Origin of the sequence: Cellulosimicrobium sp. MI9406 (assembly GCF_040595865.1) — a bacterium.
Lineage (GTDB): Bacteria > Actinomycetota > Actinomycetes > Actinomycetales > Cellulomonadaceae > Cellulosimicrobium > Cellulosimicrobium funkei.
Map to the genome: position 1 here is coordinate 57,672 of NZ_JALIZI010000011.1, position 56,370 is coordinate 114,041.

At 74.1% G+C, this 56,370-nt stretch carries 51 protein-coding genes and 2 tRNA genes (2 of these 53 running past the window's edge); 29 read left to right on the top strand and 24 right to left on the bottom strand.

Features of this window, described 5'->3' with window-relative positions; translation table 11 throughout:
- The 3 genes in view from MT994_RS18390 to murQ are tightly spaced (each overlapping or abutting the next) and all read left to right on the top strand, a layout consistent with a single transcriptional unit that may run on beyond the window.
- On the top strand, positions 1–1,164 hold the 3' portion of the coding sequence (locus MT994_RS18390; RefSeq protein ID WP_354807430.1) for a glycoside hydrolase family 3 N-terminal domain-containing protein. The gene continues 549 nt to the left of window position 1, outside the view; only the last 1,164 of its 1,713 coding nucleotides appear in the window; the start codon falls outside the window, past its left edge; the stop codon is at positions 1,162–1,164.
- On the top strand, positions 1,161–2,459 hold the full coding sequence (locus MT994_RS18395; protein WP_354807432.1) for an anhydro-N-acetylmuramic acid kinase: 1,299 nt from the start codon (positions 1,161–1,163) through the stop codon (positions 2,457–2,459). Before MT994_RS18390 ends, MT994_RS18395 begins: the two co-directional genes overlap by 4 nt.
- Complete coding sequence (murQ, locus tag MT994_RS18400; protein ID WP_354807433.1) at positions 2,456–3,448, top strand: N-acetylmuramic acid 6-phosphate etherase; 993 nt, start codon at positions 2,456–2,458, stop codon at positions 3,446–3,448. Before MT994_RS18395 ends, murQ begins: the two co-directional genes overlap by 4 nt.
- A gap of 102 nt (positions 3,449–3,550) precedes the next feature.
- On the opposite strand, the gene MT994_RS18405 is transcribed toward murQ, so the two are convergent.
- Positions 3,551–4,300: a YggS family pyridoxal phosphate-dependent enzyme gene (locus MT994_RS18405; protein ID WP_354807435.1), complete on the bottom strand. Its 750-nt coding sequence runs from the start codon at positions 4,298–4,300 to the stop codon at positions 3,551–3,553.
- Between the two features lie 109 nt (positions 4,301–4,409).
- On the opposite strand from MT994_RS18405, the gene MT994_RS18410 reads away from it, so the two are divergent.
- Entirely contained in the window at positions 4,410–4,808 is a 399-nt protein-coding gene (locus MT994_RS18410; protein ID WP_021483390.1) for a YccF domain-containing protein, read from the top strand.
- Positions 4,809–5,009: 201 nt separating this feature from the next.
- On the opposite strand, the gene MT994_RS18415 is transcribed toward MT994_RS18410, so the two are convergent.
- The 4 genes from MT994_RS18415 to MT994_RS18430 all read right to left on the bottom strand — a co-directional run bounded on the left by MT994_RS18415 (position 5,010) and on the right by MT994_RS18430 (position 9,022).
- The gene (locus tag MT994_RS18415; RefSeq protein ID WP_354807436.1) at positions 5,010–6,215 is read right to left on the bottom strand and encodes a type II toxin-antitoxin system death-on-curing family toxin; all 1,206 of its coding nucleotides are present in this window, start codon (positions 6,213–6,215) and stop codon (positions 5,010–5,012) included.
- 87 nt (positions 6,216–6,302) lie between these two features.
- On the bottom strand, positions 6,303–6,806 hold the full coding sequence (ybaK, locus tag MT994_RS18420) for a Cys-tRNA(Pro) deacylase (RefSeq protein WP_354807437.1): 504 nt from the start codon (positions 6,804–6,806) through the stop codon (positions 6,303–6,305).
- A gap of 44 nt (positions 6,807–6,850) precedes the next feature.
- A complete protein-coding gene (locus MT994_RS18425; RefSeq protein WP_354807439.1) occupies positions 6,851–8,035 on the bottom strand; it encodes a Cmx/CmrA family chloramphenicol efflux MFS transporter in 1,185 nt (394 codons plus the stop codon).
- A 261-nt stretch (positions 8,036–8,296) separates the two neighbouring features.
- Entirely contained in the window at positions 8,297–9,022 is a 726-nt protein-coding gene (locus MT994_RS18430; protein WP_031316729.1) for a VIT family protein, read from the bottom strand.
- A gap of 89 nt (positions 9,023–9,111) precedes the next feature.
- Here MT994_RS18430 and MT994_RS18435 point away from each other — a divergent pair, with 89 nt between their 5' ends.
- Positions 9,112–9,537 carry a carboxymuconolactone decarboxylase family protein gene (locus MT994_RS18435; RefSeq protein WP_354807440.1) on the top strand — a complete coding sequence of 142 codons (426 nt, stop codon included), beginning with the start codon at positions 9,112–9,114 and terminating at the stop codon, positions 9,535–9,537.
- A gap of 40 nt (positions 9,538–9,577) precedes the next feature.
- Here the strand turns inward: MT994_RS18435 and MT994_RS18440 are convergent, their stop codons facing one another.
- Positions 9,578–12,313 carry a DUF3516 domain-containing protein gene (locus MT994_RS18440; RefSeq protein ID WP_340697978.1) on the bottom strand — a complete coding sequence of 912 codons (2,736 nt, stop codon included), beginning with the start codon at positions 12,311–12,313 and terminating at the stop codon, positions 9,578–9,580.
- Positions 12,314–12,651: 338 nt separating this feature from the next.
- Here MT994_RS18440 and MT994_RS18445 point away from each other — a divergent pair, with 338 nt between their 5' ends.
- Positions 12,652–17,769, top strand: a complete 5,118-nt coding sequence (locus tag MT994_RS18445) for a glycoside hydrolase domain-containing protein (RefSeq protein ID WP_354807442.1) — start codon at positions 12,652–12,654, stop codon at positions 17,767–17,769.
- Between the two features lie 118 nt (positions 17,770–17,887).
- Complete coding sequence (locus MT994_RS18450; protein ID WP_354807443.1) at positions 17,888–18,481, top strand: YdeI/OmpD-associated family protein; 594 nt, start codon at positions 17,888–17,890, stop codon at positions 18,479–18,481.
- Positions 18,482–18,511: 30 nt separating this feature from the next.
- On the opposite strand, the gene MT994_RS18455 is transcribed toward MT994_RS18450, so the two are convergent.
- Complete coding sequence (locus tag MT994_RS18455) at positions 18,512–19,339, bottom strand: aminoglycoside 3'-phosphotransferase (protein ID WP_354807444.1); 828 nt, start codon at positions 19,337–19,339, stop codon at positions 18,512–18,514.
- An 87-nt stretch (positions 19,340–19,426) separates the two neighbouring features.
- Positions 19,427–20,365 carry a 3-methyladenine DNA glycosylase gene (locus MT994_RS18460; protein WP_354807515.1) on the bottom strand — a complete coding sequence of 313 codons (939 nt, stop codon included), beginning with the start codon at positions 20,363–20,365 and terminating at the stop codon, positions 19,427–19,429.
- A 258-nt stretch (positions 20,366–20,623) separates the two neighbouring features.
- Here MT994_RS18460 and MT994_RS18465 point away from each other — a divergent pair, with 258 nt between their 5' ends.
- Both MT994_RS18465 and MT994_RS18470 read left to right on the top strand, forming a co-directional pair.
- On the top strand, positions 20,624–21,700 hold the full coding sequence (locus tag MT994_RS18465; RefSeq protein WP_354807445.1) for a DUF4190 domain-containing protein: 1,077 nt from the start codon (positions 20,624–20,626) through the stop codon (positions 21,698–21,700).
- Positions 21,701–21,728: 28 nt separating this feature from the next.
- Positions 21,729–22,673, top strand: coding sequence for a hypothetical protein (locus tag MT994_RS18470; RefSeq protein WP_354807446.1), 945 nt, complete (start codon positions 21,729–21,731; stop codon positions 22,671–22,673).
- 24 nt (positions 22,674–22,697) lie between these two features.
- Here the strand turns inward: MT994_RS18470 and MT994_RS18475 are convergent, their stop codons facing one another.
- From MT994_RS18475 to MT994_RS18485, 3 genes are all read right to left on the bottom strand, one after another.
- Positions 22,698–23,078 carry an MmcQ/YjbR family DNA-binding protein gene (locus tag MT994_RS18475; protein WP_354807447.1) on the bottom strand — a complete coding sequence of 127 codons (381 nt, stop codon included), beginning with the start codon at positions 23,076–23,078 and terminating at the stop codon, positions 22,698–22,700.
- A gap of 76 nt (positions 23,079–23,154) precedes the next feature.
- Positions 23,155–24,162, bottom strand: a complete 1,008-nt coding sequence (locus tag MT994_RS18480) for an aldo/keto reductase (RefSeq protein WP_354807449.1) — start codon at positions 24,160–24,162, stop codon at positions 23,155–23,157.
- Positions 24,163–24,172: 10 nt separating this feature from the next.
- Positions 24,173–25,393 (bottom strand): heparan-alpha-glucosaminide N-acetyltransferase domain-containing protein, encoded by a 1,221-nt coding sequence (locus tag MT994_RS18485; RefSeq protein WP_354807451.1) that lies wholly within the window; start codon positions 25,391–25,393, stop codon positions 24,173–24,175.
- A 129-nt stretch (positions 25,394–25,522) separates the two neighbouring features.
- Here MT994_RS18485 and MT994_RS18490 point away from each other — a divergent pair, with 129 nt between their 5' ends.
- The 5 genes from MT994_RS18490 to MT994_RS18510 all read left to right on the top strand — a co-directional run bounded on the left by MT994_RS18490 (position 25,523) and on the right by MT994_RS18510 (position 30,288).
- Complete coding sequence (locus tag MT994_RS18490; RefSeq protein ID WP_354807452.1) at positions 25,523–26,413, top strand: methyltransferase domain-containing protein; 891 nt, start codon at positions 25,523–25,525, stop codon at positions 26,411–26,413.
- Positions 26,414–26,444: 31 nt separating this feature from the next.
- Positions 26,445–27,227 carry a fumarylacetoacetate hydrolase family protein gene (locus tag MT994_RS18495; protein WP_354807454.1) on the top strand — a complete coding sequence of 261 codons (783 nt, stop codon included), beginning with the start codon at positions 26,445–26,447 and terminating at the stop codon, positions 27,225–27,227.
- Between the two features lie 3 nt (positions 27,228–27,230).
- Positions 27,231–27,512: a hypothetical protein gene (locus tag MT994_RS18500; RefSeq protein WP_354807455.1), complete on the top strand. Its 282-nt coding sequence runs from the start codon at positions 27,231–27,233 to the stop codon at positions 27,510–27,512.
- A gap of 488 nt (positions 27,513–28,000) precedes the next feature.
- Positions 28,001–29,503 carry a glutamate--tRNA ligase gene (gltX, locus tag MT994_RS18505; protein WP_354807456.1) on the top strand — a complete coding sequence of 501 codons (1,503 nt, stop codon included), beginning with the start codon at positions 28,001–28,003 and terminating at the stop codon, positions 29,501–29,503.
- Complete coding sequence (locus MT994_RS18510; protein WP_354807458.1) at positions 29,500–30,288, top strand: HAD family hydrolase; 789 nt, start codon at positions 29,500–29,502, stop codon at positions 30,286–30,288. Before gltX ends, MT994_RS18510 begins: the two co-directional genes overlap by 4 nt.
- Positions 30,289–30,472: 184 nt before the next feature.
- On the opposite strand, the gene MT994_RS18515 is transcribed toward MT994_RS18510, so the two are convergent.
- Entirely contained in the window at positions 30,473–31,729 is a 1,257-nt protein-coding gene (locus MT994_RS18515) for a putative sulfate exporter family transporter (protein ID WP_354807459.1), read from the bottom strand.
- A gap of 69 nt (positions 31,730–31,798) precedes the next feature.
- Here MT994_RS18515 and MT994_RS18520 point away from each other — a divergent pair, with 69 nt between their 5' ends.
- Positions 31,799–32,722 (top strand): LysR family transcriptional regulator, encoded by a 924-nt coding sequence (locus MT994_RS18520; protein WP_354807460.1) that lies wholly within the window; start codon positions 31,799–31,801, stop codon positions 32,720–32,722.
- A gap of 9 nt (positions 32,723–32,731) precedes the next feature.
- Here the strand turns inward: MT994_RS18520 and MT994_RS18525 are convergent, their stop codons facing one another.
- Positions 32,732–33,427 carry a hypothetical protein gene (locus MT994_RS18525; protein ID WP_354807461.1) on the bottom strand — a complete coding sequence of 232 codons (696 nt, stop codon included), beginning with the start codon at positions 33,425–33,427 and terminating at the stop codon, positions 32,732–32,734.
- A gap of 202 nt (positions 33,428–33,629) precedes the next feature.
- On the opposite strand from MT994_RS18525, the gene MT994_RS18530 reads away from it, so the two are divergent.
- Positions 33,630–33,701 (top strand) — tRNA-Gln (locus MT994_RS18530).
- Positions 33,702–33,801: 100 nt separating this feature from the next.
- A tRNA-Glu gene (locus MT994_RS18535) sits at positions 33,802–33,874 on the top strand.
- A gap of 198 nt (positions 33,875–34,072) precedes the next feature.
- Here MT994_RS18535 and MT994_RS18540 read toward each other — a convergent pair.
- The 3 genes from MT994_RS18540 to MT994_RS18550 all read right to left on the bottom strand — a co-directional run bounded on the left by MT994_RS18540 (position 34,073) and on the right by MT994_RS18550 (position 36,101).
- Positions 34,073–35,035, bottom strand: coding sequence for a PH domain-containing protein (locus tag MT994_RS18540; protein WP_354807462.1), 963 nt, complete (start codon positions 35,033–35,035; stop codon positions 34,073–34,075).
- A gap of 2 nt (positions 35,036–35,037) precedes the next feature.
- On the bottom strand, positions 35,038–35,205 hold the full coding sequence (locus MT994_RS18545) for a hypothetical protein (protein ID WP_163187158.1): 168 nt from the start codon (positions 35,203–35,205) through the stop codon (positions 35,038–35,040).
- Positions 35,206–35,381: 176 nt separating this feature from the next.
- Complete coding sequence (locus MT994_RS18550; RefSeq protein ID WP_034654517.1) at positions 35,382–36,101, bottom strand: IclR family transcriptional regulator; 720 nt, start codon at positions 36,099–36,101, stop codon at positions 35,382–35,384.
- Positions 36,102–36,262: 161 nt separating this feature from the next.
- Here MT994_RS18550 and leuC point away from each other — a divergent pair, with 161 nt between their 5' ends.
- Positions 36,263–37,744: a 3-isopropylmalate dehydratase large subunit gene (leuC, locus tag MT994_RS18555; RefSeq protein WP_061266852.1), complete on the top strand. Its 1,482-nt coding sequence runs from the start codon at positions 36,263–36,265 to the stop codon at positions 37,742–37,744.
- 57 nt (positions 37,745–37,801) lie between these two features.
- Positions 37,802–38,437 (top strand): 3-isopropylmalate dehydratase small subunit, encoded by a 636-nt coding sequence (gene leuD, locus MT994_RS18560; RefSeq protein ID WP_354807464.1) that lies wholly within the window; start codon positions 37,802–37,804, stop codon positions 38,435–38,437.
- A 188-nt stretch (positions 38,438–38,625) separates the two neighbouring features.
- Here the strand turns inward: leuD and MT994_RS18565 are convergent, their stop codons facing one another.
- From MT994_RS18565 to MT994_RS18575, 3 genes are all read right to left on the bottom strand, one after another.
- A complete protein-coding gene (locus MT994_RS18565) occupies positions 38,626–39,537 on the bottom strand; it encodes an LLM class flavin-dependent oxidoreductase (RefSeq protein ID WP_354807466.1) in 912 nt (303 codons plus the stop codon).
- 94 nt (positions 39,538–39,631) lie between these two features.
- On the bottom strand, positions 39,632–40,939 hold the full coding sequence (locus MT994_RS18570; RefSeq protein ID WP_354807467.1) for a hemolysin family protein: 1,308 nt from the start codon (positions 40,937–40,939) through the stop codon (positions 39,632–39,634).
- 36 nt (positions 40,940–40,975) lie between these two features.
- A complete protein-coding gene (locus MT994_RS18575; protein WP_354807469.1) occupies positions 40,976–41,962 on the bottom strand; it encodes a DUF808 domain-containing protein in 987 nt (328 codons plus the stop codon).
- A 261-nt stretch (positions 41,963–42,223) separates the two neighbouring features.
- On the opposite strand from MT994_RS18575, the gene lpdA reads away from it, so the two are divergent.
- On the top strand, positions 42,224–43,630 hold the full coding sequence (gene lpdA / locus MT994_RS18580; protein WP_021483176.1) for a dihydrolipoyl dehydrogenase: 1,407 nt from the start codon (positions 42,224–42,226) through the stop codon (positions 43,628–43,630).
- Positions 43,631–43,808: 178 nt separating this feature from the next.
- Here lpdA and MT994_RS18585 read toward each other — a convergent pair whose 3' ends face one another.
- Both MT994_RS18585 and MT994_RS18590 read right to left on the bottom strand, forming a co-directional pair.
- Positions 43,809–44,252: a MarR family winged helix-turn-helix transcriptional regulator gene (locus tag MT994_RS18585; RefSeq protein ID WP_354807470.1), complete on the bottom strand. Its 444-nt coding sequence runs from the start codon at positions 44,250–44,252 to the stop codon at positions 43,809–43,811.
- Positions 44,249–45,193: an alpha/beta fold hydrolase gene (locus tag MT994_RS18590; protein ID WP_354807472.1), complete on the bottom strand. Its 945-nt coding sequence runs from the start codon at positions 45,191–45,193 to the stop codon at positions 44,249–44,251. The genes MT994_RS18585 and MT994_RS18590 overlap by 4 nt, the downstream gene beginning before the upstream one ends.
- 235 nt (positions 45,194–45,428) lie before the next feature.
- Here MT994_RS18590 and MT994_RS18595 point away from each other — a divergent pair, with 235 nt between their 5' ends.
- The 7 genes from MT994_RS18595 to MT994_RS18625 all read left to right on the top strand — a co-directional run bounded on the left by MT994_RS18595 (position 45,429) and on the right by MT994_RS18625 (position 52,882).
- Positions 45,429–46,319: an SDR family oxidoreductase gene (locus MT994_RS18595; RefSeq protein WP_085387641.1), complete on the top strand. Its 891-nt coding sequence runs from the start codon at positions 45,429–45,431 to the stop codon at positions 46,317–46,319.
- A gap of 112 nt (positions 46,320–46,431) precedes the next feature.
- On the top strand, positions 46,432–47,472 hold the full coding sequence (locus MT994_RS18600) for an adenosine deaminase (RefSeq protein ID WP_021481137.1): 1,041 nt from the start codon (positions 46,432–46,434) through the stop codon (positions 47,470–47,472).
- 350 nt (positions 47,473–47,822) lie between these two features.
- Positions 47,823–49,139: a UDP-N-acetylglucosamine 1-carboxyvinyltransferase gene (murA, locus tag MT994_RS18605; protein ID WP_061266819.1), complete on the top strand. Its 1,317-nt coding sequence runs from the start codon at positions 47,823–47,825 to the stop codon at positions 49,137–49,139.
- A gap of 81 nt (positions 49,140–49,220) precedes the next feature.
- Positions 49,221–50,501: a sensor histidine kinase gene (locus tag MT994_RS18610; protein ID WP_354807474.1), complete on the top strand. Its 1,281-nt coding sequence runs from the start codon at positions 49,221–49,223 to the stop codon at positions 50,499–50,501.
- Entirely contained in the window at positions 50,498–51,103 is a 606-nt protein-coding gene (locus MT994_RS18615; RefSeq protein WP_043654878.1) for a response regulator transcription factor, read from the top strand. The genes MT994_RS18610 and MT994_RS18615 overlap by 4 nt, the downstream gene beginning before the upstream one ends.
- Before the next feature lie 31 nt (positions 51,104–51,134).
- Positions 51,135–51,860, top strand: coding sequence for a lysophospholipid acyltransferase family protein (locus tag MT994_RS18620; RefSeq protein ID WP_031316293.1), 726 nt, complete (start codon positions 51,135–51,137; stop codon positions 51,858–51,860).
- Positions 51,857–52,882 carry an NAD(P)H-dependent glycerol-3-phosphate dehydrogenase gene (locus MT994_RS18625; RefSeq protein WP_354807476.1) on the top strand — a complete coding sequence of 342 codons (1,026 nt, stop codon included), beginning with the start codon at positions 51,857–51,859 and terminating at the stop codon, positions 52,880–52,882. The genes MT994_RS18620 and MT994_RS18625 overlap by 4 nt, the downstream gene beginning before the upstream one ends.
- A 20-nt stretch (positions 52,883–52,902) precedes the next feature.
- Here MT994_RS18625 and MT994_RS18630 read toward each other — a convergent pair whose 3' ends face one another.
- Positions 52,903–53,625: a hypothetical protein gene (locus MT994_RS18630; protein ID WP_354807477.1), complete on the bottom strand. Its 723-nt coding sequence runs from the start codon at positions 53,623–53,625 to the stop codon at positions 52,903–52,905.
- Between the two features lie 133 nt (positions 53,626–53,758).
- Here MT994_RS18630 and MT994_RS18635 point away from each other — a divergent pair, with 133 nt between their 5' ends.
- Together MT994_RS18635 and MT994_RS18640 are read left to right on the top strand one after the other, a co-directional pair.
- Positions 53,759–54,094, top strand: coding sequence for a DUF6191 domain-containing protein (locus MT994_RS18635; protein WP_354807478.1), 336 nt, complete (start codon positions 53,759–53,761; stop codon positions 54,092–54,094).
- 64 nt (positions 54,095–54,158) lie between these two features.
- Positions 54,159–54,629 carry a hypothetical protein gene (locus tag MT994_RS18640; protein ID WP_354807480.1) on the top strand — a complete coding sequence of 157 codons (471 nt, stop codon included), beginning with the start codon at positions 54,159–54,161 and terminating at the stop codon, positions 54,627–54,629.
- Positions 54,630–54,709: 80 nt separating this feature from the next.
- Here the strand turns inward: MT994_RS18640 and MT994_RS18645 are convergent, their stop codons facing one another.
- Complete coding sequence (locus MT994_RS18645) at positions 54,710–55,861, bottom strand: aminotransferase class I/II-fold pyridoxal phosphate-dependent enzyme (protein ID WP_255179200.1); 1,152 nt, start codon at positions 55,859–55,861, stop codon at positions 54,710–54,712.
- A gap of 154 nt (positions 55,862–56,015) precedes the next feature.
- Positions 56,016–56,370, bottom strand: the end of a protein-coding gene (locus MT994_RS18650; RefSeq protein WP_354807482.1) for an acyl-CoA dehydrogenase family protein. 830 nt of this gene lie beyond the right edge of the window; the window shows 355 of its 1,185 coding nt (coding positions 831–1,185); the start codon falls outside the window, past its right edge; the stop codon is at positions 56,016–56,018.

Sequence of the window (56,370 nt, forward strand, 5' to 3'; positions counted from 1 at the left end):
GGCAAGCACTTCCCGGGGCACGGCGCGACGAACGTCGACTCGCACCTCGCCCTCCCGGTCGTGGACGCGAGCCTCGACGAGCTCCGAGCGCGCGACCTGCCGCCGTTCGTCGCGACCATCGCCCCGGACGACGGGTCCGACGACGCGCTGCTCGACGCCGTGATGACGGCGCACGTCGTCGTCCCCGCGCTCGGCGCGCTGCCCGCGACGCTCGAGCCCGCCGTCGGCGCGCTCGTGCGCGAGCTCGGGTTCGACGGCCCGATCGTCACCGACGCGCTCGACATGGGCGCGGTCGCGACCTTCGCGGCGGACGACGCGGGCTCCTCGTCCCGTGCCGACGACGCCGCGCCGCACGGCATCGGCGAGGTCGCGGTCCGCGCGGTCGAGGCGGGCGCCGACCTGCTGTGCCTGGGCACGACCGTCGGGCGCGACGACGAGGTCCTGTTCCGCCAGGCGCAGCGCGCGCTCGTGGACGCCGTGGCGTCCGGCCGGGTCACGGTCGAGCGCCTGCGCGCGTCCGCCGCGCGCACGGCGCGCACCCTCGCCGCGGTGCGCGCGCGCCAGGCCGCGAGCGGCGTCGTCCCCTCGCCGGAGTCCGCGCGCGCCGCGCTCGACGCCCTCGACCAGGTGGGCGCCCGCGTCGCGGCGCGCGCCGTCCGGTTCGCCGGGCCCGCGCCGCAAGATCCGCCCGCCCCCACGGCACCCGACGTCGTCGACCTGCGCCTGCGGTTCGACCACGCCGCGGGTCGCACCGCGCAGCACGTCCAGCGCGCGCTCGACGACGCGTTCGGCCCCGACGTGCGGCACCTGCGCCCGGCCGACGCCGAGGCGTGGGCGCGCACGCTCGACGCCGTGCGCGCGGGCGACCGCCCGCTCGTCGTCCTCACGCGCGAGCCGGTGCCCGGCTCGGGCGAGCACGCACGGCTCACGGAGCTGCTCGCCGCGCGGCCGGACGCCGCCGTCGTGCACACCGGGTTCCCCGGTGCCGTCGGGGCGTGGTTCGGCGCGGACCGCACGGTCGTGGTCGCGTGCGGGACGGGGCGCGCCAACGCGCGCGCCGCCGTCGCGCTCCTGCAGGGGGCCGCGGGCCCGCGCACGAGCCCGGACCCGGAGACGCGTGGCGCCGACCTGACCGTCGGCGCGGCGGGGGAGGGAGAGCGATGATCGTCCTCGGACTGTCCTCCGGCACGTCGGTCGACGCGATCGACGCGGCCGCGGCCGACCTCACGCTCGGCGACGACGGCGTGCTGCGCATGCGGCCCCTCGGCCACACGGAGTACGCGTGGCCGCGCGCCCTGCGCGAGCGCATCCTCAAGGCGTTGCCGCCCGCCGCCGTCGACGTGGCCGAGGTGGCCCAGCTCGACACCCTCATCGGGCAGGAGCTCGGCCGCGCCGGTCGGCGCGCGATCGACGACGTCGCCGGCGGTGACGTCGACCTCGTCGCGTCCCACGGCCAGACGATCTACCACTGGGTCGTCGGGGCGCGGGCCCGCGGCACGCTCCAGCTCGGCAACGCCGCGTGGGTCGCCGAGCACGTCAAGCGCCCGGTCATCAGCGACTTCCGCGTGGCCGACGTCGCGGCCGGCGGCCACGGCGCACCGCTCGTCAGCGTGCTCGACGCGCTCTGGCTCGGGCGTGAGGACACCGGCGCCGACGGCGCGGACACCGGGCTCACCGCGGCCCTCAACATCGGCGGGATCGCGAACGTGTCCCTCGTGGGGCGCGTCGACGACCCGGTCACCGGCTGGGACACGGGCCCGGGCAACTGCCTGCTCGACGTCGCGGTCGCGGCCCTCACCGACGGCCGCCTCGCGTACGACAAGGACGGCGAGCTCGCCGCGCAGGGCACGGTCGACCCGGTGGCGCTCGCGGCCCTGCTCGACGACCCGTACTTCGCCGCGCCCGCCCCGAAGTCGACGGGCCGCGAGCTCTTCGACACGACGTACACGGCCCGCCGGCTCGCGTCCGTGCGCCCGGGGCTCACGGGCCCCGACCTCGTCGCGACGCTCACCGAGCTCACCGCGGTCAGCGTCGCGGACGCGCTCGCGGGCCGCGACGTGCGCCGCGTCGTCGCGTCCGGCGGGGGAGCGCGCAACCCCGTGCTCCTCGACCGGCTGCGCGCGGCGCTCGCCGAGCGCGTGCCGCACGTGTGCGAGGTCGTGACGTCCGAGGCGCTCGGCCTGCCGGTCGACGCGAAGGAGGCGTACCTCTTCGCGCTCCTGGGTTTCCTGTCGGCCCACGGGCTGCCGGGCACCGCCGTCGGCGAGCACCGCCGTCGGGCGACGGGGGCCCGCCGCGCGGTCGTCCTCGGCTCGCTCACCCCGCCCACGCCGCTTCCGTGGCCCGCCGCGAGCGGCCCGGTGCGCCGTCTGGCGCTCGCCAACACCCCGCACGGCCTGCACCCGGGCCCGCGCACCCAGGGTCCGCTGCCGGACCCGACGAAGGGAACCTCCCGATGACCGACCCGACCGTCGCCACGAGCGGCACTCCGAGCGGGGCTGCGAGCACCACCTCGAGCCCCGACGAGTGGCAGGAGCTGGTGCGCCTCGCCTCGCCGACCGAGGAGCGCAACCCGCGCACGACCGACGTCGACCTGCTCCCGACAGCGGACGTCGTCCGGCTCATCACCGAGGAGGACGCCGTCGTCGCGGACGCGGTGCGGGCCCAGCGCGGTCGCATCGCGCAGGCCGTCGACCTCGCCGTGGAGGCGCTGCGCTCCGGCGGCCGCGTGCACTACGTGGGGTCGGGCACGTCGGGCCGCCTCGGCGTGCTCGACGCCGTCGAGCTCCTGCCGACGTACGGCGTGGGCGAGGAGTGGTTCGTCGCGCACCTCGCCGGCGGTGTGGGCGCGATGATGCTGGCCGTCGAGGGGGCGGAGGACGACGTGGCGCTCGGGCGCGCCGACGTCGACGCCGTCGGGCCGCGCGACGTCGTCGTCGGTCTCGCGGCGAGCGGCCGCACCCCGTACGTGCGCGGGGCGCTCGACGTCGCGCGCGAGCGGGGGGCGCGCACGGTGCTCGTCTCGGCCAACCCGGACGCGCCGCTCGCGGCCGGGGTGGACGTCGCGATCCTCGTCGACACGGGCCCCGAGGTCGTCACGGGCTCCACGCGCATGAAGGCGGCGACGGCCCAGAAGCTCGTGCTCAACACGTTCTCGACCGCGACGATGATCCGCCTCGGCAAGACGTACTCGAACCTCATGATCGACGTGCGCCCGACCAACCAGAAGCTGCGCGCGCGCATCGTCCGGATGCTCGTGCAGGCGACCGGCCTGGGCTCGGAGGAGTGCGAGGACGTGTTGCGCGCGGCCGACGGCGAGGTGCACGTCGCGCTCGTGATGCTCCTCGCGGGCGTCGAGGCCGACGCCGCACGCGAGGCGCTGGCCGGCGACGGCGTGGCTGGTGTCCGCGGCGCGCTCGCCCGGCTGGGCGCACTCCCCGCGCGATGACCACCCCGCCGAGGCAGAGGCCGGGTACCGCGAGGTAGAACCCTGGTCGCGACCAGGCCTCTACCTCGGTCTACCGGGCCCCTCCCTCGGCTGACCGGGGCTCTATCTCGGCGGGGTGGGGCGAGGGCCGAAGACGGCGGTGCCGACGCGGACGATCGTCGCGCCCTCGGCGACCGCGAGCTCCAGGTCGCCGCTCATGCCCATGGACAGCGCGCGGGCGTCCGCGGTCCCGGGCGCGCCCGACCCCACGACGGCGTCGCGCACCGCACGCAGGCGCGCGAAGCCTGCGCGCACCACGGCCTCGTCGGGCGAGTTCGCGCCGATCGTCATGAAGCCTGCGAGCCGCAGTCCGTCGAGCGCGGCGACCGCCGTCGCGAGGGCGGGCGCGTCGTCGGGCCGCACGCCCGACTTCGACTCCTCGCCCGAGACGTTGACCTGCACCAGGACGTCGAGCACGCGGCCGTCGCGCGCGCAGCGCGCCGCGAGCGCCTCGGCGAGCGCGAGCGAGTCCACGCTCTCGACCCCGGTCGCGGTGGCGAGGACCTGGTTGACCTTGTTGCGCTGGAGGTGGCCGATCATGTGGACCTCGACCCGCCCCGCCGCCACGAGGTCGGCGAGTTCAGGCGCCTTCGCGACGAGCTCCTGCACGCGGTTCTCGCCGATCAGGTCCGCACCGGCCTCGACGACCGCGCGCACGGCGTCGCCGGGCTGGGTCTTCGTCGCCACGAGCAGCCGCACGTCCGACGCCGCACGCCCGGCCGCGCGCGCGGCGTCGTCCACCCGGGCCCGCACCCGGTCGAGGTTCTGCGCGATCTGCGCGGGCAGCACGGACGACGGCTCGGGGAGGGGCATGCGGCCAGTCTAGGTCGGCCGCACGGTCCGGGATCCGGGTCGTCTCAGGGTGGTCCCCGATCCGCACCGACCGCTCGATCGGCGAGAATGGAAGGGAAAGGACGGTGCCGTGAAGACGCTGCTCAACATCATCTGGCTCGTGTTCGCCGGGCTGTGGCTCGCGCTGGGCTACGTCGTGGCGGGGATCATCTGCTGCATCCTGATCGTGACCATCCCGTTCGGGATCGCGTCGTTCCGCATCGCGGGCTACGCGCTGTGGCCGTTCGGCCGCACGGTGGTCGACAAGCCGACCGCGGGCGCCTGGTCGACGATCGGGAACGTCATCTGGGTGCTCGTCGCGGGGATCTGGCTGGCGATCGGGCACGTCGTCACCGCGATCCCGCTGTTCGTGTCGATCATCGGGATCCCGCTCGGGATCGCCAACCTCAAGATGATCCCCGTCTCGCTCCTGCCGCTCGGCAAGGACATCGTCCCGACCGACGCGCGGTACACCTTCTACCAGCGCTGAAGCCTGACCAGGTGAGATGGTCCGTAAACCACGTGCGGCTCTGGAACTGTCCGCTATAAGCCTGGGAGGATCGCGATCGCCGTCGCGCACGGAGGCGTGCTCACACCGCGGCTGGGGGCGTAATTCGCCGCGTGCCCTAGTTTGGCGCAGTGGCCGGCGGCCACCTCCACCACGGTTCGGCCTGAGATAGCAAATCGCGTTCTAGAGCCGAGCGAGGCGGCCCAAGATCCGACGGTACCGTAGTATAAAGTCGCCCGCTGTCGTCTCTTCGCCTTCGTAGAATACGGCAGAGTCAATGCCGTGCTCCTCGTCGAGAAGCAAGCTCTGTCGGATATGCTTAAGGGTATTTCTCTCTACCTCTCGTCCGTCGTCGCCGTACTGAACCTGGACGTGAAGCCTCTTCGTGGTCGCCACTCGTCCGAAACGCTTCTTCTCGGCGACATCTCGATATATGTTCATGCGGTTGCCGACGTTCTTCGCCTTTTCGCAAATGCAGTTGTGCTCCGCCAGTATCCGCCGAAGCCTGTGCCACTTAATTGGGCGCTCTCCGCGTTGCACCGAGCGTGTGTTCTCCCTTAACCAGGATGCCATCTCTAAGACTTCCCGATCGGGGCGGTCTGGCCACTCTCGCGGCACCAGGCGGTGCTGAGCCACTCGGAGAATAAAGCGGAAGAGGTCGTCGTCACTGCATGTGAGTGTAAGTCCGTACGCATCGAGCAGGACAAGCATGGAAACGAGCGCAGTACGCTTGTTTCCGTTGTGAAAGGGGTGATTGTTGACAATAGAATGCGCAAGGGCGGCAGTGGCCATTTCAGCCGTAGGATACTTGCGGTGCGCGCCGAGTGATGTCGCCGGGCGGGCGCAGGCGGATGAAAGGAGGTCGTGCGAGCGCACACCAGGGGTGTCGATTGGGTCCGCAGTGCCCTTGTAGTCCTTAAACAACTGTTCATGAATCGATTCAACATCGCCTTCGCTAAGCAAAAGCGGTTCGCGTTGCTTTCCAATCATTCGCCAGTTGAGGTCCGGAGGCTCTGCACGAGTCGGTGCAGTTTCGGTGTGGCGCAAGTGCGAGAATCCCTCGGAGGTGGCGATGCGCCGCATAAAACCCACGCCGCCTTTAGGGATTCGGCTTGCTGACTCGGATACCGTGAGCCCACTCTCTCGGAGCACTGACCTGATCTGCGATTCTGATCGATCGAGCCGGTTTGCCCAGTAGCGGATCGATGTGAGTTCGTCTTTCGAAGCAAGCCCCAGCGCAATCCTTGCTCGGTCTAGGTCTCGAACTGCGATCTGGTCGTCGGCGCGAATCGGGCTGTCGATTCCCTGGTCCCAGAGAGCAACGAGGGCTTCGTCGAAATCAAGATCTGCTTCTATCGCGAGCGCTGCAACGGTGCGGCTCCGAGCCATGAGAACCCCCTTGATAGCCCCTGGTCAGCGCTATCGTCGGTGGAGCTGCGCTACCTATGCAAGGGGCGGCCCGTATTTCACCCGCGCCTACCGGGCGATCGGAGCGGCCGTGCCCGCGGTGAGGCGCACCAGGTCCGCGGGCGACAGGCCGACGTCGAGCCCGCGCCGTCCGCCCGAGACGTAGACGGCGTCGAACGCGAGCGCGCTGTCGTCGAGGAACGTGCGATGGGGCTGCTTCTGGCCCAGCGGCGAGATCCCGCCGACGACGTAGCCCGTCGCGCGCTCGGCCGCGGCGGGCTCGGCCATGCTCGCCTTCTTGCCGCCTGCGGCCTTGGCGAGCGCCTTCAGGTCGAGCTGTCGGTCGACCGGCACGATCCCCACCACGAGCGGGCCGCCGTCGACCACGGCGAGCAGCGTCTTGAACACCTGCTCCGCGGGCACCCCGATGGCCGCGGCTGCCTCGAGCCCGAAGGACAGCTCGCTCGACGGGTCGTGCTCGTACGGGTGGAGCGTGTGGGCGACCCCCTCGCGCTCGAGGAGGGTGACCGCGGGCGTGCCGGCGTGCGCGGAGGACTTCGTCTTCTTGGCCACGGCCCGATTCTGCCGCAGCGGGCGCGGGGGAGCGCCCGCACGGGTCAGCGGGGGGCGCGGGCCGTCGCGGGGCCGGTCGCGCGACGCAGGACGGCTACCGGCACCAGGGCGAGCGCCGTCGCCGCCACGGCGACCCACACCGGCCCGCGGTCGCCGAGCCCGGTGGCGATGGTCGCTGCGGCGACGGCCGGCCCCACGGCCGCGCCGACGTTGAGCGCCGCCGTCGCGAAGGAGCCGCCCAGCGTCGGTGCGCCCGACGCCGCGCGGAGCACCTGCGCGATCAACGTGCTGCCGACCGCGAAGCCGAGGACGCCCTGCACGAGCACGAGGCAGAGCAGCACCACCGGAACGGCGGCGAAGGCGGCCAGGGCGACCCAGCCACCCAGCAGCAGGACGCCGCCTGCGCCGACCACGACCCCGGGGATGCGGTCGGACGTCCGGCCCGCGGCGGCGACGCCGAGGAAGGAGCCGACCCCGAAGAGCACGAGCGCGACGGGCACCCACCACCGGCTCAGCCCGGCGACGTCGGTCACCAGCGGAGCGAGGAACGTGAGCGTCGCGAAGGTGCCGGTGTTGACCAGCGCGGCAGACACCATCGTCAGGCCGAGCGGGGGCGAGACGAGCTGTGCCAGCTCCGTCCGCAGCGACGGTGCGTCGACGGACGGCAGGGTCGCGCGCTCGGGCCCGCGCGCGGGGAGGCCGCGGGCGATCCCGAGCGCGGCGGGCAGGCAGAGGACCGCGACAGCCCAGAAGGTCGACTCCCAGCCCCACGCGGCGCCGAGGAGAGCCCCGGCCGGGACGCCCGCGACCATCGCGGCGGTGGTGCCCGACAGGAGCACGGCGACGGCGCGCCCCGTGCGGTCCGCGGGCACCAGCGTCGCCGCCGTGCTGAGCGCGACGGCGAGGAACCCCGCGTTGGCGAAGGCCGCCACCACCCGGACCGCGACGAGCGCCGCGAAGCTCGGGGTGACCGCGCCGACGACGTGGGCGAGGGCGAACAGCGCGACGCAGCCGAGCAGCGTCGCCCGCACCGGCAGGCGGCGGGCCGAGGCCGCCATGACCGGCGCGCCGACGACCATGCCGACGGCGAAGGCCGACGTCAGCAGGCCCGCCGTCCCCACCGGGACGTCGAGACGGGCGGCGATGTCCGGCACCAGGCCGGCGAGCATGAACTCCGAGGTGCCCATGGCGAAGACCGCCAGGGCGAGCAGGTACAGGGCACGAGGCATCGAGGGCTCCGGGGTGCGAGAGGACGAGCAGGAGGTGTCTCGTCACACCACGGTCAGCGCCCGGAGGGCAGCGTCCGGCACGGCACCCGCACGCAGCGGGGGGCGAAGGCAGCGCTGAGAGGCTCAGCGGTCCTGGGGGCTGACGGTGTGACCGTGAGCCCCCGGAGTGGATGCCTCAGGGCTCGACATGGGCCACACCCTACCCAAGGCGCCGCGCGGGCGCCGGGATTCCCCCCGACCGTCCCGGCCCGGGCACTCCGGTCAGACGTTCACGTCGAGCAACGAGCCGATCGCGTACGTCACGCCCATCGCGACCGCGCCGCCGACGACGGTCCGGACCGTCGCGCGGCGCGTCGGCGCGTTGCCGAGGCGTGCCGACCCCCAGCCGGTGAGGACGAGCGCGAGCACGACGGCGACGAAGGTGAGCGGGATGCGGATGGTCGCCGGGGCGAGGAGGATCGCCGCGAGCGGCAGCAGCCCGCCGACGGTGAACGACACGATCGAGGCGACCGCGGCCTCCCACGGGCTCGTGAGCTCGTCGGGGTCGATGTGCAGCTCGGCGTCGGCGTGCGCGGCGAGCGGGTCGCGCTCGGTGAGCTGGACGGCGACCTGGCGTGCGAGGTCGGGCGTCAGGCCCTTCGCCTCGTAGATGCCGGCGAGTTCGTCGAGCTCCGCGTCCGGCATCTCCGCGAGCTCGCGGCGCTCGGTCGCGAGGAGCGCCTTCTCGGTGTCGCGCTGCGTGCTCACCGAGACGTACTCGCCCGCCGCCATGGACAGCGCGCCCGCGAGCAGCGCCGCGCCGCCCGCCGTCGCGATGACGGGGATCGACGTGCTCGTCGCCGCGACGCCCACGACGACGCCCGCCGTCGAGACGATGCCGTCGTTCGCGCCGAGCACCCCCGCCCGGAGCCGGTTGAGCCGCGAGCCCGTGCTCTCCGGGTGGTGGGGCTCGCCGGGGTGCCGACCGGTACGGGGCGTGTCGCTCATGGTCTCACCGTAGGGTGCCGCCGCCGGAGCGCGACCGGTGGAGCGAGACCGTCGACCGCGACCGCCGCGCGTCCTCTACCCTGCTCCGCGTGACGCAGGGGAACTCCACGGACGACCGGCCGACGACGCGCGCGGAGCGCTACGAGCACGGGCGGGCGGTGTTCGGCGCGGTCAACGAGGCGGCGCCCGCCGCCATCGCCGAGGCGCTCGCGGACGTCTCGCCCGAGCTCGAGCACCAGATCTCGGCGTGGGCGTACGGCGAGATGTACGCGCGCCCGCACCTGGAACCGCGGGACCGCCAGCTCGTCACGCTCGGGATGCTCGCCGCGCTCGGCGGGTGCGAGGCGCAGCTCGACATCCACGTGGGGACCGCGCTCGACGTCGGGCTGGCGCCCCGGGAGATCGTCGAGGCGCTCCTCCAGTCGGCGGTGTACTGCGGCTTCCCGCGCGCGCTCAACGCGACCGCGGTCGCGAAGGAGGTCTTCGCGCGGCGCGGGCTCCTGCCGGTCGAGTGAGGGCCGGGCCCGGACGCCCGGACGCCCGTGCGCACCCGGCCTACAGCGGCCCGACGGCGAGCACCGTCACCACGGGCTCGCCCGCCTCGTCGCTCGCCGCGAGGTCGACGCTCGCCGTGACGGCCCAGTCGTGGTCGCCCGCCGGGTCGTCGAGCACCTGCCGCACGAGCCACGTGCCCGCGGGCACCACGCCGCCGGGGGCGTGCTCCGCCGTCGGGCCCTCGTGGCCTGCGGGCAGCTCGGCGCCCGCCTCGACGACGCGGAACAGCGCCGCGGAGCGGGCCCCGGGCCCGATACCGATCGCGTCGTCCCCCTGGTCCTCGAAGAGCGGGTCGAGCGCGTCGCCCCACGCGTCCGCGTCCCAGCCCGCGCCGCCGTCGAGCGCGCCGAGCGCGCGGTAGTCCTCACGCGCGGCGAGCTCCACGCGCTTGAACAGCGCGTTGCGCACGAGGCGGCGGAACGCGCGCGGGTTGCCCGTGACGGGACGTGTCGGCGCCTCGGCCCCCGCCCCGGAGAGCGGGCCGTCGCCCACCTCGGTGTCCGCGTCGTCGTCGACCGGGTGCGCCAGGCGCTCCCACTCGTCGAGGAGCGACGAGTCGACGCCGCGCACCAGCTCGCCGAGCCACTCGACGATCTCCTGCACCTCCTCGGTGCGGTGCTCCTCGGGGACGACCTGGCGCAGCGCGCGGTAGGCGTCCGCGAGGTAGCGCAGCACCACGCCCTCCGTGCGCTCGAGCCCGTAGACGGACACGAACTCCGCGAACGTCATGGCGCGCTCGACCATGTCGCGGACCACGGACTTGGGGGAGAGCTCGGCGTCCGCGACCCACGGGTTGGACCGCTTGTACATCGCGAACGCGGGCGCGAGCAGCTCCTCGAGCGGCTTGGGCCACGTGATCTCCTCGAGCAGCGCCATGCGCTCCTCGTACTCGTACCCCTCGGCCTTCATCGCGGCGACGGCCTCGCCCTTGGCGGCGTTCTGCTGGGCGTAGAGGACCTGGCGCGGGTCGTCGAGCGTCGCCTCGATGACGGAGACGACGTCGAGCGCGTGGGTCGCGCCCTCGACGTCGAGCAGGTCCAGGGCCGCGAGCGCGAACGGCGACAGCGGCTGGTTGAGCGCGAACTCGCGCGGCAGGTCGCCGACCAGGCGCACGCTCGGGCGGTAGCCCGCGGGGCGCGACGGGTCGGGGACGCGCACGCGCTCGACGATGCCCGCCACGCGCAGCGAGCGGTAGATGCGGAACGTCTGGCGCACGTGCTCGCGGCGCTGCGACTCGGTGTCGTGGTTCGCGAGGAGCAGGTGGCGCATGGCCTCGACCGGGTCGCGGCGCGGGTCGCTCGCGTCGGCCTGGCCGCCGCGACCGTGCTGCGCGGTGCGCGCGAGGACGTTGAGCACCATGGCGTGCGTGACGGTGAAGTGGCTCGTCAGCGGCTCGGGCTCGGCGTCGCGCAGGCGCTCGAACGTCGCGTCGGTCCAGTTGACCGAGCCCTGCGGCGCCTTCTTGCGCACGATCTTCTTGAGCTTCTTCGGGTCGTCGCCCGCCTTGGCGAGCATCTTGCGGTTCTCGATGACGTGCTCGGGCGCCATGACGAGCACCTCGCCCACGGTGTCGTACCCGGCGCGGCCCGCGCGCCCCGCGATCTGGTGGAACTCGCGCGCCGTGAGGTGGCGCATGCGCTCGCCGTCGAACTTCACGAGGCTCGTGAGCAGCACGGTGCGGATCGGCACGTTGATGCCGACGCCGAGCGTGTCCGTGCCGCACACGACCTTGAGCAGGCCCGCCTGCGTGAGGCGCTCGACGACGCGCCGGTACTTGGGCAGCATGCCCGCGTGGTGCACGCCGACGCCGTGCCGCAGGAACTTGCTGAGCGTCTTGCCGAACCCGGTGCCGAAGCGGAAGTCGCCGAGCTCGGCGGCGATCGCCTCCTTCTCGGACTTCGTCGCGACGTTCATCGACAGCAGCGACTGCGCGCGCTCGACCGCGTCCTTCTGGGTGAAGTGCACGACGTACACGGGCGCGCGGCGCGTGCTGACGAGCTCCTCGATGACCTCGGTGAGCGGCTCGACGACGTAGCTGAAGTGCAGGGGGACCGGTCGCTGCGCGGTGGTCACCTCGGCGACGGGCCGGCCGGTGCGCTCCTCGAGCTCCTCGACGAACCGGGTCGTGTCGCCGAGCGTCGCGGACATGAGCAGGAACTGGGTGTTCGGCAGCTCGAGCAGCGGCACCTGCCACGCCCAGCCGCGCTGCGGGTCGGCGTAGAAGTGGAACTCGTCCATGACGACCTGGGAGATCGCGTCCTCGTCGTCCGCGCCGGCGTTCTCGCCGCCGCGGCGCAGCGCGATGTTCGCGAGGATCTCGGCCGTGCAGCAGATGATCGGCGCGTCGGGGTTCACGGCGGAGTCGCCCGTCGTCATGCCCACGTTCTTGGAGCCGAACGCCGCGACGAGCGCGAAGAACTTCTCGCTGACGAGCGCCTTGAGCGGCGCGGTGTAGTAGGTGCGGCCGCCGCGGCCCGAGCGGTGCGCGGCGAGCGCCGCGAACTGGGCGCCCATCGCGACGAGCGACTTCCCCGACCCGGTGGGCGTCGAGAGGATGACGTGCGAGCCGGTGACCAGCTCGATGAGCGCCTCGCTCTGGTGGGGGTAGAGCTCGAGACCCTGCTCCGTCGCCCACGTGGTGAACCCCTCGTAGAGCGCGTCCGGGTCGGGGGCCTTGCCCGTCGGGGCGGGCACGTGCGCGAGGAGAGCCGGGGTGCGGCCGGTCGTGGTGGTCACGGGACGAGTCTGTCAGGTGTCGCGGAGGCCGGTCGCCGGACCGGCGCTGCGGGGGGCCCGGGGGACCGAGAAGGGGGTTGATAGCGCTGTCAACGTGTGCGAGGGTAGGCCCGGACGTGCACTGGACGTGCGTCCAGCCTCCGCGTCACCGACGACCACCGAGCCCACGCCGCCGTGGGACGGAGGGAGCACCCCGTGCGGCCACCCGCAGATCACCTGCTCGTCACGTGCCCCTGACAGGGTGGCGCGGGGCCGCCCCCGCCCGCCCGCGCCACCTCACCCCCGACCGAACCCGGCCACCGCGGCGCCCCCGCCGCCGGCCCCTGCCCGAGGACACCATGGCCCCCAGCCTGCCGACCCCCCGAACCCTGCACCCGAGACCCCTGACCCCCGGCACCACGACCCCGGACCGCCCGCGCCGACCAGCCCCGCGGCTGGTCGCGGGTGCGCTCGCCGTGGCGCTCGCCGTCGTCGGCCTCGCGCCCGCGACCGCCGCGAGCGCCGCCCCCGAGCCGCCGTCGGCCGACTACGCGTCCCTGGTCGACGTCTTCGTCGGCACCGAGGGCGACTACGGCAACGACATGCCGGCCGCGCAGGCGCCGAACGGCCTCGCGAAGGTCAACCCGCGCACGACCCCGGGCCGGAACAACACCGGGTACGACTACGCGCAGTCGAAGATCTCGGGCTTCACGCACACCAACCTCGACGGGGTCGGGGGCTCCGGCGGCGGCGGCGACCTCCTCGTGGTCCCGACGTCCGGGTCGTACACGGCGCGCCCCGGCACGGGCACGTACGCGCACCCGTTCTCGCACGACGACGAGCAGGCGGGTCCCGGTTTCTACTCCGTCGGGCTCGGCAACGTCGCGGGCAAGGACGGCGCGATCACCGGCGCGCCGGGCACGATCGAGGCCGAGGTCGCGGCGACCACGCGCTCGGGCGTGCACCGCTACGCGTTCCCCGCGGGCTCGACGCCGAGCCTCGTCGTGGACCTCGAGACGAACAACACGAGCCGCCGGTCGTCCTCGGTGCAGGTCGAGACGCGCACGGACGGCACCGTGGAGCTGTCCGGACAGGTCACGGGCTACTTCTACAACGCGGCCTACACGCTGTACTACACCGCGCGCACGCTCCAGCCCGCGACGGTGCAGACCTGGGGCGACGACGACCGGCTCGTCGACGCGACGGCCCAGGACGGCGTCGACACCGGCGCGATCCTCACGTTCGACCCGGCCGACGCCGGGGAGATCGGGCTCCAGGTCACCCTGTCGCCGGTGAGCGTCGAGCAGGCGCGGATCGACCAGCAGGTCGAGCTCGGCGACCTGTCGTTCGACGCGATCCGTGACCGCACGCGCGCGGAGTGGAACGCGACGCTCGGGCGGGTCGCGATCGACGCCTCGACCGCGACGGATCCGACGGGAGAGCTCCAGCAGCTCTTCTACACGCACCTCTACCGCATGTTCGCCATGCCGATGAACGCGACGAGCACCTCGGGCACGTACCGCGGCGTCGACGGCGCGGTGCACGCCGCGCAGGGCTTCACGTACTACGACTCGTGGGCCACGTGGGACGACTTCCGCAAGTTCTCCGTCATCGCGTACATCGACCCGGCGCTGTACCGGGACATGGTGCAGTCGCTGATCTACCTGTTCGCGGACGCCGAGGCGACGGGGACCGGCGGCGGGCTCGGCGGGTTCGTGCACTCCGTCCCGACGGTGCGCTGGGAGCGGTCGTCGGTCGTGGTCGCGGACGCGATCGCCAAGGGCTTCGACGGGTTCGACCGCCTCGACGAGGCGTACCCGGCGCTGCAGCGGCTCGTCGGGCAGTACAGCGCGGACGAGCTCCGGCGCGGCTACGTGGCGGGCAACCCCGGCGCGTCGGTGCAACGGGGCTACGACCAGTACGGCCTCTCCGTGATCGCGGACGAGCTCGGGCTGACCGACGAGGCCGAGACGCTGCGCGAACAGGCGTCGTGGCCGATCGACAGGCTCACGAAGCCGGGCGCGTGGACCGCGGCCGACGGCACCCCGGTCGGCCTCCTCACCCCGCGTGCGGCCGACGGCTCGTGGCAGAGCGCCGACTACGCGAAGTTCGAGGCCGCGAGCCTCTACCAGGGCACGCTCTGGCAGTACCACTGGTACGACGCGTACGACATGGACGCGCTCGTCGAGGCGATGGGCGGCCCCGAGGCGGCGAGCCTCGCCATGCGACACATGTTCGGTGAGCACGCGCCGGACGACGGCACGGCCATGCTCCACTCGAACGCGAACGAGATCGACCTCCAGGCGCCGTACCTGTTCAACTACACGGGCGAGCCGAGCCTCACGCAGAAGTGGACGCGCGCGATCTACACGAAGGAGACCTGGAACCGGTACATCGCGACGGGCTCCTCGAGCGCCGTGCCGAGCGGAGGCGGCGAGTTCACGCCGCCCGTGAAGACGAAGGTCTACCGGCTCGACCCACGCGGGATGCTCCCCACGATGGACAACGACGCGGGCACGATGTCGACGATGTTCGTCGCCGCGGCCGTCGGCCTGTTCCCGGTGACCGCGGGCTCGTCCCAGTTCCAGGTCGGGTCGCCGTTCTTCGACGCGACGACCATCACGTACGACGACGGCAGCGCCTTCACGGTCACGGCCGACGGCGTCTCGGAGGACGCGTTCTACGTCCAGTCCGCGACGCTCGACGGCGCGACGTTCGGCAACACGTGGGTCGACTACGCGACCGTGGTCGGCGGAGCCGACCTCGCGTTCCGCATGGGCGAGCAGCCGAGCGACTGGGGCACGGACACCGCGCCCGCGTTCTCGATGAGCACCGCGACCGAAAAGCCGGCCGAGGGACCGCGCGTCAGCGCCGAACCGACCACCGTGCAGACCGGCGACGGCGGCGCGCTCGACGCGACCGTGACGCTCACGCTCGACGGCGCCCGCCTCGCCGCGCCCGCCGGTACGGACCTCGTCACGAGCGGGGCGGCGACCGTCGTCGGGCTGCCCGACGGCGTCACGGCGGCGGTGACGGTCGCGTCACCGACCGCGCTGACCGTCTCCCTGACGGGGACCGTGTCCGCGGACGCGCGCTTCTTCGTGCACCTGCGCGACGCCGCGCTCGCCGACGGCGTCGCCGCGGCGTCGCTCCAGGGACAGGGCGTCTCGGTGCGCTCGCCCCTGCGGCTGTCCGTGGCGTCCGCCGAGCGCGACGCGCTCGCCGCGCTCGTCGACGACGCCGTGCTCGTGCGGCACGGAAACTACTCCTCGGTGACGTTCGACCGGTTCTCCACCGCGCTGACGAAGGCGCAGGAGGCCCTCGGTGACGAGGCCGCGACGAGCATCGCGCTGCGGTTCGCGGCCGACCGGCTCGGTGCGGCGGCCGACGCGCTCGACCTCACGGGCGGCGGGTACCGCACGCTCGAGGGCGAGCAGTCCGAGGCGTGGTCGGGCGGGGAGCTGAAGAACGAGGCGAACAGCTCGTCCGGCAACCTCGGCGGCGTGCGCTCCGGGTCGTGGGTGCAGTACCGCGACATGACCTTCGAGACCGCCGCCGGGGACACCCCGCCGCGCTTCCTCACGGTCCGGTACGACACGAGCTTCGCCCCGACGGACACGCCGAGCACCGTGCGCGTGCACGCGGGCGACGTGAGCGGCCCTGTGGTCGCGACCGTCGACCTGAAGGGCACGAGCGGCTGGGGCAAGTACACCGAGGTCACGGCGGAGCTCGGCGACGTGCAGGCGCTCGTCGACGCGCAGGTCGTCACGTTCGAGCTGCTCGCGCCGTCCGGGCGGAGCTGGGTCGGCAACTTCGACTGGTTCCGGTTCAGCGCCGAGGACCCGGCTGCCCCAGGTCAGCCGGGCGAGTCCCCGACGGTGACGATCGAGGCCGAGGACTGGACCGCGAGCTCCGGTCGCGGGCTCAAGAAGGAGTCCTCGACGTGGACGAGCGGTCCGGTGACGAACGTCGGCGGCACCGCGGACGGCGACTGGATCGCCTACGGCGAGGTCGACCTCGGTGAGCTCCCGCTCGGCGAGCTGTCGGTCCACTACGTGCACAACGCGAACCGCTCCGGGAAGAACTCGGCCCTGTCGGTGTACCTCGACGCGTTCGACCCGGCGAACCCGGGGGAGCCGTTCGTCACCGTGCCGCTGCCGACGACCGGGTCGAGCTGGACCGCGGACGGGACCGCGACCGTCGTCCTGCCCGAGACGGTGCAGGGGACGCACGAGGTGTTCGTGCGCCTGTCGACCGAGCCGTACGCCGACCACCCGTACGTCGCGAACCTCGACAGCCTGACGTTCGCGCCGGGCGGCCCGACGTCGGTCGTCGTCGAGTCCGAGGCGTGGACGTCGAACTCCGGCCGCGGGCTGAAGAACGAGAGCTCGACGTGGACGAGCGGTCCGGTGACGAACGTCGGCGGCACCGCGGACGGCGACTGGCTCGCCTACGGCGAGATCGACCTCGGCTCCGCCGCGCTCGACCAGCTCTCGGTCCACTACGTGCACAACTCGAACCGGTCCGGGCGGAACTCCGCGCTGTCGGTGTACCTCGACGCGTTCGACCCGACGAACCCGGGCGAGCCGTTCGTCACCGTCCCGCTGGCGAACACGGGGTCGAGCTGGACGACGGACGGGACCGCCGTCGTCGACCTGCCGAGCACGGTGCGCGGCAAGCACCAGGTGTGGGTGCGCCTGTCCACCGAGGCGTACGCCGACCACCCGTACGTCGCGAACCTCGACAGCATGCGGTTCTTCACCGACGCGTACGACGTCGAGGCTCCCTCCACGGACACCGCGGCGCTCGCCGCGTCCGTCGAGGACGCCGAGGCGTTCGAGGCGGAGATCGAGCGGTACGGCCGGATCGACGCGGGCGTCTTCTCGCGCGAGCTCGCGGCCGCGCGGTCGCTCCTCGCCGACGCCGGCGCCACCCAGGCGCAGGCCGACGAGCGGGCCCGGCGCCTCGGCCTGGCGACCGACCAGCTCGTGCCCGCCGAGCGCCGTCGGCTCGAGAACCTCGTGGCGAGCGCCGAGGCCCTGACCGACGAGGGGTACAGCCCCGAGTCCTGGCAGGCCTTCCGCACGGCTCTCGCCGCGGCGACCGGGACGCTCGACGACGCCGCGGCGTCCGACGCGGCGCTGCGCGACGCGCGGCTCGCGCTCCAGGGCGCCGTCGACGCCCTGGAGGAACCGGCCGACGTCGTGCTCGTCGAGGTCGAGGTCAGCCCGCGCTGCCTCGCCGGCAAGCCCTACGTCGCGGTCCGCGCGGTGAACGTCTCCGACGCGGCCGTCGACGTCGAGCTCGCGTCGTCGCTCGGCACGAGGTCGTTCACCGGCGTCGCGCCGGGGGCGAGCGCGTACCAGTCGTTCGCCGCGCGGTCCGCGACGGGCGACCTGGACGTCACCGTCACGGCGACGGGGGCGGACGGGACGCAGACCGTCGAGCAGGTCGTCACCGTCCCGTCCTGCTCCTGACCGCAGGACGCACGACCGACCCGGGAGGCGCCGACGGGGCGCCTCCCGGGCCGGCACCCTGGCGCCTCCGCGGCGGACCGGGCACGCTGGTGCCCCGACCGACGACGGAGGCGCCACCGTGACCGAGGAGTACCAGGGCCGGCCCGCGTTCCACGCGCAGACCCCCGCCGAGTGGCGGGCGTGGCTCGCGGCGCACCACGACGACGCCGAGCCCGGGGTCTGGCTCGTCACGTGGCGCCGCGAGAGCGGCCGGCCGACGTTCGGGTATGAGCCGTGGATCGAGGAGGCGCTGTCCTACGGCTGGATCGACGGGCAGGCCGCGACCGTCGACCAGGACCGGCACGCGCTGTGGTTCACGCGCCGCCGTCCCGGTTCCCGGTGGACGCGCCTCAGCAAGGAGCGGGTCGCGCGCGTCGAGGCGGACGGACGCCTGACGGACGCGGGGCGCGCCGTCGTGGAGGCGGCCCGGGCGGACGGGTCCTGGACCCGGCACGACGACGCGGAGGCGCTCGTCGTCCCCGACGACCTCGCCACGGCGCTCGGCGAGCGGCCCGACGCGCGGGCCCGCTTCGACGCCTTCACGCCCGGCGTCCGGCGCTCGATCCTCGGCTGGATCGTCGAGGCGAAGCGGCCCGACACCCGGGCACGCCGGATCGCGGAGACCGCCGAGCTCGCCGAGCAGGGCGTCGCCGCCCACCAGCCGCGTCGCTGACGGCGCACGGCGGTGCGCCGCACCCCGCCGTCACGACAGGTCCCAGAGCAGCCGGTAGTACGCGATGCGCTCCGGGTCGGGCTCGACGCCGTAGCCCGCGTAGACGTGGCCGTCGTACCCGGGGCCGTAGTTCCACTCCGTGCTCCACGCCGCGACGGCGAGGTCAGCCCAGCGGTCCGCGACCCCGAGCGATCCGAGGTCGACGTGCGCGGCGAACGTGCCGTCGTCGTGCAGGAGCGTGTTCGGCACGCACGCGTCCCCGTGGCACACGACGAGGCGGTCGACCGGGGGAGCGTCGTCGAGCCGGGCGCGCGCCTCGGCGACGGCCAGACCACGGTGCTCGGGGAACCACTCGTCGGGCCCGTGCCCGCGCGCGAGGCGGTCGTCGGCCTGCGCCACGCGCTGCGCGACGGACCACGTGAAGGGGCACGACGCGACCGGGAGCGCCTCGTGCAGCGCGCGCAGCCCGCGGCCGATCGCGGTCGCCGCGACGGCCGGGTCGCCCGCCCAGCGCGCCTCGACCCCCGACCGCCCCGCGACGGCCCGCGTCACGAGCCACGAGCCGTCGTCGTCCGCGCCCTGGTCGAGCACGCGCGGCACCGGGGTCCGGTCGCCGACCCACGCGAGCCGCTCGGCCTCCGCGGCCAGGTCGATCTCCGGGACGCCCGCCGGGACCCACTTCGCGTACCGGACCGGTCGCCCGGCCTCGCCGCCGCGGGGGTCGAGGCGGAACGTCAGCCCGCCGACGGTGTTGCGCCAGACCGGGGTGACGACGTCGTCCCCCGCGAGCGCGCGGACGACGGCGGGGACGGCCACGGGTCCGGTCGGGATCTCGGCGATGGTCTCGGCGCGGCTCACGCGGGCGATCCTCGCACGCGGTCCGTCCGCCGGTCACGGGCATTCCTGGCGCGACATCGGCCACCCGGTGCACCGGTCGTCGGTGCGTCAGCGGGGAGGGCGGGCGGCCGCGTCGCCGTCCGGCGGGAGCAGCGCGTCGCACACGGCGACGAGCCGCTCGCGCAGCGCCGCCCCGCGGGCGGCGAAGGCGCGCTGGTGCCGCACGTACTCGGCCTTGCCCTCGGGCGTCTCGATCGCGACGGGCTCCAGCCCGTACGACGACACGTCGTAGGGCGACGCCTGCATGTCGACGACGCGGACGTCGCGCGCTAGCTCGAACGCGTCGAGGACGACGTCGCCGGGGACGGCCGGCGTGAGCTTGAGCGCCCACTTGTAGAGGTCCATCGTCGCGTGCAGGCACCCGGGCTGCTCCAGGGCGGGCTGCGTCTCGCGCGTGGGCCGCAGGCGGTTGAGCGGCCCGGCCTCGGGAGTGAAGAAGCGGAACGCGTCGAAGTGGGAGCACTGCACGGGGTGGTCCTCCACGACCCGGTCCGTCCCGTCGTGCCCGAGCCGCAGGGGGAGCGGGTGGCGGTGGTCGCGCCCGGCCGCCTTGTCGCGGTAGACCATGGCCCACTCGTGGAGCCCGAAGCAGCCGAACCGCCCCGGGCGAGACGCCGTCGCCGTGAGCAGACCGCGCAGGTACCGCACGGTGTCGCCACGGTCGGCGAGGAACGCGTCGGTGTCGAGCGTCAGGCCGTCGGTCGTGCGGCGGTACCAGCGCCAGCCGGCGCGGTCGGTGGACGGGCCGGGAGCGTCGTCGCCGCCCGGTGCCGCACCGCTCGCGGCCGTGGGCGGGGGAGCCAGCACGACGCCCGGTCCCGGGTGCCAGCGGCGGAGCTGGGCCGGGCGCGTGGGGTAGTAGGTGAAGAGGAAGTCCTCGATCGCGTGCGTCTGCCCGAGCGGCTTGCGGTGCCGCCACCCGGCCGTGAGCGCGTCCGCGCGCTCGGCGTGGGCGCGCTCGCGCTCCGCCCACTCCGCGGCAGGCAGCACGACGGGCCCGACGAGGGGCGTCGTCCGGGGGGTCGCGGGGGCGGTCACAGGCACGTATCCAGGGTACGAGAGCCCGCGGGCGTGCCGTCGCGGCGGACTTTCACCCGCCGTGCGGTTTTCCCGATGTGGGCACGACCGGGAAGAATGGTGGTGAACGTGCTGTGAAGACCCGGCGCGTCAGGCCGGCCGGCCGCGCGTCGGCCGTCCACCCCGATCCGAACGACCGATCTCGCGGCGAGGCCGCAGAGGAGCACCATGTCGCAGCCGCCCACGGCACCGCAGGACCCCTACCAGTTCGACCCCTACCGGCCCCAGGACTCGGACCCGGCGCGGCAGGAGCACGGACAGGGGCAGGACGCGTGGGTGCCGCAGGGGGAGCCGCAGGCCCAGCCGTACGGCTCGCCCGACGCCGCGTCCGGCGCGCACGGGTACGGCGGCACGCCGGAGCAGGCGCCCTACGGCGACCCGGGCTACGCGCCCTACGGCGCGGACCCGCAGACGGCGTACGGACAGCCGGGCTACGGTCAGCCCGCTGGTGACCCTGCGCCGGGACACGCGCAGCCGTACCCCGCCGCGGGGGCGCAGCAGCCGTACGGCCAGCCCTACGGCGACCCCGCCCAGCAGCCCTACGGCGCCGCGCAGCAGCCCTACGGGAGCCCGTTCGGGAACGGCTACGCCCCGTACACCGCGCCCGCGTCGTCGACCCCGACGATGGCGATCGTCGGCTTCGTGCTCGCGATCCTCGGCTTCCTGGGCAGCTGGATCCCGTTCGTCAACATCTTCGCCGCAGTCATGGGCATCGCGGGCGTGGTGCTCGGCTTCGTCGGGCTGTCGCAGGCGAAGCGGGGCCGGTCGGGCAAGGGCTTCTCCATCGCGGCGATCGTGCTCGGTGTCGTGTCCGTGCTCGTGACGATCCTCGTGTGGGTGCTCTTCGTCATCGCGGCGAACGAGGCCTCGTCGCAGTACGAGCAGTCGCTGGCGGAGATCCAGGAGGACTCCGACCGTGCGCTCGGCGAGTCGACGGACGAGATCCTCGCGAACGACCTCGAGGTCGAGATCGGCACGTTCGAGGGCACCGCCGACGAGTTCGGCTGGGTGGAGTCCGCGCTGCCGGTCAGGCTGACCAACACCTCCGACGAGCCGCTGACGTTCGACCTCGACATCGACGCCGTCGCGGCCGACGGCACGGTCGTCGAGTCCGACTTCGCCTACACCGACGAGCTCGCGCCGGGCGAGTCGACGACGGTCGAGACCTTCGACTTCATCGACTCCGAGAACCTGGAGGCGATGAGGACCGCGACCTTCGAGGTCACGCGCGTGAGCGCGTACTGACCGGCGCTGAGCACCGAGGGACGGACCGGTGAGCACGAACGACAGAACCCCGCCTGACGGCGCGGCGCCCGCACCTGCCTGGGGCACGGCGCCCGGCGCGGCGGGGGAGCGCGAGCCCGCGTCGTCGGCGCCGGACCCTGCGGAGACCTCGCCGCCCGCGGACGGCGGGGAACCCCCGGCCTCCGGCGACCCCGAGCCCGCACCGACGGCGCAGCCCGCGCGGGCCCGGCGGCCGGGGACGGGCGTCCTCGTGACGGCGTGCCTCGGCGTCCTGCTCGTCGGGGCCGTCCTCCTCACCGAGGCCATGACGGCCCGCATGGGCTGGGCGCACGTGGGCTGGCTCTACCCGGTCGCCGGAGCCGTCGTGCTCACGGTCGGCGCCGTCGCCTGGCGCCGGGGCACGCGCGGCGTGCCGGGCGCGACGCGCGCGCTCGTCGCGCTCCTCGCGGGGACGGCCGTCGTCACGACCTGGGTGGCCGTCGACCTCGTGCCCGCGTCCGGTCCCGGCTACGGCGTCGGCAGCTCGCTGCGCGGCTACCCGCTCGGCGGCGGGTCCGACGACGGCCCGGAGATCACGGCCGTGTCCGACCGCGTCTGGTTCGGCGACTCCGTCCGGTACGCCGACGGCCTCGTCGTCTCCCTCTCGGCCCCGCAGGCGTACACGCCGAGCGAGCACGCGGCGGTGCGGGACGGCGACCCGCCGGACTCCGTGCGCGTCCGGGTGCGCCTGACGAACGGCACGGGCCGCGCCGTCGACCCCGGGAGCATCGACGTGCAGCCGGTGTCGGGCGGCCTCGTGGCCCGGCGGGTGTACGACTACGCGCCGGACGTCCTGCTCGAGCGTCCCGACCTCGTGGCGCGGGGGTCGAGCGGCGAGTGGGACCTCGTGTACGCCGTCCACGACCCGGAGGACGTCACGGTGGCGCTGGAGCCGACGTGGGCGAACTACGCGGTGGCCGTCTTCTCCTGGTGACGCCTCTCCCGACGTGCGCAGGCGTCACTCCGTGCGCCGCAGGTACTCCTGCGCGAGGCGGTGCGGGGCGCGGGCGAGCCACGCGTCCTGCACGAGCTCCTCGAGCTCTGGCACAGGGACCCGGTCGAGCCGCGCGAGGACGATCGGGTACCCGTCGAAGTGGCTCGTCGTGAGGAACGTGCCGGGGTCGTCCTGGATCAGCGCGGCCTTCTCGCCCTCGTCCGCGACGCGCAGCGCGACGGGCGGCTCCGCCGGGGCTGCGGCGCCCAGCTCGGCGAGGTCGCGCGGGCGCAGGGGGCGCTCCCACACGAAGAGCTTGCCGTGCACCGTCCACCGTCGTGCGTCCTTGAGCGCCGTGTCCGGCAGCACCGTCACGACCCGTCCGACGTCCTCCCACGAGGCCATGCCCCCACGGTAGGCAGCCGGTCGCGGTCGGGCCACACGACCGGCCGCCAGGCCGGCAGGAGCGCGGTGGGGCGGGTCAGAAGGGCGCGACCTTCCCGAGCGGCGGGAAGATCTCGTCGAGCTCGGCGAGGTCCTCGTCCGTGGGCCGCCACGCGCCCGCGGCGGCGTTCTGCCGCACCTGCTCGGGCTTCGTCGCACCCGCGATGACGCTCGACACCTGGGGTCGGGAGAGCAGCCACCCGAACGCGACCTGCACCTCGGTGATGCCGCGCACCTGGCAGAACGCGCCGAGCCGCGCGAGCGCCTCCCAGGGCGCGGACTCGAGCAGGTGCGGCTTGCTGCGCACGAGCCGGCCGTCGTCGGGCCGCGCGCCGTGCGCGTACTTGCCGGTGAGCAGGCCGTTCGCGAGCGGGAAGTACGGCAGGACGCCGAGCCCGTACGCCGCCGCGGCAGGCAGCACCTCGAGCTCGGCCGCGCGGTCGACGAGGTTGTACTGGTTCTGGGCGGACACGAACCGCACGGTGCCCGCCGCGCGCGCGACGAGCTCCGCTTCCGCGATCTGCCACCCCGCCCGGTTCGAGTGCCCCACGTAGAGGACCTTGCCCGCGCGCACGAGGTCGTCGAGCGCCGCGAGCGTCTCGTCGATCGGCGTCCGCGGGTCGGGGGTGTGGAACTGGTAGAGGTCGATGCGGTCGGTGCCGAGGCGGCGCAGCGAGTCCTCGACCGCCCGCACGACGTAGCGGCGCGAGCCGCGCGCGTCGAAGTCCGCCCCCGCGGCCCCGCGCATCGACATGCCGAACTTCGTCGCCACCACGACGTCGTCGCGCCGCGACCCGAGCGCCTGGCCGAGCAGCTCCTCGCTCAGACCCGGGCGGCCGCCGTACGTGTCGGCCGTGTCGAAGAACGTCACGCCCGCGTCGAGCGCGGCGTCGACGACGGCGCGCGTGCCCTCCAGGGTCTCCGTCGCCGTCGCGGGGCGTCCGAAGTTGTTGCACCCCAGCCCGACGGCGGACACCGCCAGGCCGGACCGGCCCAGGCGGCGCAGGGCGGGGCGGGGTGCGGGGTCGTCGCTCGTGGTGGTCATGCGGCCGACCCTACGTCGACCCGCGCGACGACGTGACGGCGGAGGCGCGCGCCGCGACGGACGCGACGAGCCGTTCCAGCGGGCCGCGCCCGATCGCCCAGCGCCACAGGGTCGCGACCACCAGCGTCGCGAGCACGAGCGCGAGGAGCGGCCCGTTCGTCGTCTGCTCGTACGCCGCGTCGCCCCACGCCCACAGGACGACGATCTGGGCCGAGTAGACCGTGAGCGCCATGGCGCCGACCGCGGCGACGGGGGCGAGCACCCAGCGACCCACCCGGCCCGCGAACAGGCACAGCCCCAGCACCGCGACGGCGAACCCGCCCGACCCCACGACCTCCGGGAGGGTGTCCGTGTGCGGGCCCGCGAGCCAGAGGTACGCGCTAGTCGGCCACGGGTCCGCCCACCCGAGCGGCTCCGGCCGGTACGCGCTCGACCACACCGCGGCCGCGTCCTCCACGGCCTGCGCCCTGCCCAGAGGACCCGTGAGCGCCGCCGAGACGCCGTACCCGAGCCCGGCCGCCAGCAGCCCGCCGGCGACCAGCGCGACGCGCGTCGTCCTCGCGCCGAGGTCGGACCGGCCGATCGCGATCCCGACGAGCACGTACGCCATCCACACCACCGCCGGGTAGTGCCCCGAGACGAGGAAGTCCGTGAGCGCGCCCGACCCGTCGTCGGGCAGGTGGAGCCCGGCGCGCGCGAGCACCTCCGGGAGCCACAGGGCGAGCACCGGGCCTACTACGGCGACCACGCCCGCGAGGACCAGGAGGTCCCGGCGCCGCCAGCGCAGGAACGGCAGCGCGAGCACGAAGTAGGCGGCGTAGAAGCCGAGGATGAGCAGCACGCGCGTGCCGAGCAGGTCCAGCAGCCCGGCCAGGGCGAGCAGGAGCACCGCGCGCACGAGGACCCGGGTGCGGTTCTGGAGCGCGGGCAGCCCGTCGAGCGGGGTGCGTCCGCCCGAGACGAGGGCGAGCGACACCCCGGCCACGAGCGCGAAGAGGACCGACGAGCGGCCGTGCGACAGCGAGAGCCAGCCGGAGACCTCGCCGAAGTCGTCCGTCGTGAAGCCCACGTGCGCCGCGAACATCCCGAGGACCGCGACCCCGCGCGCGACGTCGAGCCCTGTGACGCGGCCCGGCCCGCCGAGCAGGAGCGCGGCGTGGCGCCGCGCGAAGCCGGCGGAGGGGCGAGCAGGGTCGCCCGGGGCGGAGGTCGTGCCGGTCGCGGCCGTCATGGGGGGATTGTCCGTGCGCGGGCGCGCTCCCACCCCGCCGCCACGCCGGGGACGAGCCGCGCGGGGACCGCGCGCCCAGAGTGTGAGAACGGGGTCGAGAACGCCGCACCCGCGGCCTACGGTGCGGGTATGACGCACACCCCCCACGGCGCCGACGAGGCCGCCGAGCACCACGCCGACGCCCCCACCGGGGCAGGCAGCGACCCCGCGCAGGAGTCCGAGTCGTACACCCACGGCCACCACGAGTCCGTGCTGCGCTCGCACCGCTGGCGCACGGCCGAGAACTCGGCCGGCTTCCTCCTGCCGCACCTGCGCCCCGGCATGAGCCTCCTCGACGTCGGCTGCGGCCCGGCCACGGTCACCGTCGACCTCGCCGACCGCGTCGGCGACGGGCGGGTCGTCGGCGTCGACGCGTCCGAGGCCGTCCTCGACAGCGCGCGCGAGCTCGCCGCCCAGCGCGGCACCGCGAACATCTCGTTCCAGCACGCGAACGCCTACGAGCTGCCGTTCGCTGACGGCACGTTCGACGTCGTCTACGCCCACCAGCTCCTGCAGCACCTGTCCGACCCGATCGGCGCGCTGCGCGAGATGCGGCGCGTCACGAAGCCGGGCGGCCTCGTCGCCGTGCGCGACGCCGACTACGCCGCCATGACCTGGTACCCCGAGTCGCCGGGGCTCACCGAGTGGAACACGCTCTACCACGAGGTCACCCACGCCTACGGGTACGAGGCCGACGCCGGCCGTCGCCTCTTCTCCTGGGTGCAGGCCGCCGGGTTCCCGCTCGACGGGATCGAGCCCAGCGCGAGCACCTGGTGCTACGCCACCCCCGCCGACCGCACGTGGTGGGGCGGCCTGTGGGCCGAGCGGTGCGTCGCGTCGAACTTCGCCGTCCAGGCGAAGGAGTCGGCGCTCGCGGACGACGTCGCGCTCGAGCAGCTCGCGCAGGACTGGCTGCGCTGGGCCGAGGAGCCCGCGGGCTGGTTCGCCGTCCTCAACGGCGAGGTCCTCGCCCGCGCGTGATCGACCGGGCACGGCCGGATAGCCTGGGCCCGTGCGCATCGCGAGATTCACCACCGGAGACGACCCCCGCTACGCCCTCGTCCAGCAGGAGGGGGACCGCACGTACCTCGCGGTCCTCACGGGCGACCCGCTCTACATGCCCGTCACGCCGACGGGCGAGCGCGTCGAGCTGGGCGACGGCGTCCGGCTCCTCGCGCCGGTGATCCCGCGCTCCAAGGTGGTCGCCGTGGGCCGCAACTACGCGGGCCACGCGAAGGAGATGGGCAACGACGTCCCGTCGAGCCCGCTGCTGTTCCTCAAGCCGAACACGTCGGTCGTCGGCCCGGACGACCCGATCGTCCTGCCCGACTTCTCGCAGGAGGTCTCGTACGAGGCCGAGCTCGCGGTCGTCATCGGGCGCCTCGCGAAGGACGTGTCGCCCGAGGCCGCGCCGGCGTACGTGCTCGGGTACACGGTCGCGAACGACGTCACCGCGCGCGACGCGCAGCGCACCGACGGCCAGTGGGCGCGCGCCAAGGGCTTCGACTCCGCGTGCCCCCTCGGGCCGTGGATCGACACCGACCTCGACCCCGAGGACGTCGGCGTCCGCAGCCGCGTCAACGGCGAGGTCAAGCAGGACGGCCGCACGAGCGACATGATCTTCGACATCCCGTTCCTCGTGTCGTACGTCTCCGAGGCGATGACCCTGCTGCCCGGCGACGTCATCCTCACCGGCACCCCGGCGGGCGTCGGGCTGATCGACGTCGGCGACCGCGTCGAGTGCGAGGTCGAGGGGCTGGGCGTCCTGAGCAACCCGGTCGTCCGGCGGGCCTGAGGGATGGTCCCGGGGCCGTTCCGGACGGTCGTCCGGTGGGCGACGGCCGGCGCGGTCGTGCCGAGCCTCCTGCTCGCGCTGTGGGGTTCGGTCGTCGCCCTCGCCGGCGGTACCGGGTTCATCGACGCGCTGGGCGCCACGATGCTCGGCCTCCTCGTGGTGGCGCCCAGCGGAGCAGCCGCGGGGCTTCTCCTGGGCGTCGTGCACGTCGTCGTGCGGTCTCGTCGGCGGCCCCCGGCTCGCACAGCCGCCGCGGGTGCGGTCGCCGAGAGCCACCGACGGTGAGGCATCGGCCGGGGCGCGCCGTCGCGCGGTGGGCGGCCTGGGCCGCGGCGGTCCCGTGCGCGGTCGTCGTCGTGCTCGTGATCCTCGCGGTAGTCGCCGGCGGCGTCCCTGCCGGGGAAGCCCTGTCCTACGGGATCGTCCTCGCGATCGTCGGCGTCCCGATCTGTGCGCTCGCGGGGGCAGCGCTCGGCGGACTGGTCGTCCTCGTGCGCACGCGGCCGCTGGGCGGTCCTGTCGCTCGTGCGGGCGACGGTGGACGAAGTCCAACTACCGACGGCGGTCGAGCGGCGGATCGTCGTCCGGCACGTGTCGGGCGACGAACAGGTCTTCGTCTGACGGGGACTTCCGGCGCGACCGGTCGAACTTCCCGCGACACCGTCCCGCTGCCTGCGCCCGCTGCGGACCCGGCAACGCGCGACTGAGACGACGACCGGGGCCGCGCCGGACGCCCGGGCGGGGGGCGGCGTCGGGCAACTAGGCTGGGAGCCGTGATCCCCGCACCTGGTTCCTCGCCCGTCCGCGTCCGCTTCTGCCCGTCCCCGACCGGGACGCCGCACGTCGGGCTCATCCGCACCGCGCTGTTCAACTGGGCGTACGCGCGGCACACGGGCGGCACGTTCGTGTTCCGCATCGAGGACACCGACGCGGCGCGCGACAGCGAGGAGAGCTACCAGCAGCTCCTCGACGCGCTGCGCTGGCTCGGGCTCGACTGGGACGAGGGCGTCGAGGTGGGCGGCCCGCACGAGCCGTACCGGCAGTCGCAGCGCGCGGACATCTACCAGGACGTCATCGCGCGGCTCGTCGAGGGCGGGTACGTGTACGAGTCGTTCTCGACCCCGGAGGAGTCCGACGCGCGCAACGCCGCCGCGGGGCTCAAGACGAAGGGCTACGACAACTTCGACCGCACCCTCACGGACGAGCAGAAGGCCGCCTTCCGCGCCGAGGGTCGCGAGCCGGTGCTGCGCCTGCGGATGCCGGACGAGGACATCACGTTCACCGACGTCGTGCGCGGGGAGATCACGTTCAAGGCGGGCTCGGTCCCGGACTACGCGCTCGTGCGCGCGAACGGGCAGCCGCTCTACACGCTCGTGAACCCGGTGGACGACGCGCTCATGGGCATCACGCACGTGCTGCGCGGGGAGGACCTGCTGTCCTCGACGCCGCGCCAGATCGCGCTGTACCGGGCGCTGCTGGAGATCGGCGTCGCGCACGTGATGCCGGAGTTCGGCCACCTCCCGTACGTCATGGGGGAGGGCAACAAGAAGCTGTCCAAGCGCGACCCCGAGTCGAACCTGTTCCTGCACCGCGAGCGCGGGTTCACGCCCGAGGGCCTGCTCAACTACCTCGCGCTGCTCGGCTGGTCGATCTCGCCGGACCACGACATCTTCACGGTCACCGAGATGGTCGAGGCGTTCGACGTGCACGACGTGCTGCCGAACCCGGCGCGCTACGACCTCAAGAAGGCCGAGGCGATCAACGCGACGCACGTGCGGATGCTCGCGCCGGAGGACTTCCGCGACCGCCTCGTGCCGTACCTCCACGCGGGCGGGCTCGTCCCGGCGGACTCGTTCGCCGACCTGTCGCCCCGCAACCAGGAGATCCTCACGGCGGCCGCGCCGCTCGTCCAGGAGCGCATGGTGCTGCTGGGCGAGTCGGTCGGGATGCTGGGCTTCCTCTTCACGGCCGACGACGCGCTGACGGTCGAGGAGGACGCGCGCGGCGCCCTGCGCGACGACGCGAAGGACATCCTCGCGGCGGCGATCGCCGCGCTCGACGTGCTGCAGGACGACGAGTTCGTCACCGCCGCCATCGAGGAGCGCCTGCGCGACGCGATCGTCGAGGGCATGGGCGTCAAGCCGCGCTTCGCGTTCACGCCGCTGCGCGTCGCGCTCACGGGCCGCCGCGTCTCGCCGCCGCTGTTCGAGTCGATGGAGCTGCTCGGCAAGGGCTCGACGCTGGAGCGCCTCGTGCGCCTGCGGGACGCGCTGTGACCGACGCCGCGGCCTCGGCGGGCGCGCCGCTCGAGGGCGTCCTGTTCGACGTCGACGACACGCTCGTCGACACGCGTGCCGCGTTCGCGCAGGCCATCGCCGCCGCGTCGCGCGTGTGGCTGCCGCACCTGCCCGAGGAGCGCTACGACGAGGTCCTCGCGCTGTGGCGCGCCGACCCCAACGGGCACTACCGCGCGTACACGCGCGGCGAGGTCGACTTCGACACCCAGCGCATGGCGCGCGCCAACGAGCTCCAGGCGGCGTTCGGCGGCGAGCTGCTCGACGACGCGGCGTACGTCGACTGGAAGGACCTCTTCTGGGGCACGTTCGAGGCGTCGTGGACGGCGTTCGCCGACTCCCGCGGTGTCGTCGACGCGCTCACGGGGGCCCGGGTGCGCGTCGGGTCGCTGACGAACGCGCGCGTCGAGCTCCAGACCCGCAAGCTCGCGGCCGCGGGCCTGGCCGACGTGCCGCTGCTCGTCGGGGTGGACACGCTCGGCTTCGGCAAGCCCGACCCGCGCGTGTTCGCCGAGGCGTGCCGTCGACTCGGCACCGACCCGGCCCGCACCGCGTACGTCGGTGACGAGCTCGACGTCGACGCGCGCGGCGCGCTCGCCGCGGGCCTCGTCGGGGTGTGGCTCGACCGCCCCGGCACCCGCCGCGGCGGCCCGCACCCGGAGGACCCGACGTCGGCCCGCGCGTCGGGCGTGCACGTCGTCCACGGCCTCGACGACCTCCCTGCGACGCTCGGCGTCGCGGCGGCGCAGACCCCCGCGCCGAGGTAACCCCCGGCCCTGCGAGGCACAGCCCCCGCCCGCGAGGTAGAGCCCCCGCCCCGTGAGGTAGAGCCCTGGTTCCGCGAGGTAGATCCCTGGTCATGACCAGGGATCTACCTCGGCGTACCGGGCCTCTACCCCGGCCTACCGGGGCGTTCCCCGGGAGACCGGAGGGCTCTCGCTCGTGGGGCGGTCAGGCGAGGAGCAGGACGCCCACGAGGGCCGTCGCGGTGACGAGCACCGCGGAGAGGGCGCCCAGCACGAGCGACCGCCGCCCGGTGCGCACGAGCGTCGGCACGTCCACGCCGAGCCCGAGGGCGAACATCGCCGCGACGAACGCGAGCGTCGAGGCCGTGACCAGGACGGCGAGCACCGGCGCGGGCACCACCCCGAGGCTGCGGAGCGCGACCGCCGCCACGAACCCCACGACGAACCACGGCACCGGGGCGACGCGTCGCTTCTTGGCCTCCGCACCGGCACCCACGCCGCGGGGCTCGCCGTCGTCCGCACCGGTCGACGGCGCGGCGCCCGGCGCCCCGAGCGCGCTCGTGGTCGCGAGCGCCGACGCCGCGCGTCGGGCCCCGCGGGCCACGACGACCCCGGCGACGGCGACGAGCGGCGCGAGGAGGGCCACGCGCGCGAGCTTCGCGACCGTCGCGGTGGCGAGCGCCGGCGCGGAGATCGTCCCGGCCGCGGTGACGACCTGCGCGACCTCCTGGACGCTCGCGCCGATCCAGAGCCCGGCCCGGTCGTCGGTGAGCCCGAGCAGCCCTGCGAGCCAGGGCAGCACGACGATCGCGAGGGTGCCGTAGACGGTGACGAGCGCGAGCGCGGTGGCGACGCCGTCGTCGTCCTCGCGCACCTCGTCGGGCGTGCGACCCGGCCGGTCCACGACGCCCTGCATCGCCGAGATCGCGGCGGCCCCGCACACGGAGAAGCCGGTCGCGACGAGCAGCGTCGTCACGCGCGGCACGCGCAGCACGCGGCCGAGCGCGAGCGTCCCCGCGAAGGTGACGGCGAGCGTCGTCGTGACGACGACGAGCCCGCGCCAGCCCAGCCCCAGCACCTCCGGGAGGGAAAGCTGGAAGCCGAGCAGGACGACGCCCACCCGGAGCACGACGCGCGACGTCCACGCGACGCCGGGACGCGTCGCGGCGACCGTCGCCCCGCCCCGCCGGGTCGTCGCGAGCCGGCCGAGCGCCGGGGCGACGAGCGCGCCCAGGACGAGCGCGACGACGAGCGGGGACACCGTCGGGACCAGGCGCGCGCCCGCGAGCACGAGGAGCGTCGCCGCGCCGACGAGGACGAGCCCGGGGACGAGCGCGCGCGGCCCGCGCGGTGCGTCGGGGCGCCGGTCGGGTGCGGGCGCCGGGGGAGCGGCCGTGGCCACCGGGGCGCCTCGGGTCGCGAGGGCCTCCGTGCGCGTCGAGGGAGGTGCAGGGTGGTTCATGCTTCCAGCGTGCTGCGGCCGGTGTGGCGGCAGAAGAGCGATTTCCCTCGCGAGGCATAGAGTGGGCCTATGGCCCCGACCGCCCGCGACAGGACGTCCCTCTCCGCGCTCGAGCTGCTCGTCGCGACCGACTCGCACGGGTCGATCAGCGCGGCGGCCCGCGCGCTCGGCGTCGCCCAGCCCACGGCGTCGGCGGGCCTGCGCGCGCTCGAGCGCCGCCTCGGCCTCGACCTCCTCGAGCGCACGACGCGCGGGTCCCGGCTCACCGAGACCGGCCGCGCGACGGCGGCGTGGGCGCGCGAGGTGATCGAGGCCTCCGACCGCTTCGAGACCTCCGTCGCGGCGCTCCGCGACGCCCCGGCGGCCCGGGTGCGCGTCGCCGCGAGCCTCACGGTCGCGGAGTACCTGGCGCCGCGGTGGCTCGCGCGGCTCGCGCTCGAGGGGGTGCCGGGCGGCGGGGCTCCCGACGTCGAGCTCGTCGTCCGCAACTCGCGCGAGGTGACCGACCTCGTCCTCGACGGCGGCGTGGAGCTCGGGTTCGTCGAGAGCGCGACGCTGCGGCGCGGGCTGCGTAGCCGCACCGTCGCGCACGACCGGCTCGTCGTCGTCGTCGGTCCGGCGCACCCCTGGGCGCGCCGCAGCGCCGTGCGCGTCGACGAGCTGCTGTCCGGGGGGCTCGTCGTACGCGAGCGCGGCTCGGGCACGCGCGAGACGCTCGAGCGCGGCCTCGCGGCGCTCGGCGAGCGCCTGCCGGACCACCTGCCCTACCTCGGCTCCACCGCGGCGCTGAAGACGGCCGTGCAGCACGGCGGGGCGGTCGCCGTGCTGTCGAGCCTCGCCGTCGCCGACGACGTCGCGCGGGGCGCCCTCGTGCGGGTCGCGGTGCCAGGGCTCGAGCTGGACCGCCGGCTGCGGATGGTCTGGAAGGACGGCACGGCGCTCTCCTCGGCCGCGCGCCGCATCGCGGCGGCTGCCGCCGCGGCGTCGGGCTGACGGGCCGGCTCAGCCCGGCGCGTCCGCGCGCACGCTCGCGTCCCAGCGCCAGCGCGTGCGCCGCGGCCGACCCGGGAGCTCGCCCCGGCCGGTCGCCCAGAGGAGCACGGCGTCGGGGTCCTCGTCCGGACCCGTCCCGACGTCGGGGAACAGGCGCGTCAGCGCCCGGGCCGCCAGCCCCGGGGGGAACGGGGTGGGTGCGTGCGTGAGCCCGAGCAGGACGTCGTGGCCGTGCACGAGGACCTCGACGACCCCCATCGCCGCGAAGCCGTCGGCGTCCGAGACCCCGTACGGGTGGAAGGCGCGCGCGTCCGCGGGCCGCGTCTCGGCGAGCGTCGCGAGCAGCTCCCCGCCGCCGACGAGCGCCTCGACGAGCCCCGCCGTCCCGGCCGCGCGGTCGACGTGCGCGATCTCGCCCTCGCCCCGGGGGCCCACGAGCGGCACGTACGCGAGCGCGGGGAGCGCCGCGAGCTGGAGCGCGTAGGCGAGGAGGTCGTCCACGACGTGCTCCGTCGTCGTCCAGCACGACCAGCGGACCGGCCCGGCCTGCGCGTCGAACGCCGACACGGGCTGGTCCACGAGGCGGTCGGCGAGCCATCGGACGGCCACCCGGACGTCGTCGCCCGTGACGACGCCCGCTGTGCTCGGCGCGGCGACGGGTCGATCCGCGGGCGCACCAGGGTCCGGGGGGTGTCCAGGGCTCATGCCCTGACGGTGCCAGACGGCGGCCGTGCCCGTCGACCGCAGGACGCGCGCGTCGCCCGGCCGCTCGGGCGCGCGGAGCGCATTTGGTCCGCGTCGGCATGTCCGGTAATGTTCTCGGCCGGTGGGACCTCCACGGGAGGGAGCCAGGGGACGGGTCTATGACTCGTCGTCACGGCCTCTCGACGCGGATCGGTTACCCCCTTGGGGTATGGTGTAATTGGCAGCACGAGTGATTCTGGTTCACTTAGTCTAGGTTCGAGTCCTGGTACCCCAGCGAAGAGCTCCGGCTCTGGATCTCGCGGTCAAGACCGCGAGAAACATGAGGTAGAGTTCTCACCGGAGAAACGGACCGGAAACGGTACGAAGCTCCACAGGCCCCCATCGTCTAGCGGCCTAGGACGTCGCCCTCTCACGGCGGTAACACGGGTTCAAATCCCGTTGGGGGTACAGAAGAAGGCCCGGTCACCATCACGGTGACCGGGCCTTCGTCGTTTCTTCTTGATGCCCGACGCCCGATGCCCGATGACCGCGCGTCGATCGACGACGTGCCGTGGCCGATGCCCGGTGTGACGCACGTCGCGTAGCGGGCGAGACCCCGCGAGGGTCAGCCTCGGGCTGTGCCGTCGGGCGGGTGGTGCGGTCGGGTCAGGGAGCGTCGTCGCGCCCGGGGCCGGGCTCGTACGGCTTCGGGATGGGCGTCGACGACGGCCGTGGGGGCGTGACCGGCACGTACGTCGCGCGGTGCTCGCCGGAGACCGTCCAGCCCTGCTCGTCCTCGCCGGGCCCCGCCTGCCGGCCGTCGGGACGCACGGTGTCCCGCGCCGCGTGAGCGTCGCCGGTCACGGGGATCGGCTGGGTGGGCCCGCTCGAGGCGCCGGCGGACCGGCCGGGCACGACGACGACCCGCGGGTCCGACGGGAGCGGTGCCGGGGGAGGCGGGGTCGTGGCGGCCGGGCTGCGTCCGTCCCACGCGGGCGCGGGCTCGACCGGAGGCGGCTCGGCAGGCTGCGGCGGGCGCGGCGCGGGCGGCGGCACGGTCGCGGGCAGCGCACCCGCCGTCGTCGCAGCGGCCCCGCCCGGGCCGACCGGCGCTCCCCCCGGGCGGACGCCCGGGATGAACAGCGTGTCGCACAGCAGGCGGTAGGTCCGGTCGGGTCGTGCGACCCAGTCGATCTGGCGCAGCGCCTGGTCCTGCCCGGCGGACTCGAGCAGGAACTGGCCGTAGCCCAGCACGCGCCCGACGAGCGAGCGCCCGTAGTTCATGTCCGTCACCTTGGTCAGCGGCATCATCGCCACCTTGTGCGTGATGAGGCCGTAGAGCAGGAGCAGGCGCTTGTCCGTGGCGACGAACCACTCGTTGCGCCACTCGAAGACCTTCCACACCAGGCGCGCGGCGAGGATCAGCCACAGCCACCACAGCACGAGCACGCCGTCGCCGACCGCGGGGCCGGCCTGCACGACGAGCCAGGCGATCACGACCGCGCCCGCGACCGTCGTCGCGACGGGCTCGACGAGCATCCCCCAGTGGTGGCGCGTCGCGATCACGACCCGCTCGCCGTTGAGCACGTAGCGGTCCAGGATCCTGCTGCGAGGTCCGCCGCGGGCCACGGTCAGTCCAGGAGCGAGCTGAAGAACTGGCCGATCGAGCGGAACGCCCCGACGATCACGTCCCAGATGCCCTCGACGATGTCGGCCGCGCGGTCCGGGCTCGTGACGATCGCGTACACGGCGAAGATCACGAGGACCCAGATCAGGGCGGCCTTCAGCTTCGGGTGCATCGGAACTCCTCGTGTCTCGGGATCGGACGGTCAGCGGTCGCCCCCGCGACCGCTGCGCTGTCCGGGCGTCGGGCACGCACAGCATGGCAGCAGCCGGGGACATTTTGACAGGGCGCGTCCCGTTTGCGGCCCGCGGCACGCCGACGCCGGCCCGGTGCGGGCCGGCGTCGGCGTCCTCACTCGCCGGCGCGGCGCAGCACCTCGGTGAGGCGGTTCGCGGCGGCGACGACCGAGCCGGAGTGCAGCCGCCCGGGCTGGCGGCTGAGGCGCTCGACCGGGCCCGAGATGGAGACGGCGGCCACGACCCGGCCCGACGGGCCGCGCACGGGCGCGGAGACCGACGCGACGCCGAGCTCGCGCTCGGAGACGGACTGGGCCCACCCGCGGCGTCGGACGCCGGAGAGGATCGTGGCGGTGAAGACGGCCTCGCGCAGCCCGCGGTGCAGCCGGTCCGGCTCCTCCCACGCGAGGAGGACCTGGGCGGCGGAGCCCGCGTTCATGGTGAGCGTCGCGCCGACGGGGATCGAGTCGCGCAGGCCGACGGGGCGCTCGGCGGCCGCGACGCAGATGCGGTGGTCGCCCTGGCGGCGGTAGAGCTGGGCGCTCTCGCCCGTGTGGTCGCGCAGCGCCGTCAGCACGGGGTTCGCGGCGGCGAGCAGGCGGTCCTCGCCGGCCGCGGTCGCGAGCTCGTTGAGCCGGGGGCCGAGGACGAACCGGCCCTGCATGTCGCGCGCGACCATGCGGTGGTGCTCGAGCGCGACGGCGAGGCGGTGCGCCGTCGGGCGGGCCAGGCCCGTGGCCGTGACGAGCTGGGCGAGGGTGGCAGGTCCGGACTCCAGGGCGCCCAGGACGGAGGCCGCCTTGTCCAGCACTCCGACTCCGCTAGTATTGTCCATAGGTCGATATTGACGTCTCACGCAATGAGATGCAAGTCCGGCACGGATGTTCCACCCGCTGGACGTCTTCCCCGGCAGGATGCCGGACGGCGGACCATCGACCCAGGCGGCTCTCCGTACCCCCCAGGAGGACCGTGACAGACGACGAGGAGATGAGCTACATGGCCGGCACGCTGGCGGAGAAGGTCTGGGACGCGCACCTGGTGCGACGAGGCGCCGACGGGTCGCCCGACCTCCTCTACATCGACCTCCACCTCGTGCACGAGGTCACCAGCCCCCAGGCGTTCGAGGGGCTGCGCCTCGCGGGCCGCCCGGTCCGCCGCCCCGACCTCACCATCGCGACCGAGGACCACAACACGCCGACGCTCGACATCGACCTGCCGATCGCGGACCTCACGAGCCGCACGCAGATCGACACGCTGCGCAACAACGCGCGCGAGTTCGGCGTCCGCATCCACTCGCTCGGCGACGCCGACCAGGGCATCGTGCACCAGGTCGGACCGCAGCTCGGGCTCACCATGCCCGGCCTGACGGTCGTGTGCGGCGACTCGCACACCTCGACGCACGGCGCGTTCGGTGCGCTCGCGTTCGGCATCGGCACGTCCGAGGTCGAGCACGTGCTCGCCACGCAGACGCTCCCGCTCGCCCCGTTCAAGACCATGGCGATCAACGTCGACGGCGAGCTGCCGCCCGGCGCCACGAGCAAGGACATCATCCTCGCGATCATCGCCAAGATCGGCACCGGCGGCGGCCAGGGCTACGTCCTGGAGTACCGCGGCGAGGCCATCCGCAAGCTCTCCATGGAGGCGCGGATGACGATCTGCAACATGTCGATCGAGGCGGGCGCGCGCGCCGGCATGATCGCCCCGGACGACACCACGTTCGAGTACCTCAAGGGCCGCCCGCACGCGCCCGAGGGCGCCGACTGGGACGCGGCCGTCGAGTACTGGCGCACGCTGCGCTCCGACGACGACGCCGTGTTCGACACCGAGGTCACGCTCCGCGCGTCCGACCTCGAGCCCTTCGTCACGTGGGGCACCAACCCCGGCCAGGGCCTGCCCATCTCCGCGACCGTGCCCGTCCCCGAGCAGATCGCGGACGAGAACGAGCGCGTCGCCGCCGAGCGCGCGATCGAGTACATGGGTCTCACGCCCGGCCAGCCGCTGCGCGAGATCCCCGTCGACACCGTGTTCATCGGGTCGTGCACCAACGGTCGCATCGAGGACCTGCGCTCGGTCGCGAAGGTCGTGCAGGGCAAGAAGAAGGCCGACGGCGTCCGCGTCCTCGTCGTCCCGGCGTCCGCGCGCGTGCGCCTCCAGGCCGAGGCCGAGGGCCTCGACCAGATCTTCCTCGACTTCGGCGCGGAGTGGCGCAACGCCGGCTGCTCGATGTGCCTGGGCATGAACCCCGACCAGCTCCAGCCGGGCGAGCGCGCCGCCTCGACGTCGAACCGCAACTTCGAGGGCCGCCAGGGCAAGGGCGGGCGCACGCACCTCGTGTCGCCGCTCGTCGCCGCCGCCACCGCGCTGCGCGGGACGCTCTCCTCGCTGAGCGACCTCGACCTGCCCGAGGGCACCGACATCACGTCCTTCGACGGCACGCCGCTCGCGCCGCTCGACCCGCGCGTCCTCGTGCAGGTCTGAGCCACCCGCGCCGCGCTGCCCCACTCGTCGCCCCGAAGACCCGAAGAGGTTCCTGCCATGGAGAAGTTCACGACCCACACCGGCGTCGGCGTCCCGCTGCGCCGCAGCAACGTCGACACCGACCAGATCATCCCCGCCGTCTACCTCAAGCGCGTGACGCGCACCGGGTTCGAGGACGCGCTGTTCGCCGCCTGGCGCGGCGACCCCACGTTCGTCCTCAACCAGGACGCCTACCGTGCGGGCTCCGTGCTCGTCGCCGGGCCTGACTTCGGCACCGGCTCGTCGCGCGAGCACGCCGTCTGGGCGCTCAAGGACTACGGCTTCCGCGTCGTCCTCGCGTCGCGCTTCGCCGACATCTTCCGCGGCAACTCGGGCAAGCAGGGCCTCGTCGCGGGCATCGTCGCGCAGGAGGACGTCGAGCTGCTCTGGAAGATCCTCGAGACCAACCCGGGCACCGAGGTGACGGTCGACCTCGTCGCCCGCACCGCGTCGGCGCTCGACGTCACCGTGCCGTTCCACATCGACGACTACACGCGCTGGCGCCTCATGGAGGGTCTCGACGACATCGGCCTCACGCTCCAGCACGAGGACGAGATCTCCGCGTTCGAGGCGACGCGCGCGTCGTGGCGCCCGAAGACGCTGCCGGCGAAGACGCTGCCCAAGGTCGAGATCGAGGCGGCGCGGCCGGTCTGATTCTTCGGGTCCGTGGTCGGGCTCTGGGGTGGTGACGACGGGTCTACCCTCCGCAGGGCTCGTCCCTCGCCCTGCTCCCGCCAGGCCCGCCACGACCCGTCGTCACCACCCCAGAGCCCGCCCGTGATCGTGTCGCCGACACGTCGCGCGGCCGAGCCCGTGCGTGCGTCGCCTCGCCCCGTCCCTGCTCAGGGACGGGGCGGGCCCGCATGGATCGCGGCGAGCAGCGACTCCGGGGTCGCGGTCTCGGGGTTCCAGCGGGACTCGACCCACCAGGTCGCTCCGGCGTCGGCGAGGCCGGCGAGCTGGTCGGCCGCCGCGGAGCGGTCCGCCGGGAGCTCGCCCTGCACGACGACGTCGAACGGCCGGGCCGCGTCGAGGCCCAGCTCGGCGCGCCGCGTGGTGAGCCAGCCGACGAGGGCGGAGACGTCGTCGGGCGTGGGCACGTCGAAGCCGCGGTCGCCGCGGAGCTGGAGCACGATCCCGTCGGCCCGCAGGGTGCGGTCGAGCGAGCGCACCGGCGGGCGCTCGGCGTCCCACACGCCGACCGGCCAGACCGGCACGTGGTGGCCGACGACGGCGCGCTCGACCGGGGGCGGCAGGAACTGCATCTCCCCGGTCCGCACGTGGGTTCCCTCGAAGGTGAACCGCTCGCCGGTCCACGCGCGGTCGAGGTAGGCGAGCGCGTCGTCGAGCAGCTCGGCGCGCTCGCGCAGCGACTGCGGCTGACCCGGCACGGCGGAGAAGCCGCCGTCGTCGAGCACGCCGACGCCGACCGGCAGCACGAGGCGACCGCCCGACAGGTGGTCGACGGTCAGCGCCTGGCGCACGACCTCCCACGGCTTGCGGCGGGGGAGCGCGAAGACCATCGCCCCCAGCGTGATCCGCTCGGTCCGGACCGCCGCCGCGGCGAGCACGGCCCACGGGTCGAACGTGTCGACCGGCATGGACAGCAGGCTCAGCCCGTCCCACGAGAAGAACCCGTCCCAGCCGGCGTCCTCCGCCCCGACCGCCATCTCCAGCACCTGGGCGGCGGAGCCGAAGCTCCCGACCACCCCGACCTTGATCCCCGACCCTGTCTCCGTCGTCGCTGCGCTCATCCACCCGACGCTACGCGGCCCCACCCACACCGCTGAGCGCGGGAGACGGCCGCGTCCGAGGTGCCGGGACGCGACCGTTCCCTGCGGTGAGCGGTCAGGGGAGCGGGACGACGTCCACGCGCACGATGCGCCGCCGCGCGACGTCGGTCACCGTGAGCCGGTAGCCGTCCGCGTCGACGTGGTCGCCCACGACGGCGAGGCGCCCGAGCTGCGCCAGGACGAAGCCGGCGACGGTCTCGTACGGGCCGTCGGGCAGCTCGACGCCCGTGCGGCGCGCGAACTCCTCGATCGTCTGTCCGGCGTCGACGCTCGTCGTCGCGCCGTGCTCGCGCGCGGGCGACGGCTCGTCGGCGTCGTACTCGTCGCGGATGTCGCCCACGAGCTCCTCGACGAGGTCCTCGAGCGTGACGATCCCGTCGGTGCCGCCGTACTCGTCCACGACGACGGCGATGTGCACGCCCTCGCGCCGCATCTGCGACATCGCAGGCAGCACGGTGTTCGTCGCGGGCAGCGCGAGGATGGGCCGCACGACGTCGCGCACGATGAGGGCACGCCCCGTCGCCGGGGCCGTCGGCGGGTGGTCGGGGCAGTCCCGGCCGAGGAGGTCGCGCACGTGGAGGAACCCGACGACGTCGTCGAAGTCGTCGCCCGTCACCGGGTAGCGCGAGTACGGGCCCGCCGCGACCGTCTCGGCGGCGTCCGCGAGGGGGGTGTCGGCCGCGAGGAACGCGACCTCGCCGCGCGGCGTCATCGCCTCGGCGAGCGAGCGGTCGCCCGCCGCGAACACGTCGTCGAGGATGCGGCGCTCGTCCTCGGGCAGCGACTCGTGCGCGAGCACGATCTCGCGCAGCTCCTCCTCGCTCATCTCCTCGCTGCGCGCCGAGGGGTCGCCGCCGAGCAGCCGCACGACGCCGTCGGTCGAGCGCGACAGCAGCCAGATGACGGGCCGCATGAGGGTCGCGAAGCGGTCCAGGGGAGGGGCGACGACGAGCGCGACGCCCGCCGAGCGCTGGAGCGCGATGCGCTTGGGCACGAGCTCGCCGAGCACCAGGGAGAGGTAGGCGATGACGAGGGTGAGTCCCACGAGCGCGACGGTGTCCGCGAGCCCGGTCGACAGCCCCAGGTCCTCGAGCGCGGGCGCGAGGTCCGGCGCGAGCGTCGACGCGCCGTACGCGGCCGAGAAGAAGCCCGCCACGGTGACGCCGATCTGCACGGCGGCGAGGAAGCGGTTGGGGTCGCGCGCGACCGCCGCGACCCGCGCGCCGCGCGCCGACTGCTTCTCGATGCGGGCGACCTGGCTCTCGCGCAGCGAGACGAGCGCGATCTCGGTCCCGGCGAAGACGCCGCCGACGAGGATGAAGAGCAGGACGAGGCCGATGTTGGTCCAGGTGCCGGAGTCCATGCCTCATCCAACCAGGCCGCTCGGCCCGGCGTGGGCTCAGCCGGCGGTCGGTGCCGGGGCGTCCGGCGTCGTCGGCTCGGTCGCGGCGGGCTCGCCGTGCTTGCGGCGCGGGATCAGGTGCGCCACGAGGACCACCACGCCGCCGACCAGGATCCCGACGACGGCGGAGCACGCCGTGTTGACGAGCCAGCCGAGGAACCCGCCCACGCCCGCGACCCCGGTCACCGCGTGCTCGAGGTGGTGCACGACGTCGTACGGACCGTGCCAGCCGAGGTCGTACGTGCCCTGCAGCAGGATGTGGCCGCCCACCCAGAGCATCGCGACGATCCCGACGATCGAGATGACGGACATGACCTTCGGCATCGCGCTCACGAGCCCGCGCCCGAACGACTGGACCCAGGGCGTGTCGCGCTTCGCGAGGTGCAGGCCGATGTCGTCCATCTTCACGATGAGCGCCACGACCCCGTAGACGAGGACCGTGATGAGGATCGCCACGATCACGAGGATGATCAGACGCGACCAGAAGTTCTCCGAGGCGACCTCGTTGAGCGCGATGACCATGATCTCCGCGCTGAGGATGAAGTCGGTGCGGACCGCGCTGGACACCACCGAGTCCTCGTCGACCGCCTTCTTCTCGGTCTTCGTCTCGACCTCGGCGTGGTGCCGCCCCGAGACGAGCTCCCACAGCTTCTCCGCGCCCTCGAACGCGAGGTACGTGCCGCCGAGCATGAGCAGCGGCGTGAGCAGGAAGGGCAGGAACTGGCTCAGCAGCAGGATCGCCGGGAGGATGAAGAGCAGCTTGTTGCGCAGCGACCCCGTCGCGATGCGCTTGATGACCGGCAGCTCGCGCTTGGCCGCCAGGCCCTCGACGTAGCGGGGCGTGACGGCGGTGTCGTCGATGACGACGCCCGTCGCCTTCGCGCTCGCACGCCCGGCGGCCGCGCCGACGTCGTCGATCGAGGCGGCCGCGAGCTTGGCGAACGCCGCGATGTCGTCCAGGAGGGCAGCGAGTCCGAAGGCCATGGGTGGGTGCTCCGTGCGCCGGCCCGTGTCGCCGCGCACGGGCCCGCTGGTCGAGTGGACGCGGCCGCAGCATCGTAGCGACTCCGCCCCCACCACGCGTCGCAGGACCGCACCCGCCGGCGCGGGGGCGCCGAGCACGGGACCGGCGACCGGATCGAGGCGATTCCCGTCGCCCACCCCGTGCTCGGCGCCCCGGCGGTGTGGCGGACGTCGCGCACGCGGGCGCGCCACGGCCGATGCTGCGCCAGTAGGCTTGAGGCCATGGCATCCCACTACGACGTCGTCGTCCTCGGTGCAGGTCCCGGTGGTTACGTGGCCGCGATCCGTGCAGCCCAGCTGGGTCTGTCGGTCGCGGTCGTGGAGGAGAAGTACTGGGGTGGGGTGTGCCTCAACGTGGGCTGCATCCCGTCCAAGGCGCTCCTGCGCAACGCCGAGCTCGCGCACATCTTCCAGCACGACGCGAAGACCTTCGGCATCTCCGGAGAGGTCAGCTTCGACTTCGGCGCGGCGTTCGACCGCTCGCGCACCGTCGCGGAGGGGCGCGTCAAGGGCGTGCACTTCCTCATGAAGAAGAACAAGATCACCGAGTACGACGGCCGCGGCACGTTCCGCGACGCGCACACGCTCGACGTGAAGCTCGCCGACGGCTCGACCGACCAGGTGACGTTCGACAACGTCATCATCGCGACCGGCTCGAAGGTGCGACTGCTCCCGGGCGTCGAGCTGTCCGAGAACGTCGTCACGTACGAGAAGCAGATCCTCACGCGCGACCTGCCCCGCTCCATCGCCATCGTCGGCGCGGGCGCGATCGGCATGGAGTTCGCCTACGTCCTCAAGAACTACGGCGTGGACGTGACGATCATCGAGTTCCTCGACCGCGCGCTGCCCAACGAGGACGCCGACGTGTCGAAGGAGATCGCCAAGCAGTACAAGAAGCTCGGCGTCAACCTGCTCACCTCGACCGCCGTCCAGACGGTCAAGGACAACGGCGCCGACGGCGTCACCGTCAGCTACAAGGGCGTCAAGGACGACAAGCCGGGCGAGATCGTCGTCGACAAGGTCCTCATGGCCGTCGGCTTCGCGCCCAACGTCGAGGGCTTCGGCCTGGAGAACACCGGTGTCCAGCTCACCGAGCGCGGCGCCATCGCGATCGACGACGTCATGCGCACCAACGTCGAGCACATCTACGCGATCGGCGACGTCACCGCGAAGCTCATGCTCGCGCACGTCGCGGAGGCGCAGGGCGTCGTCGCGGCGGAGACCATCGGCGGGGCCGAGACCCTCACGCTCGGCGACTACCGCATGATGCCGCGCGCGACGTTCTGCCAGCCGCAGGTCGCGAGCTTCGGCCTCACCGAGCAGCAGGCGCGCGACGAGGGCTACCAGGTCAAGGTCGCGTCCTTCCCGTTCATGGCGAACGGCAAGGCGCACGGCCTCGGCGACCCGGTCGGCTTCGTCAAGCTCATCTCCGACGAGACCTACGGCGAGCTCCTCGGCGGCCACCTCATCGGCCCCGACGTCTCCGAGATGCTGCCCGAGCTCACGCTCGCGCAGAAGTGGGACCTCACCGTCAACGAGGTGGCGCGCAACGTGCACACCCACCCGACGCTGTCCGAGGCCGTCCAGGAGTCGATCCACGGCCTCGCGGGGCACATGATCAACTTCTGACCCGTGAGACGCGGTCGCCCGCGCGGGCGACCACCCGAGCCGAGGCCCGGACCTGCTTTCTCCAGGTCCGGGCCTCGCGCTGTCCGGTGTCCATGCGGGGCGCGGGGGGACGACGAACGTGCCCCCGCGCGCCCTCGCAGGGGAGGCGGACGGTCCGCCGGGCGACCCGCCGGTGCGGCTAGGCGAGCGTCCGCGTCACGTGCTCGAGCCAGCGGGCGACGGTGGCCAGCTCGTCCGGGGTGAAGCCCTCGGTGAGGCGGTCGTTCAGCTCGGCCAGCGCGGCGCGCACGTCGTCGAGCGCCGCGGTGCCGGTGGGCGTGAGGTCCAGGCGGACGGTGCGGCGGTCGTCGGGGTCGGCGCGACGGCGCACGAGGTCCGCGCGCTCCATGCGGGCGAGCAGGCCGCTGGTGCCGGCGGGGGAGGCCTGCAGCGCGGCCGTCACCTCGCCGATCGTCGCGCCGGGGTGGGTGGCGAGGTGCAGCAGCACGCCGGCGGCGGCGGCCCCGAGTCCCGGGCGGCCGTCCCCGGTCGTGCGCGCGCTGCCGCGGCGCGCGATCCAGCGCCGCATCTGGCGCTCCGCCGCGGTGGTGAGGAGCACCAGCCGCGGCGGGCGGCCCGTCATCGTCGCGGCTTCCTGGCGGGGAAGTGGACGTTCCCGTCCTGCTGCGACGGGGCGGCCGCGGCGCGGGCGTCGAGCCAGGCGAGGAGCTCGGGCCAGAGCGTGTCCCGCAGGCCGCGGCGGAAGAAGCCCATGTGGCCGATCGCCTCCACGTCGCCGTCGGCGGGGCTCCAGGTGCGGCGCTCGACGTGGGCGGCCGTGAGGCGGTCGGTGATCGCGTCGATCTGCGCCGGGGTGGCCCACGGGTCGTCGGTGAACCCGACGGCGAGGACGTCGCCCGTGACGCGTGCCGCGTCCGCGGCGGCGTGCATGGTCGGGTCGTCGAAGAAGTAGCCCGGCATGGTCGACCAGCGGCTCCACTCGAGCATCGCGGCGGCAGGCATGTCCTCCCCGAGGCTCAGACGACGGCCGGGGACGTGGCCGAGCACCCGGGCCGTCGCGGGGCCGAGCGCCCGCAGGATCAGTCGGACGCGCGCTCGCTCGGCGCGGTCGGGGATCGCGGACGTCGCGGCGACGTGGGACGCGACCGTGACGAACCCGGCCAGGCCCCGTGAGCCCTTGCCGAGCGCGAGCGCGTGCCCGCCGATGCTGTGCCCGACGGCGAGCTGTGGCACGTCGCCGAACCGCGGGCGGGCCCACGCGGCGACCGCGGGGACGTCGTCGGCCATCCAGTCGCGCATGCGCAGGCCGCGGTGGTCGCGGGGGCTGCCGGACCGGCCCGTGCCGCGGTAGTCGTAGGTGACGGCGACGTAGCCGTGGGTGGCGAGGAACTCCGCGAACCCCGTGTACAGGCGCTCGGGGACCGCGGTCGCGGGGTGGATCACCACGACACCGCGGGGGGACTTCTCGGCGGGCTTGCGCACCGTGCCGACGACCCAGCCGCCCGCCGGGATCTGGATCCGCAGCTCGTCGGAGCCCACCGTCGCCGGGCTGTCGTTTCGCATGCGAAGTACCTTAGCGGGCTCCGTGGATGAGGTCGTGCCTGCGCTGACGCGGCGCGAGCGAGAGGTGCACGAGCAGCTCGGGGCCGGGCTCTGCGGGCGTCGTGCTCGCGTACCGCGTGGGCCCGGTCTCGGCGGACCAGCACTCGGGTCGTCGGCGCACAGGCGGGCGCGCTGCGAGCGCGCGCGGACGCCCTCATGCTGGACGTTCCGCCGAACGACGACAGGAGAGTTGCTCATGTCCGACCAGACCACGCCGCAGGACCCCACGACGCAGGAGCCGCAGCCGGAGCAGCCCGCCGACCAGCTCCAGCCGCCGGGACGCACGGGCGACATGTCGCAGGAGCCGGACCACGGGGAGACCACCTACCGGGGGTCGGGCCGGCTCGACGGGAAGCGGGCGCTGATCACCGGCGGTGACTCGGGCATCGGCCGGGCGGTCGCGATCGCGTTCGCGCGCGAGGGCGCGGACGTCGCGATCTCGTACCTCCCGGAAGAGGAGGAGGACGCCCGCACGACGGCCCGGTGGATCGAGGACGCGGGCCGCACGGCCGTGCTGCTGCCGGGCGACATCCGCGACGAGGAGTTCTGCCGGCAGCTCGTCGCGGACGCCGTCGCGGGCCTCGGTGGGCTCGACGTGCTGGTGAACAACGCGGCGTACCAGATGGCGCAGGACGAGGGGCTGCGGGGGATCACGACCGAGCAGCTCGACCGGGTCCTCAAGACGAACGTCTACGCGCTGTTCTGGATCACGCAGGCGGCGCTCGACCACCTGCCCAGCGGCGGCGCGATCATCAACACGACCTCCGTCCAGGCGTTCGACCCGAGCCCTCCGCTGCTCGACTACGCCAGCACCAAGGCGGCGATCCTCAACTTCACCAAGGGGCTGGCGCAGCAGCTCGCGCCCGAGGGGATCCGCGTCAACGCCGTGGCGCCCGGGCCGATCTGGACGCCGCTCATCCCGGCCACGATGCCGGAGGAGAAGGTCGAGCAGTTCGGTGCCGACACGCCCCTCGGCCGTGCCGGGCAGCCGGCCGAGCTCGCGCCCGCGTACGTGTTCTTCGCCTCGCAGGAGTCGAGCTACATCACCGGTGACCGCATCGGCGTGACCGGCGGTCGGCTGCTCTGACGGGTTCTCCCGTCCCGGCGCGACCAGACGGCGGCCACCCCACCCGGGTGCGCCGCCGTCGTCGTGCCCGGGAGAAGATGGTCCCGGGGGACACCGACCGAGAAGGAGACCCATGCCCGCGCCCACGACGCCCACCCGCGAGTTCGTCACCGGCCTGCCGAAGGCCGAGCTGCACCTGCACCTGGAGGGCACGCTCGAGCCCGACCTCAAGCTGCGCCTCGCGCAGCGCAACGGCATCGACATCGGCCAGTCGACGGTCGAGGAGGTGCGCGCGACGTACGCGTTCGACTCCCTGACGAGCTTCCTCGCCGTGTACTACCCGGCGATGGAGGTGCTGCAGACCGCGGACGACTTCTACGAGCTCGCCGACGCCTACCTCGCCCGCGCGGCGGCGGACGGCGTGAAGCACGCCGAGATGTTCTTCGACCCGCAGGCGCACACGTCGCGCGGCGTGCCGTTCGAGGCGGTCGTGACCGGGTACCACCGCGCCGCGGCCGAGGCGCCGAGCAAGCACGGCATCGACGCGCACCTCATCCTGTGCTTCCTGCGCGACCACTCCGCGCAGAGCGCGGCCGAGACGCTCGAGGCGTCGGTGCCGTTCCGCGACAAGATCCTGGGCGTCGGGCTCGACTCCGACGAGCGCGACAACCCGCCGCAGAAGTTCGCGGACGTGTTCGCGCGCGCCCGCGAGCTCGGGTACCGGCTGACGATGCACTGCGACATCGACCAGGTCGGCAGCATCGACAACATCCGGACCGTGCTCGACGAGATCGGCGTGGACCGGGTGGACCACGGCACGAACGTCGTGGAGGACCCGGCGCTCGTCGACGTCGTGCGCGAGCGCGGGCTGGGCCTCACGACGTGCCCGATCTCGAACTCGTTCGTCACCGACGACATGAAGGCGACCGAGATCGCCGGCCTGCTGCGCTCGGGCGTGCGCGTCACCGTGAACTCCGACGACCCGGCGTACTTCGGCGGCTACGTCGCGGAGAACTACGTCGCGCTCGCGGAGGCGGCGGGCCTCACGACGGAGGAGGTCGTGCAGCTCGCGAGGAACTCGTTCGAGGCGTCGTGGCTCGGCGACTCGCAGCGCGCGGCCTACCTCGCCGAGATCGACCGGTACGTCGCGGCGTTCGACGCGAACGCCGTCTGACCCGGCCACCCACCCCGCCGAGGTAGAGCCTTGGTCCGCCGAGGTAGAGGCGTGGTCACGACCACGCCTCTACCTCGCGCGACCGGGGCTCTACCTCGCGCGATGGAGGCTCTGTCTCGCGGTTCTGGGCGCTCGTCCCGCGCGGACGTACCGGGGAGTAACGTGTCGGGGACGGCCGCCACCGTCCGTTCGGCGGCGAGCACCCCCGCAGGGGGTGAATAATCTCCGGGTGCCGCACGTTGGCACGCACGGGACCCGCGCGCGCGGAACGGCCGTCCGCGGCCCCGCACGCGGGCCCTGCCCGCAGGGGCACCACGACCATCGGCTTGGCGAGAGGGCGACCAGAGCTCATGAAGGATGTGCTGTACGTCGACGGCGGGACCCCGCTGGACGGGACGATCACCGTGCGCGGCGCGAAGAACTTCGTGTCGAAGGCGATGGTGGCGTCGTTGCTGGGGGAGTCGCCGAGCGTGCTGCGCAACGTGCCGCAGATCCGCGACGTGGGCGTCGTGACGGGGTTGCTGGAGCTGCACGGCGTGACCGTGAAGTCCGACCCGGACGCGGGGATCCTCGACCTGGACCCGTCGAACGTCGAGTCGGCGCACGTCGCGGACATCGACGCGCACGCGGGCTCGAGCCGCATCCCCATCCTGTTCTGCGGCCCGCTGCTGCACCGTCTCGGTGAGGCGTTCATCCCGGACCTGGGCGGCTGCCGGATCGGCGACCGGCCGATCAACTACCACCTGGACATCCTGCGCCAGTTCGGCGCGGTGGTGGACAAGCGGGAGAACGGCATCCACATCCGTGCCCCGCGTCGCCTCCAGGGCACGAAGATCGCGCTGCCGTACCCGTCGGTGGGCGCGACCGAGCAGCTCCTGCTGACCGCGGTGCGCGCCGAGGGCATCACGGAGCTCGCGAACGCCGCGATCGAGCCCGAGATCATGGACCTCATCGCGGTGCTCCAGAAGATGGGGGCGATCATCTCGGTCGACACCGACCGCGTGATCCGCATCGAGGGCGTCGACCGCCTCGACGGCTACACGCACACCGCGCTCGGCGACCGCATCGAGGCGGCCTCGTGGGCGTCGGCCGCGCTGGCGACGGGCGGCGACATCACGGTCAAGGGCGCGACGCAGCCCGAGATGATGATGTTCCTCAACACGTTCCGGAAGGTCGGCGGCCGGTTCGACGTCCAGGACGACGGCATCCGGTTCTGGCACCCGGGCGGCGACCTGTCGCCGATCGTGCTCGAGACGGACGTGCACCCGGGCTTCATGACGGACTGGCAGCAGCCGCTCGTCGTGGCGCTCACCCAGGCCAAGGGCCTGTCGATCGTGCACGAGACGGTCTACGAGAACCGCTTCGGCTTCACGGACGCGCTGCGCGGCATGGGCGCGACCATCCAGGTCTACAAGGAGTGCCTGGGCGGGCGCGACTGCCGGTTCGGGCAGCGCAACTTCCACCACTCCGCGGTCATCTCGGGCCCGACGCCGCTCGCCGCTGCCGACATCGAGGTGCCCGACCTGCGCGGCGGCTTCTCCCACCTCATCGCCGCGCTCGCCGCGAAGGGCACGTCGACCGTGCGCGGCATCAGCCTCATCGACCGCGGCTACGAGAACTTCCAGGACAAGCTGGTCGCGCTCGGCGCGGACGTCCGCCGGGACTGAGCCGTCCACGGGTGCCCGGGGCACCCACCTCATGACGACTGTCACGGCCTCGCACGCGGTCCGCGTGCGAGGCTGGTCGTCGTGATCACCCGACCGCGCACGTTCCTCGACGTGTGGAGCCGTCGGACCGGCCCCGAACGGTTCGACTCCTACACCCGATGGTCGCTCTACTTCCTCTCGGGGACCGAGCCCCTCATCGCGCTCGCCCTCATCGGGAGCGACCCGACGTTCGACCCGTCGGTGGCGCGGTTCTGGCTGGCGCTCGTCCTCGTGCACACGGTCGTCTGCATCCTCGCGCTGCGCGCCGGGATCGGGCACTTCCTCGGCGGACGCCGCGTCCACCCGGTCCTGCTCGTCCTCCTCGGGGTCCTCTCGCTCGCGGTCGCCGCGCTCGCCGTCGGCACCTTCCCCGTGGACGGCGTCGACGACGTCGCCGCGAGCGGCCGCTACTACGGGCTGCTCCTGGGCCTCGGCTACGGGGTGCTGGCGCTCGTCCCCCTGCTCACCTTCCGGCGGGTCGCGCTCGTCGCGCTGGTCCTCGCCGTCGTCACCGGGTGCTCCGTGTGGATGGGCACCGGGCCCGTGACCGCGAGGACGGCGGGCATGGCGGTGGGCCTCGGCCTCTCGGTCCTGGTCATGCTGCTCGGCGTCTTCGGCTCGTACCGCGCCTCGGTCTGGATGCTCGGCGTCGTGTGGGAGCAGGAGCGCACGCGCGTGCTCCACGCCCGCCTCGCCGTCGCGGAGGAGCGGCTGCGGTTCTCGCGCGACCTGCACGACGTCTTCGGGCGCACCCTGTCCGTCGTCGCCGTGAAGAGCGAGCTCGCGGCGGAGCTGGCGGCCCGCGGCCGCCCCGGCGCCGAGGAGCAGATGCTCGAGGTCCGCCGCATCGCGCAGGACGCGCTGCGCGAGGTGCGCGCCGTCGTCGCGGGCTACCGCACGGCCGACCTCGGCGCCGAGCTGGCCGGGGCGCGGTCCGTCCTGCGGTCCGCCGGGATCGAGACGACCGTGCACGGCGACGAGACCCCCGTGGGCGAGGACGCGCAGGAGGCGCTCGCGTGGGCGGTCCGGGAGGCCGTGACGAACGTCGTGCGGCACTCGACCGCGCGCACCTGCACCATCACGGTCCACCGCGACGGGGCGTCGAGCGTCGTGGAGGTCGTCAACGACGGCGTCCCGACGACGCCGCGCACCGGCGGCGGGTCGGGCCTCGTCGGGCTCCGCGAACGCCTGGAGGGCGCCGGCGGTCGCCTCGAGACGTGGGTCGACGACGGGCGGTTCGGGCTCGTGGCCCGCGTGCCCGACGCCGCCCGTCCCCACCGCGCGTCCCCGTCCCCGCTCCCCGAGAGGACCACCCCGGCGTGATCCGCATCCTCCTCGCCGACGACGAGAACCTCATCCGCGACGCCGTCGCGTCGCTCCTCGCGCTCGAGGACGACCTCGAGATCGTGGCGCAGGCGGCGTCCGGCCCCGAGGCCGTCGCGGCCGCGCTCAAGCTCCGGCCCGACGTCGCCGTGCTCGACCTCCAGATGCCGGGCCTCGACGGGGTCGAGGTCGCGCAGCGGCTCGCCGGTGAGCTGCCGTCGTGCGGCGTCGTCATCGTCACGAGCCACGGACGTCCGGGCTACCTCAAGCGCGCGCTCGAGGCGGGCGCGCGGGGTTTCCTCCCGAAGACCGTCTCGGCGCGCGTCCTCGCGGACGTCGTGCGCCAGGTGCGCGACGGCGGCCGCTACGTGGACCCGGAGCTCGCCGCGGAAGCGATCGCCGCGGGCGCGAGCCCGCTCACGCCGCGCGAGGCCGACGTGCTCGAGCTCGCGGCCGACGGCGCCCCCGTCGAGGAGATCGCGACGCGTGCGCACCTCGCGCCCGGCACGGTGCGCAACTACCTCTCGTCCGCGGCGGCCAAGCTGGGCGCCGCGAACCGGCACGAGGCCGCGCACGCCGCGCGGCGGCACGGCTGGATCTGAGGGCGGGTCCCGCCCGGTAGGCTCGGTGACCGTGCCGAGCCAGCCCCAGACCCCGCGCGCGTACAAGACCTTGGCGTTCCTGCTGCGCCCGATCCTGTTCGCGATCACCCGACGCGACTGGCAGGGCGCCGAGAACCTGCCCGACGGCGGGTTCATCGCCGCCGCCAACCACGTCACCGAGGTCGACCCGGTGACGCTCGCGCACTTCCTCTACGACCAGGGCCGTGCCCCCAAGATCACGGCGAAGGCCTCGCTCTGGAAGGTGCCCGTGCTCGGCGGCCTCCTCACCCGCACCGGGATGATCCCCGTGCACCGCGGCACGGCCGGTGCCGCGCAGTCGCTCGTCGACTCCACCGCGCGGCTGGACGAGGGCGAGTGCGTCGTGTTCTTCCCCGAGGGCACGCTCACACGCGACCCGGACGGCTGGCCCATGGTGGGCAAGACGGGCGTCGCGCGCCTCGCGCTCACGAGCCGGGCGCCCGTCGTCCCCATCGCCCAGTGGGGCGCGCACCGGCTCCTCGCGCCGTACGGCAAGGTGTTCAAGCCGATCCCGCCCAAGCAGGTCGCGGTCCACGCCGGGCCGCCCGTCGACCTCTCCGACCTCTACGACCGCCCGCAGGACACCGCGACGCTGCGCGAGGCGACCGAGCGCATCATGGCCGCGATCACGAGCCAGCTCGAGGAGATCCGCGGGGAGCAGGCGCCCGCCGAACGGTTCGACCTGCGCCGTCGGCCCGGGACGGAGGACCGCGCGTGAGCGCCGAGCGCATCGTCGCCGCCGTCCTCGGGTCCGGCAGCTGGGGCACCACGTTCGCCGCCGTCCTGGCCGACGCCGGGTGCGAGGTGCGCCTCTGGGGCCGCGACGCCGAGGTCGCCGAGCAGGTGAACACCTCGCGCCGCAACGAGAAGCGGCTGCCGGGCATCGACCTCCCCGAGGGGATCCGCGCCACGACCGACGCGGCCGAGGCGCTCGCGGGCGCCGGGCTCGTCGTCGTCGCGGTGCCCTCCCAGGTGGCGCGCGACACGCTTACGGAGCTCCGCCCGCACGTGGCGCCCGACGCCGTCGCGGTGTCCCTCATGAAGGGCGTCGAGCTGAGCACCGACCGGCGCATGAGCGAGGTCGTCGCGGAGTCGCTCGGCCTGCCGCCCGAGCGCGTCGCCGTCATCTCGGGGCCGAACCTCGCGCGCGAGATCGCGCACCGGCAGCCGACCGCGACCGTCGTGTCGTGCGTCGACGACGACGTGGCCCGCTACGTGGCGCGCGCGTGCTCGTCGTCGTACTTCCGCCCGTACACCAACCGGGACGTGGTCGGCGTCGAGCTGTGCGGCGCGGTGAAGAACGTCATCGCGCTCGCCGTGGGCATCGCCCAGGGCCGCGGGTTCGGCTACAACACGACCGCCACCGTCATCACCCGTGGTCTGGTCGAGATCACGCGCCTCGGGCTCGCGCTCGGGGCGGACGCCGAGACGTTCCCCGGGCTCGCGGGCATGGGCGACCTCGTCGCGACGTGCTCGTCGCCGCTCTCGCGCAACCACACGCTGGGCAAGCACATCGGCCAGGGGCTGAGCCTCGACGACGCGATCGCCGCGACCGGCGGCACGGCGGAGGGCGTGAAGTCGTGCCGGTCGGTGCTCGAGCTCGCGCGCAAGGTCGGTGTGGAGATGCCCATCACGGCGGGCGTCGTCGCGGTGCTCCACGAGGGCATGCCCGTCGACGAGATGGCGCGCGGCCTGCTGTCCCGGCCGCAGAAGGCCGAGGGCGTCTCGGCGGAGCGCTGAGGCCCTCGGCCTGCGGACCGTCAGCCGTCGTCGCGGACGTCGACGACGACGCGGGTCGGGTCCTCGAGCGAGAACACCCGGAACGGGCGCTGCTCGTCGTCGACCCCGACGAACGCCTGCGTGTACCCCTCGAACACGCCGCGCAGCAGGACCTCCTCGACCACGCCGTCGTCCCCGGCCCGGACGGGGTTCGGGCCTGCGTACTCCTCGACCCCGGTGTCCATGGGGTATCCCGAGCCGGAGATCATGACCTGCAGGTAGGCGTCGCCGTCGACGGCGACGACGTCGCCCTTGCCGTCGTCGACCGGCTGGTCGACGTACTCGACCCGCCACCCGGGCGTGCCGGTGCCGCCGAGCTCGAAGACGACCCGGTCGAACCCGTCGTGGTGCCCGACCCGGACGTCCGTCACCGTGAGCGCGGCGTCCGCGGACGGGTCCTGCGTGTCCGGCTCGGTGTTCGCGGGGAACGGCAGCGGTGCCTCGGTCGCGTCGTCCGACGGCGTGGACGCGCCGTCGGTCGGCTCGGCGCCGGGCTCCGGGGTGGTGCTCGGGGAGTCGGTCGGGCTGGGCGACGCGCTCGTCGCGGTGCTCGACGGCGAGGGCGAGTCGTCCGACCCGCCCGGGCTGCACGCCGCGAGGGCGAGGACGAGGACCGCGCCGGCGACGGCCGCCGGCCGCCGCCCGGGCGCCGCACCGTCCATCGGTCGTGCCCGCCGCGTCCGCACCGCTCGTCGTGTCGTCATGCGGTCGATCCTAGAAACCCCAGATCACGCGCGCGCGGCGGGCGGGCCACGGTCCGGCGACGGTCGTGTCACGGCCCGGTCTCGGCTGGCACGCACCCTGTCCTGACGAGATGGCTGCCGCTACCCTCGGGGGATGGTGCAGGGGATCGGTGGTGCGTTCTTCGCGGTCGCGCTCACGGGACTGGTCGTCGTGGGGATCGTCCTCTTCGCCTCCGGTGCGGAGGCGCGTGCCCGGCGCTCCGAGGGCGCGGGCGAGAGCGCGTCGTCCGGCATGTTCGGCGAGATCGTCGAGATCTTCCAGCCGAGCCGGACGCACCTCACCGAGGAGAAGGAACGTCAGCGGCTCGACATCGTGCAGCGTCCGGCGGAGGGCCGGCCGTTCGACGTCGACCTGGACGGCGGGGTCTTCTACGTCCCTCGGGAGCAGTCCCGCCGCGGCTCCCCGGCACCCGAGCCCGACGCGGGCTAGGGTGCGGTGACCCACAGGTGGTGGTGCGCGGGCCGTGGCGGCCTGCGCGGAGAGGATCCAGGGCGTGCGTGACGAGCATCTGTTCGGTATCCGCCTGCACCCGGTGGCAGCGAGGGCCGACCTCGACCCCGGGGCCCGCGAGATCGGCGTCGTCCACGACGGAGAGCTTCTGGTCATGGAGCACGGCGACGGGTCGACATGGGTGCGGGACGTCTCGACGGGCGACTCGTCCCCCCTCAACCGCGACCGGGCGGCGACCGAGGGGTTCCTGGAGGCGTTCGCGGAGTACCTGAGCTCCGGACGGCCCGCCCCCGGGCCGACGACGATGACGGCCGAGGAGGCCGCGGAGCGCCTGCGTGCCTTCCGGGCGGGGGAGATCCGTCCGCCCTCCCGTCCGTCCGGGCGCAGGGCTCCCTCGCACCGGGCGCGGCTGCGGACGCTCCGCACGAGGCTGCGCGCCATCGACAGCGCCGCGACCGGGCCGGACTCCTGGTGGAGCGGTCCCCTCGAAGAGGCGGAGAACGACCTGCTCTGACGGGGTCGGAGCGTGGCGGTGCGGAGCCGGACCGACGCACCCGCCGCCGCGGCGCCGCGCGGCCGGGGCCGTGGCGCGCGTCAGTCGACCGCGCTGCGCAGCGCCCGGTCCAGGTCACGCCAGAGGTCCTCGACGTCCTCGACGCCCACCGAGAGCCGCAGCAGGTCTTCCGGGACCGTGCGCGACTCGGTCGCGAACCGGCGTCGGCGCTCGAGGCTCGACTCGACGCCGCCCAGGCTCGTCGCGGGTACCCACAGCCGGACCGCCGCGACGACGGCGTCCGCGCCCGCCGCACCACCCCGCGGGCGCACGCCGAGGATCGAGCCGTACCCGGTCATGAGGCGCGTCGCGCGCTCGTGACCCGGGTCGTCGGGCAGGCTCGGGTGCCGCACCTCGACGACGTCGGGGTGCTCGGCGAGCCGGCGCGCGAGCTCCGCCGCGTTCTGCTGGGACCGCTCGACGCGCAGGGCGAGCGTGCGCAGGCCGCGCAGCGCGAGCCACACCTCGAACGGCCCGGGGATCGAGCCGTGGAGCGTGCGGTAGGCACGCAGCGCCGTCGTGAGCTCCGGCGTGCGCGCGACGGCCGCCCCCAGCACGACGTCGGAGTGCCCGGCGAGGTACTTCGTCACCGAGTGCACGACGACGTCCGCGCCGTGCGCGAGGGGCTGCTGGCCGAGCGGGGTCGCGAACGTGTTGTCGACCGCGGACAGGACCCCGCGCTCGCGCGCCGCCGCGAGGAGGGCGGGAAGGTCGGCGACCTCGAGCATGGGGTTCGTCGGGGACTCGACGAGGAGGAGCGACGCGCCGTCGAGGGCCGCGACGACCTGGTCGGTGTCGGCGACGTCGACGCGCACGACCTCGACGCCGGCCCGTGCCGCGAGGTCGTCCGCGAAGCCGAGCGACACCTGGTAGGCGTGGCGCGGCAGCACGACCTTCCCGCCCGCGGGCACGGCCGAGAACACCGCGGCGATCGCCGCCATCCCGGAGCCGAACACCACGCCGGGGTGCTCCGCGCCCTCGAGCGCGGCGAGCGCCTCCTCGAAGGGGTGCCACGTCTCGGTGTCCATCCGGGTGTACAGCAGCTCGCCCGGCTGCTGGACGCCCTGCGACACGTACGTCGAGGACAGCACGATCGGGGGGTTCACGGGCGCGCCCTGCGACCGCTCGGGGCGTCCCGCGGCGACGGCGACGGTCGCGGGGGACAGGGCGTCGGGGACGTGCGGGTCGCTCATGGCGGCAGCGTACGCCCGGCCGCCCGACGAGTGCCCCGGGCGACCACCCCCTGACCGGGCGACCAGGCGATCACGGTCGGCCGAGCAGGTCGTCCTGGTGCGTCGTGCGGCCGGGACGAGCCAGGACCACCTGCTCGGCGGCCGGTGGTCCGCGTCAGGACAGGGGGCCGAGGAGCGACTGCGCGACGGTCGAGTGGGCGGACTCGTCGTCGGACGGGTGGAAGATCCCGGCGAGGACGTCGCGGTAGAGGCGGCCGAGCTCGTTGCCGGCGAAGTAGCTGGAGCCGCCCGCGACCCGCACCATCTGGTCGACGACGGTCTTCGCCGTCTCCGTCGCGCGCACCTTGAGCCCTGCGGTCGCGCGGAACCAGCCCGCGCCGCGGTCGACGAGGGCGTCGAGCTCGGCCGCGACGGTGTCGATCTGCGGCCAGACGGCGTCGAGCGCGAGCGCGGCGTCGGCGAGGCGCCAGCGGACGTCCGGGTCCTCGGAGAGCGGCGCGCCGTCGTTC

Excerpts from the sequence above, each read along its gene's own strand:
- MT994_RS18405 (WP_354807435.1), bottom strand. The coding sequence starts at position 4,300 with ATGCCCCTCCCCGAGCCGTCGTCCGTGCTGCCCGCGCAGATCGCGCAG.
- MT994_RS18635 (WP_354807478.1), top strand. The coding sequence starts at position 53,759 with ATGGTGCAGGGGATCGGTGGTGCGTTCTTCGCGGTCGCGCTCACGGGA.
- MT994_RS18490 (WP_354807452.1), top strand. The coding sequence starts at position 25,523 with ATGACGCACACCCCCCACGGCGCCGACGAGGCCGCCGAGCACCACGCC.
- MT994_RS18525 (WP_354807461.1), bottom strand. The coding sequence starts at position 33,427 with ATGAGCCCTGGACACCCCCCGGACCCTGGTGCGCCCGCGGATCGACCC.
- MT994_RS18485 (WP_354807451.1), bottom strand. The coding sequence starts at position 25,393 with ATGACGGCCGCGACCGGCACGACCTCCGCCCCGGGCGACCCTGCTCGC.
- MT994_RS18550 (WP_034654517.1), bottom strand. The coding sequence starts at position 36,101 with ATGGACAATACTAGCGGAGTCGGAGTGCTGGACAAGGCGGCCTCCGTC.
- MT994_RS18395 (WP_354807432.1), top strand. The coding sequence starts at position 1,161 with ATGATCGTCCTCGGACTGTCCTCCGGCACGTCGGTCGACGCGATCGAC.
- MT994_RS18630 (WP_354807477.1), bottom strand. The coding sequence starts at position 53,625 with ATGACGACACGACGAGCGGTGCGGACGCGGCGGGCACGACCGATGGAC.
- lpdA (WP_021483176.1), top strand. The coding sequence starts at position 42,224 with ATGGCATCCCACTACGACGTCGTCGTCCTCGGTGCAGGTCCCGGTGGT.
- MT994_RS18500 (WP_354807455.1), top strand. The coding sequence starts at position 27,231 with ATGGTCCCGGGGCCGTTCCGGACGGTCGTCCGGTGGGCGACGGCCGGC.
- MT994_RS18590 (WP_354807472.1), bottom strand. The coding sequence starts at position 45,193 with ATGCGAAACGACAGCCCGGCGACGGTGGGCTCCGACGAGCTGCGGATC.
- MT994_RS18575 (WP_354807469.1), bottom strand. The coding sequence starts at position 41,962 with ATGGCCTTCGGACTCGCTGCCCTCCTGGACGACATCGCGGCGTTCGCC.
- MT994_RS18645 (WP_255179200.1), bottom strand. The coding sequence starts at position 55,861 with ATGAGCGACCCGCACGTCCCCGACGCCCTGTCCCCCGCGACCGTCGCC.
- MT994_RS18430 (WP_031316729.1), bottom strand. The coding sequence starts at position 9,022 with ATGAGCGACACGCCCCGTACCGGTCGGCACCCCGGCGAGCCCCACCAC.
- murQ (WP_354807433.1), top strand. The coding sequence starts at position 2,456 with ATGACCGACCCGACCGTCGCCACGAGCGGCACTCCGAGCGGGGCTGCG.
- MT994_RS18600 (WP_021481137.1), top strand. The coding sequence starts at position 46,432 with ATGCCCGCGCCCACGACGCCCACCCGCGAGTTCGTCACCGGCCTGCCG.
- MT994_RS18520 (WP_354807460.1), top strand. The coding sequence starts at position 31,799 with ATGGCCCCGACCGCCCGCGACAGGACGTCCCTCTCCGCGCTCGAGCTG.
- leuD (WP_354807464.1), top strand. The coding sequence starts at position 37,802 with ATGGAGAAGTTCACGACCCACACCGGCGTCGGCGTCCCGCTGCGCCGC.
- MT994_RS18475 (WP_354807447.1), bottom strand. The coding sequence starts at position 23,078 with ATGGCCTCGTGGGAGGACGTCGGACGGGTCGTGACGGTGCTGCCGGAC.
- MT994_RS18465 (WP_354807445.1), top strand. The coding sequence starts at position 20,624 with ATGTCGCAGCCGCCCACGGCACCGCAGGACCCCTACCAGTTCGACCCC.
- MT994_RS18415 (WP_354807436.1), bottom strand. The coding sequence starts at position 6,215 with ATGGCTCGGAGCCGCACCGTTGCAGCGCTCGCGATAGAAGCAGATCTT.
- MT994_RS18565 (WP_354807466.1), bottom strand. The coding sequence starts at position 39,537 with ATGAGCGCAGCGACGACGGAGACAGGGTCGGGGATCAAGGTCGGGGTG.
- MT994_RS18445 (WP_354807442.1), top strand. The coding sequence starts at position 12,652 with ATGGCCCCCAGCCTGCCGACCCCCCGAACCCTGCACCCGAGACCCCTG.
- MT994_RS18585 (WP_354807470.1), bottom strand. The coding sequence starts at position 44,252 with ATGACGGGCCGCCCGCCGCGGCTGGTGCTCCTCACCACCGCGGCGGAG.
- MT994_RS18570 (WP_354807467.1), bottom strand. The coding sequence starts at position 40,939 with ATGGACTCCGGCACCTGGACCAACATCGGCCTCGTCCTGCTCTTCATC.
- MT994_RS18480 (WP_354807449.1), bottom strand. The coding sequence starts at position 24,162 with ATGACCACCACGAGCGACGACCCCGCACCCCGCCCCGCCCTGCGCCGC.
- leuC (WP_061266852.1), top strand. The coding sequence starts at position 36,263 with ATGGCCGGCACGCTGGCGGAGAAGGTCTGGGACGCGCACCTGGTGCGA.
- MT994_RS18425 (WP_354807439.1), bottom strand. The coding sequence starts at position 8,035 with ATGCCTCGTGCCCTGTACCTGCTCGCCCTGGCGGTCTTCGCCATGGGC.
- MT994_RS18595 (WP_085387641.1), top strand. The coding sequence starts at position 45,429 with ATGTCCGACCAGACCACGCCGCAGGACCCCACGACGCAGGAGCCGCAG.
- MT994_RS18515 (WP_354807459.1), bottom strand. The coding sequence starts at position 31,729 with ATGAACCACCCTGCACCTCCCTCGACGCGCACGGAGGCCCTCGCGACC.
- murA (WP_061266819.1), top strand. The coding sequence starts at position 47,823 with ATGAAGGATGTGCTGTACGTCGACGGCGGGACCCCGCTGGACGGGACG.
- MT994_RS18545 (WP_163187158.1), bottom strand. The coding sequence starts at position 35,205 with ATGCACCCGAAGCTGAAGGCCGCCCTGATCTGGGTCCTCGTGATCTTC.